A 50,687-nucleotide genomic window follows, 5' to 3' on the forward strand; every position below is an offset into this window, starting at 1 on the left:
TTTTATTAATGCAATTCCGTCGTAGCTTATATCATCCAGCCGTCCTACAAAAGGGCTGACATAAGTAGCTCCGGCCCGGGCGGCCAGCAGCGCCTGATTCGCTGAAAAAATCAGCGTCACATTTGTCTTGATTCCTTCAGCAGACAATATATGAACTGTTTTTAGCCCTTCGGCATTCAACGGTACTTTAATGACTACATTTTTTCCCAGCTTGGTTAATTCTCTTGCTTCCGGAACCATGTCAGCAACTGTCGTGCTAATTACTTCAGCACTAACCGGACCAGGCACAGCTTCAGCAATTTCTTTAATTACAGCCTTAATATCCAGCTTTTCTTTCGCAATTAGCGAAGGATTGGTTGTGACTCCGGCGATAATACCTAATGCAGCGGCTTCTTTGATCTCAGCAACATTGGCTGTGTCTATAAAAAATTTCATAACTAAAAACCTCCTGCGGTTTTATTCCTACATGTTACTCTGTGCTAGTTTATCCTACTGTTTATGTCTTGTACGGCGCTGTGGAATCAATTGAATAAATTCCAACGATTTTACCTGTTCAAGATCCGCATCCGTCAGGGCCGGAACTACGCGTCTGCTGCCACATTGGCCGCAAGTCAGTTCAATACAGTCAGGCAGCACTTCCGCATCAATCGCGGGCTGTCCACAACGGCAGGAGATGTCACCTTGTTCGGCCATATCATGAATGCGGTTAAATATCCCAAACATAACCTGAGGGTTATCAATATGCTCATCATCATACTCAGCTTCCCGTGGAAGCTGATCCAATTCATTTTTATGATCAGCAAATGTTTTTGCAATTATACGCCGGCATCCAAAAAGACCAAGTTCAATGTTTTCTTCAGAGCAGTATAATTTATCTGCCTCAGCGCGCCAAAAACGTCGGGCATCTATACATACTTTATGAGTAGTCTCGCACAGTACACAAGGAATATCTAAGAGATATTGACGACGGCCCACACTGGAAATGGCAGCTTGAATCTGACCGCAACTGCACACTAATTCCTGCTTAGCCGCTCCTGGCAGGTTAAACCGGGTAAAAGAGTGCATCTGCAGTTTGCCGCAATGAGGGCAATACAAGGCTAGCGTTGCTTCTGTCCGGATAACCATTCAATATCCCTCCTCGTATCAAAGACTTCGCCAGCGTTTTAAAAAAATCCTTCCTCTGTGCCCAATAAGAAACACCCAGCTTATCTGGGTGTTTCTAACAACACATTTACAGTTTGCAAAAAAAAGAAGTCTTTTATCCAATCATTAGTTGGCGTACCTCTGTTTCATTCGACGCCTCATCAATCATATGACAAAGAGAAATAATGTCAAAAGGCTTCGTGATGTAACCATAAGCACCCATCTCACGAGCTTGATTAACTAAGTCAAGTTCTCCATAAGCAGTCATCATGATTACCCGGTCGCCCTGACCTAACCGCTTAATCTCTCGCAGCGTTTCAATACCATCCATTCCGGGCATTTTCATATCCATCAGAATTAAAGCAGGTTTAACTTCCTTGGTCTTGGTAACACCGTCAATTCCGTTGATGGCCGTAACAACCGTGTACCCTTCCTCCGTTAGCACTTCGGTCAATAGCCTTCTAATACCTGGCTGATCATCAATAACCAGTACTGTCGACTTGGCTTTAGCCATGTGCGGTCCCTCGCTCTGTCTAATAATTTTGTATAATTGCTTATAACATGTCTATTCGCACATCTTGACAAATATCCTCCTAGAAGCTGGAAATTTAATTACTTTTTTATAAAAATTCTATTATTTCTTTGCTATTTTGTTTTTTATTGCAGTAATGTATCGCGTAATAGTGGCAAGAACGTCATTATGGTAAATTTTTAGGCTATATTGATCTTCTTTGCTATCAACAATAAATTGCACGTCATTATAGGGTGTAGGCAAACCCCAGGTAGAAAAAACAGGCTCCCCATTTTTCAAAATAACGGCCCGGTATGCGCTGTCGCGCAAGTAAAGAGGAATTTTTACACTTACCTGATGCGGATGTAGGCGGTCAACCGGGATGTCGCTGCCTAAAATTTCGACAGCATATTCCGATATACCCAGCTTATTTTGCGACAGACGCTTGCCATATACGGCAACCAGCTCTGGCGCGTAATAATCAAGATAAGCTTTCACCATATCACTTGCAGTGGCAAAAATGAGGTGATTTTGATTGACATAGCGATTTTTCAGATGAGCTAAATGAGTGTCGATAGCAGCAAACTGCCCTTGCTCCAGACTTTGCCAGTCAGGTTCTCCCATTACAAACATCGCATGGGTAAAGCCGATAATACCATGGATACCCGGTTTAACTGCTCCATCGGCAGAAGTAAAATAGGTTATCCCCTGATCGGCCAAGACATTCATAGCCTCAGCAGTCTGACTGTCATAGGCAATAAAATTGCGGGGTGTTGGGCGGAACTCAACCAGTCCGGTCTGTGTAATGTCCACAGCGGCTGTATTGATGTCATCGGGCTTAGCAAAGTATATTTCCTTGCCATAGGGACCGGCAGTGATGCCGCCCTCATTGCCGTCAGCATCGCTAGTACCCCATAATCCCACTTTCCGGTAAGCGCTGGTGCTGATTGCCTCACTGTCGGAACCAGCCCCAAAATCAAAGGAGCCTACCCTGGACGTCACCAACTGTCCCTGGGGAGAAGCGGCCGACAGCTCATCCATAATCCGCTGATACGCATAGAGTATGCCTGTGCGGCTGGAATAATCATTGAAATTGCCTTCACTGGCAATGGAGTGCGACCAGCCGTGTCTTAAATGATTTGCCCAAATTCCGTCAAGCTCTTTGTTATAGGATAATATATTACCAGGTAAGTATGGGTCATAGTCGGAGTGCATATGAATTCCGTATTCATGGCCTTTATCCGCTTCGGCACGCACCGATTGTTCAATAGCTGCGGCAGCTTTCTTCCATTCGCCGGTTGAGGATTGACGGTCTGCCCAAGCGGCTGCTTTTACTAAGGGCCAGGCAATATAATGGGTCCACTTTGCTCCATATGTATCGGCTATGGCATTTAACCTTTCCGCTTTCTCAACCATCTGAACCGTCAGTTCTTTCGGTTCCAGCCAGCCATTTTGATTGCCCCAGGCTTTGGCATAACCGGCACCGTCAATTGCTTCCAAATCTTCCGTCATCACATAATAAATTTTGCCTGGCCGGTTATCAGCAACCGCTACTTCCACCACTCCATCTACAGGCTGACCATTGATTGCAAATCGAGCCTGCCAGGGCTTATCGAGATTTACACTGTGAGGCCGCGCTGCTTTACTCTCCCAAGCAATGCGGCGTTTCTCGCCAGGCATCAGATGTGTAACTGTTTTAGTCTTTTCTGCAACTGACAGCCCATAACCGACGGGTTCAATTACATCGATATTTGCCTGTTCAATCATGCGGTTCGTACGATTGACAATATCAGCCTCCAGGCGAACTATATCACCTACCATAACTGATTGACTGCCAGTAACAGGGATAACTTGCAAGGCCTGTCCAGGCTCATTAGCTAAAGCGAACCGCGTAATGACGATATGCTGTCCCTGCCCCGCCTCAACGCTTAAGCGATAGCTATGGGCCTTTTGGCCTCTTAGGTAGGAGGCTAGAAGCTCTGCAGGCCGGTATTCTCCAGTAAGCCACTCGCCCTTATAGTTAGCGCCTGTACGGTTGTCCGTCCAGTGGCTGTTAGAAGTATCAGCAGGCAGCGGTCCGGTAGATACCCAGCCGACAACCGCTAATTGCTTTTTATCCTGATCCAACGCCGCTATCTCAAGCAATCCAGTCCCTTGCGTTGATAGAAATTGCAGGCGAACAGCGGCTTTTACATCAACATCAGCAGGAATGTCTACAGAGTACCGGAGATGTCCTTTTCCGCCCGCTGCCAGTTCCAGCCCCTGCGGGGCATCCAGAGCTGAACCTGTAATCAGCCGGTATACATTACCGTCTCCTTCCTGCGTAATTGCTGTTGGCAATCCCCAGCTTTCCTGGCTGCCGGAAGGCACTGCCGTCAGACCAGCCTGCGACGGCAGTTTAGTACCGCCGCAGCCTGCTGCAGCAGCTAAGAAGCACAGCAGCACTCCCATCATTATGGTTTTGCGCATCATTATAATCACCTATCTTTAACTCCATTGAGGCCATTGCATAAATTGAACACTCACAAATGTAACTATTGCAATTACAAACAAGGCTACTGCCAGAAAAGGCATGATGAGCACCAATGTAGCCTTTACTCCCCCTATGCCATAAGCTCCTTTGAGAGCAGCTATATGAAGCGCCAGTACCCAGAACATAACGACCAGCGCCGTAATCCCCATCACGACAGGCCGTATACTCTCAGGAAGCACAGCAGCAACTACCCAAAGAGGAACCATAAAAATACGGGGAAACTGAGCGAAGCCCAAGGCGGCAAACAAGCCCATAGCCGTTCCGCGGCCCCCCATAAATTCAGCAATTAAATGCAGCAGGGCAGCGCCAAAGAACCACAGCAGCAGACTCCCTATTACGTGCATCACAATGATACCGTTAACGGCATATCCAAGACTTGTTGATTTAAGGCCAAACCACATTGCCCAGCTGGGCAGCAAAATACTTACGATAAAAACCACCAGACTTTTGCCTACCAGGCGCCGTCCGGCAATCTGGCTCATCGCAGCCGCAGGCTGAAACAATACGTCATAGAGAATTTCCAGCAAATATCCCATATTCCACCTACCACCGTTCCGGCATAGCCAGTGGTGCTGTTAGCGGCAAATCATTTTTTATCTGCTGCGTAAGTATTTGCTGTAGATTGATTTTGCCTTCAGCGCCAAATAGCACATCCCATGGATTTATTTTTCCAAACTCTTTCAATTGAGGCTTGCCGGTTATACCTGCAATTTGAGCTGCTCCGTCAATCGCATCATAGAAATTACCCAATTCATCAACCAGTCCCAGTTCTTTTGCCTGCTTGCCTGTATAAATACGGCCATCAGCAATTTGGCGAACTCTGACAGGATCGAGTTTGCGTCCTTCAGCAACAACTTCTACAAACTGGTTGTACATGTCATCGACCATTGTTTGAACAATAGCCCGTTCTTCTGGTGTAATTTGCCTCTCTGGCGATAGAATATCCTTATGGGGACCACTTTTAATCTTTTCCTGCCTCACACCAATCTTCTGGTACAGTTCCTCCCAATTGGTGTAAGGCATATAAACGCCAATACTGCCAGTGAGAGTTGACGGATTAGCATAGACTTTATCGGCTAGTGCCGCCAGCCAATAGCCTCCCGATGCGGCAACATCCCCCATGGAAACAATAATCGGCTTACCGCCGGCCCGCACTTTTTTAATTTCCTCGCCTAGCTCCTGCGTTGCCGGTACACTGCCGCCTGGGCTGTTTATCCTGAGTACAATGGCCTTGATGGATTGGTCATCACGTGCTTCATGCAATTGGCGGATAACCTGATCGATTCCTCCAATTTCACTAAATAAGCTGCTTTGCCCCCGCCCCCCTAGAATTACACCTTCCACATGAATAACGGCAAGCTTCGCAGGAGCAGCTTTATCCTTTTTAGTACTAAAGGAAGGCATGAAAAGCAGCATTATACCAAGAGATACAAGTACAATACCGGCAATAACCAGCATAACCGAACGTTTGAACATACCACCACATCCTTTCACTGACTTTGTGTCACCTACATAGTATTAAAAATAAAACTGTTGGATTATCCAACAGTTTTATTTTGCTTGCCTTTATTTCTATCGCAGCTTCAATTTTAGCGTGTTTTGCCTTGTAAGGAAGCCTTGACAAAATCTCTGAACAGAGGATGGGGATTTGTAGGACGGGACTTGAATTCCGGGTGGAATTGCGTTGCTAAGAACCAGGGATGGTCTTTAATCTCCACAATTTCTACCAGCCTGCCGTTAGGCAGCGTTCCGCCAATTACCAATCCGGCATCCGTAAGCTGCTGGCGGTAGGCATTATTAAATTCATAGCGGTGGCGGTGACGTTCATAAATAATTTCATCTTGATATGCATTGCAGGTCAGTGTATTCTCCATAACCTTACAGGGGTATACACCTAACCGCATAGTACCACCCTTGTCCTCAACTGCTACCTGCTCCGGCATCAAATCAATAACCGGATAGGAGGTTTCGGCATTGAACTCGGTAGAGTGAGCGCCCAGCATACCGCATACATTACGGGCAAATTCAATCACTGCACATTGCATTCCGAGGCATAATCCAAAGAAAGGAATCTTGTTTTCCCGTGCATATTGAATGGTACGGATTTTTCCTTCCACGCCCCTATCGCCAAAGCCACCGGGAACAAGAATGCCATCTACATCGCTAAAGTGTCCCTTCAAATCCACTGCCGAATCTTCCAGTTCTTCTGCATTTACCCATTTAATATCAATGTCCGCCTCGTTTGCAATACCTGCATGCCGAAGAGATTCGGAAACACTCATATAGGCATCATGCAATGCAACATACTTGCCGACAATCGCAATTCTTACTGACTTGGACGGCTTGTAGATTTTATCTACCATGCGGGTCCATTCAGTCATATCCGCCTTACCGGCCTGGATATTTAATTTCTCCATGACAATCCGGTCAAGACCTTCTTCCTGGAGCATGAGCGGAACCTGATAGATACTGGCAGCAGTTTTATTTTGAATAACCGCATTAACATCAATATCACAGAACAGTGCCAGTTTTTCCTTCATGTCCTGTGAAATTTCCTGTTCTGAACGGCATACGATAATATCCGGGTGAATACCAATGCTGCGCAATTCTTTAACACTGTGCTGCGTTGGTTTTGTCTTAAGCTCACCGGCTGCAGCAATGTACGGCACCAGAGTTACATGAAGATACAGCACGTCGTGACGGCCAACTTCTTTTTTCACCTGACGAATTGCCTCAAGGAATGGCAAGCTTTCAATATCGCCTACGGTACCGCCAATTTCGGTAATGACAATATCCGCATTATCCTCTTTTGCCACGCGGTAAATGCGGCTTTTAATTTCATTTGTAATATGAGGAATAACTTGAACTGTACTGCCCAAATAATCCCCTTTACGTTCTTTATTAATCACTGACCAGTAAATTTTACCGGCCGTAACATTTGAACTCTTGCTCAAATTAATATCAATAAACCGCTCATAGTGACCCAAATCCAAATCTGTTTCGCCGCCGTCTTCAGTAACGAAAACTTCACCATGCTGATAGGGACTCATTGTTCCCGGATCAATGTTTATGTAAGGATCAAACTTTTGGATGGTCACATTCAGGCCACGGCTTTTTAATAGCCGGCCCAGTGATGCCGCCGTGATACCCTTCCCGAGAGATGATACCACCCCGCCGGTTACGAAAATATATTTAGCCATGAAAAAAATCCTCCTGTAATATAAGCGCCTCTCGCAGTATTATCCCAAACACGCCCAATATTTTATACTTTTATGATAAGAACTGTCAAGTACATTATTCGGTATCTTCCCGTCCAGCAGAAGCATTTGTATAATCCTCCTGGATTCCTTCCAACAGCCGTTCACGACGCTGGCTGGTGCCGGATGCGGCTTTTGCCGTTTCTTCCGCTTGCTTGGCTTCTCTTTGAGGCGTCCACTCATTCAATCCCCACATGCCTTTGCCGACATGCTGGAAGCGGCTGTCGAGGTTAATCTGCGTATGGATCTCCGACATTGCCTGTGCCGGGGAATGAACACGACCAACCTTAGCCTCTAGTACTTTGCTGATAAGCTCGCGAAAATACATCGGCTGATTTACTTCCTGGAGAATTTGAAAAGCCATTTCAATATCCGTCATCTGTTTTTGTACTTTCATCTATTGAATCGACCTCCGCTCCGCTTTTTACATTCTTTCCGGTGCTGAAACACCTAATATGGTTAATCCGTGTTTTAAGGTCCGCTGCACTGCCATTACCAATCCAAGACGGGCAAGCTGCACTTCAGGCTCTACACCGATAATGCGGCACTGGTTATAGAAAGTATGAAATAAGGCAGCCAGATCATGGGTATACCGGGCAATGCGATGTGGTGCCCGTTCCCGTGCAGCGGCAGCTACTTCGTCCGGGTATTGACCAATCTTTTTAATTAAATCAGTTTCTGCGTCTACCGTCAATACCGAAAAATTGGTATCTGCCCAATCTCCAAAACTTATGCCTGCTTCGCCGACCTGACGATAAATGCTGTTAATCCGGGCATGGGCATATTGAATGTAATAGACCGGATTCTCGTTAGAGCGCGACTTAGCCAAATCAAGATCAAAATCGAGCTGACTGTCAATAGAACGCATAATAAAGAAGTAGCGTGCAGCATCGCTGCCTACTTCTTCAATCAGTTCGGTAAGCGTAACTCCCTGACCCGTCCGTTTGGACATTTTCACTGGTTGTCCGTCCTGCAGCAAGTTGACCATCTGCAGAATAAGCACTTCCAGCTGATCCTGATTATACCCAAGTGATGCAATCGCTGCTTTAACCCGGCTGATATAACCGTGGTGATCGGCTCCCCAGATATTAATCAAGGTCTCAAATCCGCGTTCCAGTTTATTCTTATGGTAGGCAATATCAGCTGCCAAATACGTGGGTACACCATTTTCCCGAATAACTACCCGGTCTTTATCATCCCCGTAGGCGGTCGACTTCAGCCAGAGTGCCCCATCCTTTTCATACATAAAGCCATTTAGCTGCAATGCCTCACAAGCTTTAGCAATAGCACCTTCCTCGTGCAGTGTCCGTTCGCTGAACCATACGTCAAAAGTAACTCCAAACGATTCCAGATCAGCTTTAAGTGCGTTTAACTTTTCCTGCAAAGCAAGCTCTTTGAAAACAGCCAGACGCTCTTCTAAGGGCACCAGCAGGTAACGGGAGCCTTCTTGCTCCACAATTCGTTTTGCTGTTTGGATAATATCTTTTCCATGATAGCCATCTTCAGGAAACTCAACAGGCTGCTCCAATAGTTCCAGATAACGGGCGTTGACAGAAGCCGCCAAATTATCAATTTGATTGCCTGCATCATTAATATAAAATTCAGCCTGAACGTCATAGCCGGCAGCCCGCAGCAGGTTGACCAATGCACTGCCAAAAGCAGCTCCCCGGCCATGGCCCACATGAAGGGGCCCCGTAGGATTTGCACTGACGTACTCTACCTGAATGCGCTCGCCTTTGCCGGCAGAAGAACATCCATAGTTTTCTCCCGCAGCCAAAATCTGTCCCAGCATTTCATACATCCAGTCGGGCTTTAAATAAAAATTAATAAATCCGGGACCGGCGATCTCACATTTTTCCAGCCAGGACGCTTTCATCCGTTCAACTAATGCCTGTGCGATAACACGGGGATTCGCTTTTGCAGCCCGAGCAGTCTGCATGGCAAAATTCGTGGCATAATCGCCAAACTCTTTCTGTGGCGGCACTTCCAAAACAACAGCCGGTAATTGCGCTGCTGAAATAACTCCATCCGCTATCGCTTGATTCGCTGCTGCCAAAATACTTTCGTGAAGCAGTTGTTTAATGTCCATTTGTCTCTTTTTCCTCCCGTATCGTTATGGCAAGCTGATTGGAACTCTGCCAACGACCTTCTATTTCTAGTTCATAAGCAATTGTAATGCTGCCGCTGCCATTAGTAAAAGCAACGGTTACAGCACTGGTGGCCACACTCATTTCCATCGCGCCATATGGCGTTATATATGTGCAGGTGCTGCGCTCGCCTTTGCGGAATTCTTGACGCTGTTCAATATTTCCCATTCTCACAAGAACAACATAGCCGTCATAAAGCTTCAGTAAAGTAGTAGTTCCTTCCAACCCGGTGAGCTTACTTTCATCATATGTAATATAATCAACACCGTTCCTCTGATAATGCCGGCCGGTAGTGATCAATTCAATACTCTGCTCATCGCCTGCCCCATCCCGCTGACTGCCGATGACGGTGACAATTACATTAGTCATTTCTGCCACCTCTGTCAATTAATAACTCAATATCATATTATAGCCTATTTACTAGCTCTTAATAAAGGTCATTTTAAATAAAATCCATAAAAAAAATCTGGCAGTCTTCTCTGCTTATTACCAATAGAATAAAGCAGCCAGTGAGACGCTTGCTCTTAACTGGCTGCAGACAGTACTTTTTTCTGTTTTTGTATGTCAAAATGCCGTAGCGCCGTTCCCCGTTCGCCTGGGAACGGCGCCTCTTAAGAGAAGCCCTGCCAATACAATGCCTCTCTGTTCTACTATATGCATAACCGCAGAAAAATTGCATCTCCCTTAATACCCAATGAGCAATAAACTGTCAATTAGACTAAATACCTTTTCGATGTGGCACAGTCTTTTAATGGTATTTTTATAAAACTCGCTCTGCACCTGCTGCCCTTGCCGAATGACTGGCACTAATAATACACCGTGTCGAATGACTGGTGATTCGGCAAACTTACAAATGTTTTTCCAGATATTATTAATTTCACCTTTTTCTACTTCCACTGCAATTTGATGTTGAGGATGAAAGAAATCTACTTCAAAATTTAAGCCTGCCTTAAAAAGCGAGCTATGCTTACGATTAGTAACAGAATGCAAAAATCCCAGTTCTTTCATATCACTGGCAATCACCTTCTCCGCTTCTACACTCTTACGGAAAGGAGTATTGCGGATGTTTATCAGTTCGAGTTGATTATTGACAACAACCTGACGCAGCAATTCCACTGCCGGGTTGCCTCCAGCCTGATAAAGATAATGATGGGGCGGATATAATACCTGCTGGTCCATTGTCCTTCCAACCTCCTAACGCCAGTAAAAAAGCATTCATTGCTGAATGCTTTTTTTGTAACCGGATGTGGAGCACCTTTATTGCCATAGTTTAACAGTATCAGCACCCACATAATAATGCTTTAGAATCTCTTCAGCTTTAGCACCATTTTTAGCATAAGCATAAGCACCCCATTGGGACATACCTACACCATTGCCCCAGCCAAGACCCTTAAAGGTAAAATTGGAGCCGTCATATGTCATTTCCGTAATTAAAGTTGACTTCAGACGGTCATATCCCACTGCTTTGCGGAACTCAGAACCATATACCTTTTTATTGCCGGCACCAATATAAAGTATCCTTCCTGAGGGACCTTTCTGGAGAATGGTTATATCACCAGGCTTGCCACTATAGCCTACGGCACGGGCAACTTCAGATCCGGGAATTTTGACTGACCATGAAGAAATATTGGCCGGAGCATACTGATTGCTATTGTCCGTGACCGGCTGAAAATAAGGTGTGGCATGTTCAATTTCTTTAGGAAAGCTTTCTTCTTTTGTTGCAGCGATTTGTCCATTATGAGAGCTATAAATAGAATTCACCAATCCACCAGCGTACAATAAGATTTGTCCTCTAGTGGAACGTACCGCTTCTCTAACCGTATCGTTGACCTTTTGCGGTGCGAAGGCTTGCAGTTCTTCTTTGGAGGTGCTGACATCAGCATTATGCAACCGACGAATCGTTCCCGCTTCAATGGCACTCATCGTCAGCGTCCGTGAGGCAACCGCCTGGGCTCTGAGAGCCTCTAGCGGCCAATCGGGCTGCATTTCCTGCGCAATGACACCTTCCACATAGGTTTCCAGTTTCATTGACTCAATAACGCCCTTATCTGCACGCCATACTTTAATTGTAGGCTCACTTGTGTATTTACTTTTATTGAACTGTGGCACACCTGCAATTGGTTCAGGCTGCGCCGGTGCTTGCTGCTGCGGCTCTGTCGGCGCAGGACTAGGAGCCGGCATCGGTTTTGGGGCAGGAGAGCGCAGTAGTAAGTATGCTCCCGCTGCAATTGCTACGACTAAAACAACGATAATTGCGATTGTTGATTGTGATTTGTTGCGCATATAATTACCTCCTACCTTACTTATAGTATGAAAACAATACTCGCTATTTATGCACAAAACGATTGGTTAAGTTAACAAATTATAAATTGACGTAACATCTTCCTTAAAAACAAGGAGCATCGTCACAAAAGCATAAAAAACCCGTACCTTCAGCCTTAATTTGGCAGGAATAGCCTGGCGTAAAGCGAATACACTCTACAATACATGGTGGAGGCTAAATATGCTCAATCTTCGTCTCGCTTTATCGCTGCAACTTAAGCTGTTTTTGGCCTTTGAAGGTTTGGCGCTGATAACAGTTCTCCTCGCTGCCGGAAGTTTTTATTTAGTCCCCCACTGGCCGCTGCTAACCTTATCAGCAGGCATGCTGCTCATCGGTATAATTGCTTATTTCCTGGCAGTCCACTTTAACAAACATGTCGATCAATTGGCTAAAAATAGTATTGCCCCCAAAAGCAATGATGACATTACCCGCTTGGCTGTCCGAATGCACAATCTCTCGCTTACCGAAAACTACGAGCGGGAATTCATGCTTATTCCGGCTATTGAGGCGTTAACCAATGCGTTGGAAGCAAAAGACAACTATACTTTTGGACACTCGTCCGAAGTGGCAACAATCAGCATGGACGTAGCTCGAGAACTAAAGTTGTCACAGGAAGAGTTATTCAAGCTGAATGTAGCTTCTATTTTACATGACGTAGGCAAAATCGGCATTCCCGATCAGGTACTCAACAAGCCTGATAAGCTAACTTCCGATGAATATGATCTCATCAAGCTTCATCCTTCAATAGGTGCAAAAATCATTGCCAGTATTCCTTCACCAACCGAAATTGCTACGATGATTCGCCATCATCACGCTCGCTGGGACGGTGCAGGATATCCGGATAATCTGGCAGGAGCCGGCATTCCCTTAGGGTCGCGTATTATTGCCGTAGCCGACTGCTATCAGGCAATCGTCTCTGACCGTCCTTATCGCAAAGGCCGTTCCCATGAAGAAGCAGTGGAGGAAATCCGCCGCTGTTCCGGCAGCCAGTTTGATCCTTTGGTAGTTGAAGCCTTTCTTAGAGTGTACAGTAAAAAAACAGAAGAAAAACAAGCGGAACCTGCTTAAGCATTAAACAGGGCCGCTTGTTTTATTTAGTATTGCTTATTTGACATAAGGTATTGTTAAAGGGCCTAATGGCAGCACTGCTATTCTTACATTGTCGCCATGAGCATTCATTAATTGGTTAAGTGTAGACTCTACATCTTTTACCGGTTTTAGTTTAGCCTGACGGACAGTTTCTTCTTCTAAAGAAGAGTACAGATAGCAATCTGCTTTAAGCTGAATGATAGCCTGAACCTGTGCTTCCCATTGGTCAAACATAGAGAACTTTTCATCATTAATCATTTCCAGCAACTCTTCCGGTGTTTCGCGCATCCTTAGAATTTTTGCATAGTTGCCGTGATCGGGCAGCCCGTCTGAACACTCGGAAACAGCAATGATAGCACCATCCTGTTTGACAATCTGTGCAGCGGCACTCATCCCTTTTACCGTCTGATATAAGTTCTGGTCTAAAGGATAGCCCGAATTTGTTGTAATTACGATATCAAACGGCGCATCTACCTCATACATGGCATGGTCCTTTACAAAGCTGCAACCCTGGCGATGAGCCTCAATTACATCTCCTGCAAACACTCCAGTAATCCCCTTATCACCATTGAGTGTTACATTAAGCATAAAATCCGGCTTGGCCATTAAGCAATTCTCAGTGGCAGCTCCCTGAAGAATATTGCCCTCTATAATTCCCCAGGTACTCAATGGATGACCGATCATTTTGGCATTATGAAAGTCGAGAATCGTTTCAATTCCTGCAATCCCTGGACAAATCCCTTTGGGACCGCCTGAAAATCCTGCAAAAAAGTGCGGTTCAATAAAGCCGGTTACAATTTTAAAATCAGCTTTGACATATTCTTTATGAAAGAACACATTTGACCCATGAATGTTAGTTCCAACTTTTATTAATTGCTCCTTGGAAAAGGCATCATGGTTGATAACCCGGATAGTGTCCACTACTTCACGGCCCAGCATTTGGACGAGTTCTTCCTTTGTATTGGCTCTGTGGCTGCCCAGTCCATTAATGATTGTAATATTCTTTTGGGGCACTTGAGCCAACTCTTCCAGCAGCCAGGGCACCAGCTTGTGATTAGGTGTAGGACGGGTAATATCAGAAATAACAATTACGACTGTCTGATCGCTTTTTACCAGCTCTTTTAGCGGCGCCGTTCCGATAGGCTGTCTCAATGCAGCCAAAACCGCAGCCTTTTCATCAGGCATTGCTGTCAAGTGACGGGGCTCAATTACGACTGCCTGATCAGGAACAGCCACCTCTAAGCTTGATTTTCCATAAGCAAGTTTAACTGTTTTCATTGTTTACCTCCTGCCTCTTTTGCCGCCGGGGCGACTTTTATTGGATTAGCAGACGTATTACTAATTTGCCGGTTTTTCATCTGAATATACGGCTTTCTATGGGGTTGTTACTATTACTACCTTCTCGTCTTACAGAGATTTCCCTGCAATTACCAAAAAGCAATAATCTGATTTTTAATGAATAAAAAAGGCAGTCTGCCGGTGCAGACTGCCTTTCTATTATTGGCCAATTAAAATCAATTTTTCCTGCCGGCTGAGAAGCTTAATACGGGCTTCCCTGCTTTGGGCCGCTTCTTTTCCTTGCTGCTCTTCCCACCACACCAGCTTTACCGGCAATCGGCTGCGGGTGTAACGGGCACCTTTTCCGGCATTATGAACTGCCACCCGTTGTTCAAGGTTTGTTGTCCATCCAGTATAAAGGCTGCCGTCGGCACATTCTACAATATAGGTGAAAGCACAACTCATCGTACTTAACGCTTCTCGATTGTTATCTTTTTAACGACCACATCTTCAACAGGCTTGTCATTGGCACCAGTTTTTACTTTACCAATTTTTTGTACTACATCGAGCCCTTCAATTACCTTGCCAAAAATAGCGTGCTTATTATCCAGCCAGGGTGTCGGAGCAAGAGTGATAAAGAACTGTGAGCCGCCCGTATTGGGTCCCCGGTTAGCCATGGACAACAGTCCCGGTCCGGTATGCTTGAGGGACGGATGAAACTCATCAGCTATCGTGTAGCCTGGACCACCGGTACCGTTGCCTTGCGGATCCCCGCCCTGAATCATAAAATTGTCAATTACACGATGAAAGAGAGTTCCATTATAAAACCCTTTATTGGCCAGGTCTATAAAGTTTTTGGCGGTAATGGGAGTTTTGTCTTCAAATAATTCTACAGTGAAGTTACCTTTATTGGTTTCAAATTTAGCAATACTGTTAGCTTGCGCCGGTGGCTGCTTTGCTTGATCTGCTGCCGGCGTACTGCTTTGGGCAGGCGGGTTTGCCTGCGGAGCAGACTGAGCACCGCCACAGGCTGTTAATAGCAGCGCGGCTGCAACGAAGAGCAGCATCATAACTGTACGTTTTCCCATAAAAAAGCCCCCTGTTCGTTAAGTGTTAGAAATATTCGTTTATATAGTTGTCGCGCTTCGGAAACAACTGGTCCAGCAATGCGATTTTAGTAGCATCTTTGCCCATAAGTTTCCCACCGGCAATCAGCTCCTGTGCGCTCAGCCGGCCAAAAACCAACTGTGAAAGAGCGCCTATTGTACAGGCTAAATCAGCAGTCTCGCTGTCTGTAATACGCACCTTTGCCTGCCCGTTTTTTACGGCAATGGCAAACGTACCGTTATTCCACTCAGCCAATTGATCGACTACGGCAATTGTCACCTCTCCCTGTATCTGCTGGGCATATCCCAGCGCCTGCAGCCCTTCGGTTACATCGACGACACGCCCAGCCATAAATGGATAAACTGCGACTCCCTCTTTGGGGTTAGGTAGACTCAGATGCAAATTATCATTAAAAGGAGTATTAAACTCAACAGTACTTGCCTGTGAGCGATGATTATAGAAAAAGTTAAGAATACTTCTTTGTGCCTGAGCACTGCTATAGCTCATATCACCAACAACTATTTTGCCATCCCGGAGTTGATAAAACAGATAAGCAGCAGCTAGTCCATCACACTCCAACACACTGATATAGCCTTTCTCAGCCAGGTGAGCGGCAATAAGCTTACGCCACTCGGGTTCCCCCCGAATGCTGAAGCCATGGCGCCCTGCCATAAATTTTTCGTATACGCTTTGCAGCATTTCCCACTGATCAGGGCAGGTAATCATGCTAAACCGGCCTTCACTGGAAGTTAACCCTCTCAGCTCCTCCAGATGAATGGTATATTTAAGCTGATGGTAACATAACTCCCAACCAAACGGATAATAAAAGCCTGCCTTTGACGGCATAAGAATATTGAAGTAGTGCTTGCGCCGCCGCATCTCTGTGAGTGCTGCCTTCAACAAATGACCGGCCACACCGCCGCGTCTGGCCTCCGGGCTCGTAGCAAGCCCAACGATATAAGAAACAGGTATCGTTCTCTCTCGCAAAAATAATTGATACGGGTTTAAATGAACACAGGCAGCTAAGCTGTTATCTTCAAAGCCAACCAGTGTATTTTCTGAGCGAAAACAATTAGTAAAATACCACTGAAAGAAAGGATGTTCCGCAGGCTCAAAACAATAGGCCCATAAATCCTCAATCTGGCTGCGTCCCCGTTCACTGGCGATACGAAACTCCATATTCACCCTCCCTATTTTGCCAGAGTCACTTCATATTTGGCCATTAGTTTGATTGGGTTATATGATTTCTTAGCCCGCCGCAAGCCCTCTATCCCCATATCCTCTTCCCTGTTAATATATGTCATATCTGACCAGGCGTGGCGGCAGAATTCCCGGTTTATCATTTGATACAAGCCCCGGATATCGGTATTGCCTTTTTCGATATGGATAACCGCAGTATCTTCATTAAGCGCTTCACCACAGGTAAATGCTTCAATTTTACCGTATACCTCAATAATCCCGCCTTGAAACCCTAACTGCTTAAAGTTTCCCATCGCTTCAGACAGTGCAAATTTTTCGTGTTCCAGACCGGTATGGTCATCGGGCCGTTTATCATACCATTCCTGAGCACTCGCTAAGCACGCAGGGATAAGCTCTTCAGTCATCGGTAAATAACGGTAGTCTGCATAATGAGTTGTAAAGTAGTTAATATGATTCTTCTTAGAGCTAAACTTTCTGCCTGCCAGCTCGCTTAAATCCTGTCTCAAATAAACATAATCGAAGTTATTTCTATCTTCTTGGAATTCATAATAGCCTGGGCGGACCTTTTGCAGCATTTCTACCATTTCTTCAGATATGCCCTTAAGCACAAATGGTTTATTGTTTTGAGCAAACCATTCAGCCATTTTGTCCAAAACCCTTGGAAGATTGCTTTCATCTGCACCGAAAGGCTGCAGCATAAACGGCATATCCTCGCCGCCTGCCTTGATAAACAAGATATCCTCTTCATGGGCCCACTTGATCCCATATCCCTTGCGCCAAATAAATAAATTCGTAAATGTACACTCTGATATATCATAGCGATGCTGCCGGAAGTAGCGGTCAAATACCGGCTTATCGCTTAATTCGATATCCCTGAAATTAATAAGAAAACCCCCTTTAGAAGAAACAAGGCAACCTCGCTCCCACCTAGGGCGAGGTCGCCGGTTGCTACCATTACTTATTTTATTCTACTATAACTGACCAACCACGGGCAAGGATTTGCCCGTACAATTTTACAGCGTATTTTCAAAGTATCTCTATGCAACCAACAAAACTACAACCTTCGCACAAGTGCAGCCGTCACTAGTCTGTTGCTGCCTATGCACCTTCTCTCTTTTAAATCCACTGGCAAACACTACTTATTTAGTGCAGTATTCAATAGTCATTATATTTTCCCTTTATTTTTCTAAAATATTTTGTTTTCCATAAACGAAAATAAAATATTTCCCATCAACCCGCAAATCATGCAATACCGGTCAGCAGTTATTTGAAAAACACAGGGCCCCTGCCGTAATTGGCAAGGGCTCTTATGCGTATCGTGTTATTCAAACTGATGCGATTTGCTCTATCGCATTACGCAGTTCATCACAAACTTGCCGGAAAAGCAATTCATCAGCTATAAAAAAAGCATCCTCACGGCCAAACTCCCGGTAAATTACTTCCACAAAGCCGCCGCTGCCATCTTGTTTTTCAATGATTTCGGCAATCTGGGAGTAAGGAGTTATATTCCATCTGCTCTTACCCGCCTGACTTGCGATAAAGCAAAGATTTCTACCGGTTATAACCAGAAGACCTCTTTCGTTTTCCAATCCAACATCAGGAATAATTAACCGAAACTCCTCACCTAGCCACAAAGCAGCTGGTGTCGCCTCCAATAAGAGCTGTGATTCCCGGTCCAGTTGATGATAACCAGCTATCAACTGCTTTACAGGAGTTGTGGTTTCGAAATCACCGTTAATTACTGTATAAGCACTGCCTTCCTCTTCAAAAATTGCTACAGCGCTTTTAACATCTTCAGCCTTGCTTTTGTATAAAATCAGACACGGCGCCAAGTCTACTGCCATCCGGGTAGCAATTGCCGTTCGTTTCAGCACCTGACTCAGCCTGCCGGCCAGCCTGTCTTTATTGCGTATCGACTTTAATACGACACTAAACTGCTCGCGGTTATTTACAAAGGCGGGCTTCCCCTCAGACACTGAAGTGGGGATACTGCATAATGGGGGGGATGGCTCAGGCTGCTGAGTAAGTGTGCCATACTCATCTTGAACCGGTAAGCTTTGGCCGCAATGAGGGCAAAACTTACAAATACCATCCTGAGGTAGCTTGCCGCCACAGGCAGGACAAAATTTATACACCACAACTATCTCCTTCACCTGGCATTAATCAAAGTTATTGAATATTTCCCCATAAATGGCAAAATTCCTCTTTTCCGTCAACGCTATGCTTTAATTTCCAACGGGCTTCCATTAACGAACCGTACTGCTGTAAGACCGCAATGCTTGGCTATTTCCATACCAACATTCAATCTCCGGCCTACTTCGCTCTCCCGGTGGGCATCAGAGCCAATTGTGACAAGAGTACCACCTAATTCAGCAAATCGACGGTAAATAGGCAATATGATGTCTATCCTCTCCTTGCTGTCTAAACGGCGTGTATTAATCTCCAGCGCAATATTTCGCGTAGCTGCCAATCGCAGTACCTCATCGATACGGTCTGCAAATTCACGATAATAGATCTCCGTATCTTGATATTTGGCATAGCGGGAAATATAGTCGATATGCCCTAATGAGTGAATAAAGTCATATTCACGCAAGCATGCAATCATCGCATCAAAATACAGATTATACGCTTCTTGTTTGCTGCGCTGATGATAGAACTCACTGCAGTAAATATCCACATTATCTACTACATGAATCGAGCCGATAATGTAATCAAAAGAATTAGCTTGAGCAATCCTGCAGTTATCTGCCAGGCAATCGCATCGCATCCCTAGTTCAATTCCCAGCAGCACCGACTCGCTTCTATAGGAATTATAGGCCGCAAAATATTGATCTGTATCAAAAGTGAAGGCTGCCGGTTCGCCGGGATATGCTAAATCCATATGTTCTGTTATAGTGATGCCAATTCCCAATTGCCGTGCTCTGAGCAGTGCATCTTCCAGCAGCATATCAGAGTCAGTAGAGAACCGGGTATGCATGTGTGTATCAAACAGCAAATTATCCATCCTCCTCAAGTGATCAAATCTTATTCTATATATTCTTCCCCGGTTTCTGTTATTATCCTGCCTGGCAAAAGCAACAGCCTGACCATGTGCCAGGCTGTTGCTTTTGAAAATATTCACTCATCTTTTAGTTTGCTGACAGCCAAAACGCTTAAGGTAAGCGGCGATTCGGCCAGCGCAGTACGGATATCCGGTACGGACTGTGTAAAGGATTGTACGGCTTGGTAATCGCCCAGTCCAACACGAACATCTACTTTTTCACCATCATAGAGACGAAAACTGGTATCCACTACGCCAATGTTCTCTGTATCAAGCGCAATTCGCAGCCAGGTCTCGTATTCACCTTGCCCCCGGTCCTCTTGTTCACGTTGATGATAGATATGTATATAAGCGGGATAAGGAGTAGGATTATCCCCAAAATACAGTGGCAGCGAATAACTAAGTACTGTATGGGTATTTTGATTTTCGCCTTGTGGTACCGCTTCCTTGGCAAACAGCTGGGCCAGGCGTCTTAAAGCAACTCCTGCTTTAGCCCGTTCATTGCGGTCTATTGCCTTCCACTGATCAAGCTCTACCATTTTCAACAGTGCCCATAGGTTGGGCAACTCCGCCAGCCCCTGCTCGGCGGCAGCTTGTTTTAAAATCTGAGGCATTAGAGATTCTACTGACTTTGTCAGTTTCGCCATTTGATCTTTTGGCACTTCAGCTGCCAAATTAGCAAGCAGCTGCTTGATTGTGACCATCTCCGCCCCGTCTGACTGCTGACCAGCCTGAATAGAAGCACTATTAAGCCAGTTAGCAACTATTGCTTTATTTTGCTGACTAGGAAATGTCCTTCCTGATTCTGACTGCCCCGATGTCGCCACACCTGGTTGTCCGGAGACTGCCCCGGCTGGCTGTTCAGACACCGGCATACCCGATTGTTCTAGGGGCACGGCTACACCTGACTGACCGGGAATGGACGTACTTGACTGACCAGGTACGATTGTGCCTGCTTGTCCGGGCGTTATCATGCCTGGTCGCACCGGTGTTGCTGTACCGGGCTGGCTGGGGGCTGCTGCTCCCGGTTGGCCGGGCGCTGTGGTGACTGATTGGCCCGGTGCTGCTGTTCCCGGCTGGCCGGGTGTTACTGTGCTTGATTGGCCTGGCGCTGCTGTTCCCGGTTGGCCGGGCGTTACTGTGCCTGATTGGCCCGGCATTGCTGCGCCCGGTTGACCGGGCGTTACTGTGCCTGGTTGGCCGGGTACTGCTGTGCCTGGTTGGCTGGGCGCTGCTGTGCCTGGTTGGCTGGGCGCTGCTGTGCCTGGTTGGCCCGGTACTGCTGTGCCCAGTTCGCCGGGCGCCGTGGTGCCTGGCTGCGTCGACAAAACGGGATTGAATGGATTAGTCATTCCAGGCAGTGGTACTGCATTTTTCACTCCAGCCATCTGACCGGCCGTTACCTGCGCATTGGGCAAAGTCTGTGTGTTACCATCCTTCGGCAATCCACTCGATTGCCCAGAAGTACTTACTGCCTTAGGGGCTATGGGCAGATCAACTAACTGACGCGCGAGACTTACAAGTTGTTTGGCAATTTGACTTGCATTACCGGTACCTAATTTTTGCGTCACACTTTCTAATATTGTTGCGCTTTCTCCAGTAAGCTCTGGAAGCTCAGCCGCCGTTTCCAGTGCAAAAGCCATTTCAAGCAATTGCTGAGCCGTCTGTTTTTGAAGGTTAACAGCAGCAAACAAGCCTTGTGATAGCAAGTTTTGTGAAGCGGCAGAATGCAAAAGCAGCGCCTGCACCTGTTCCTTTATATTAGCTGGTAATGTCTGCAGCAATTGATTGCGTTTATCCATCGTCTGCGCGAGCTCACGCAATGTGCTGCGTATTGCCTCACCGACTGCACTTGTATCACTAGCGGCTGTAGAAGGCAACTTATTTGCAACAGGCTGTTCGCTCCCGGTTTCTGCCTTACTTGTTCCGGTTACCGGTTCTTCTGTTTGAGAAACGGCATTAGTGGGAAGTGAAACACCATGAATAGAAGACATCGCCTGCACCACCTTATTCATATTAACCTCTTGATCCGATTCGTTTGACAAGCAGTATCTCATTTCCCTGGCGATTGTAAACTACCCGGTCCAAAAGTGTTTTCATAATCATAATCCCCCGTCCTGATTCGTTCAGAAACACGTCTGAAAATAAGTCACAGTTAACTGGGTCTATTTCCGCTACGGCTTTATTGCCGCAAAAACCGGCACCGCTATCTTTGACGCGAACCACCAGCCGCCGTCCAAGATAATTTAATTTTATTTGAACGAAAAAAGCATCACTTTTTTCAGCTGAATGAACTGCATTGTTAATAGCTTCATTAACCGCAACTTCCAAAAGTCCTGCATTGTCACCGCAAAGCTGCTGGAGTACTCGCCGAATGTGGCTGCGGGAGCTATAGAACTGTTCTTTGTTGGGCATATTGATTCGAATTGGCCAGCTTGATTTTGCCTTGATCATTAACCCCAGCGCTGTTGCATCATCCCATCGCTTACTACTTGTTGCCTTAGCCCGCAGTGCTTTCATCGTAGCGTCAAAATTGCCAACATTGGCAATCACCTGGTCATCCATTAGATCAAATATACCGTCAGTAACAAAATAATACGTATCACCATACCGTATTGGAACTGTATAGCTTTCAAAAACCGCATCTGCGGTAATCCCCAGGAAAGAGCCGGGGACTGTTACAACGCCTTGCAATTCACGACTGCTTGCCAGGAAAAAATTAATACCAGCTGCAACATAGGTTAATGTCATATTATTAAAATCTAATTCAAAGCAAATTGCTCCCGCAAAAGAGTCTTCAGCAAAATAGGATATCGCAACACGATTAATCCAGTCCATTTTTTCGCTAAGTGAGTTTTCTTTCTCTGCCGCCTGCCGGAACAGTACCCGTAAGGCTGTAGTTTGCAGCGCAGTAGCTAACCCATGTCCCATAACATCAATGACATAACCGAACAGGTGTCCTTCTTTTACCCAAATATAATCGCAAAGGTCACCGCTAACATGATTATAGGGTTCGTATATGGGCTGAATTGTGATCTGCTCATTCGACACTGGCGGCGGAATAAATTCGCGTTGAATTTTAGATCCTAGCAAAAAATCCTTACGCATCGCTTCTTCTGCCCGCCTTCGTTCCGTCATATCTTTAAAAGTTTCAATTACACCAATCAGTTGACCGGCCGGCCGATAGGGAATAGCGGTAAACAGACAGGGAATTTTACGGTCCTGACCATTTCTAAGTTCTATATCTGCTTCAATCCGCTCTTCACCAGCCATAATTCGCACCAGAGGACACTGGGGAGTATGACACAAATCATTCAGAAAAAAATCATAGCATTTGCGGCCAAGCGCTTCCTCTTTATTAATAGCCATCAGCTTGCCAAGGGTATTATTCACAAGAATGATGGTATGCTGACTATCAATCACACTCATAGCATCCGGTGCCGAATTGAATAATTCAATCATTTGGGCATGAACAAACTGAAGTTCGTCCTGCGCTTTTTTCCAATCAGTAATATCATCCTTAATTGCCAGAAAGTTAGTAATAATACCGGAAGAATCACGAATTGGAGAAATTGCTGCCGACTCCCAGAACAGACTGCCATCTTTGCGTTTATTATGGAATTCACCGCGCCATTCGCGCCCGGAAATGATGGTATCCCATAATTCGCGGTATACCTCAGCTTCTTGTTCGCCAGACTTTAAGATGCGCGGATTCTGCCCCTTTGCTTCCGAACTGGAATAACCCGTCATTTCCACAAACTGCCGGTTCACATATTCTATATTACCTTGCGCATCTGTGATCACAACTCCGGAGGTACTCTGCTCGACAGCTACCATTAATTTATGAAGCTGTTCCTGGGCAGCTTTATGATCAGTAAACTCAGCAGCTGTTTGGTCAATATTGGCCTGGTGCTTCTCTTTTAGCAATTCTTCCAACTCGGCAACCCGTTGCTGCAATGCAATTATCCTGTCATCCATGCCAAATCTCACCCCTTGAATCCGCCTTGCTGTTGCTTACATATTATCATTCTTTCTATCATTACGGAATTGTTCAGACGAAATTTAATGAAACCGGACTAAAAAAAGCGTCGCCTGCCGGCGACGCTTCCATTTAGTTAAGCAACTTATTTTATTGGAAATACCGGACACCAGCTTTAAATAATGCTTGGTCCTTGTTACCTGGAACATTCTTGGCAATATGATTGCCGCTGCGCTCAGAATGAGCCATTTTCCCCAGCACCCTTCCATCAGGGCTGGTCAAAGCCTCGACGGAATAAAACGACTGATTGGGATTAAAGCTATTGGTATACGTAGGCATCCCTTCAAAATCAACATATTGAGCTGCAACTTGCCCTTGCAAAATCAATTGCTCCATAATCTCCGGCGGGGCAGTGAAACGCCCTTCTCCGTGAGAAACAGGAATAGAGTGAATGTCACCAACTGACATAGCAGCAAACCAGGGGGACAAGGTGGAAACTATTTTGGTTTGTACGATAGTGGACACATGCCGCCCGATTGCATTATAGGTTAATGTAGGACTTTTTTCAGTCATATCGCAAATTTTGCCGTAAGGTACTAGTCCAAGCTTGATAAGTGCCTGGAAACCATTACAAATGCCCAGCATTAGGCCATCCCGTTGCTCCAGTAAGCCGGTAACTGCCTCTTTGACCTGAGGATTACGAAAAACGGCAGCAATGAATTTACCTGAACCTTCAGGCTCGTCACCAGCGCTGAAGCCGCCGGGAAGCATGAGTATCTGACATTGGCCAATACGCCTTGCTAATTCATCGATTGACTGTTGCACAGAACTTGCCGTCAAATTACGGAAAACAAGCAGCTCAGCTTCTGCTCCTGCCAAGGAAAAAGCTTTGGCTGAGTCATATTCACAATTTGTACCTGGGAATACCGGAATGAGTACTCGTGGTTTTGCAAATTTTATAGTTGTTTTGCGCGTATTGCGTTTCGTCCATTCTGCCATATCCGGTTGATGAATAGTAGCAGGACAATTTACCGGAAAAACTTCTTCCAGCGGCTGCTGCCAGGCAGCAATCGCTTCTTCTAATGCTATTTCCTGTTCATCAACGACAATAACCGGTCTGGAGATAGTTTGTCCGAGGACTCGATAATCAACATCACCCAAAAGCGAAGATAAATCGGCATCACCAGCTATTTCCAGAACAAATGAACCATATTCAGGCTGAAACAATGCTTGACTTGCTATTTCATTTTTAAAGCTAAAGCCGATTTGATTGCCAAATGCCATTTTACTAATGGCGGCCGCGATCCCGCCCATACGAACCGTCTGGGCTGCCAGCAGGTTACCACTCTCAGCCAGTTGACTGACTTTCGCCAGATTTTTGTGTAAAGTAGCAAAACAGGGCATTTCTTCCTTATCCCGCTGCAGCGGTAAGAGAACGACTACACTGTCACTTTGCTTAAATTCAGGAGAGAGAATATGATCAGCCTTAGCTGGAGCAAGTGCGAACGAAACAAGCGTTGGTGGCACGTTCAAATCCATAAACGTCCCGGACATGCTGTCTTTACCGCCAATAGGCGCTATCCCAAGCTGCTGCCCTGCATGTAAAGCCCCTAGTAAGGCGCTCAGCGGTTTTCCCCACTTGGTACGGTCTGTCCCTAGTTTTTCGAAATACTCTTGGAGAGTTAGCCGGATACGCCGGTAATCTGCTCCCATTGCTGCAGACTTCGCTACCGACTCCACTATAGCATAAACTGCACCGTGAAAAGGACTCCACTTAGCAAGCTGAGGATTATAACCAAATGCCATCGTTGTGGCTGTTGTTGTCTCACCGCTTAACACCGGAATTTTTGCTGCCATTCCTTCTGCCGGGGTCAATTGATACTTACCGCCAAATGGCATTAGTATTGTCCCAGTACCAATGGTGCTGTCAAAGCGCTCGACCAGTCCTTTTTGACTACACACATTAAGATCCCGCAAATTAGACAGCCAGGCTGTTTTCAGATCTGTCGTCCCAGCGACCGCCTGTATCGCAAAATAGTTTTCTGTTTCGGATGGAGCCGCAATCATGGCCTCAGCGTTCTGCTTAACACCATTGGTATTTAGAAAATCACGGCTGAGATTAACAATGCTCTCTTCGCGCCAAAGCATAACCAAACGATTTGTATCCGTTACAGTGGCAACGATAGTAACTTCAAGATTTTCTTTATCAGCCATTGCACTGAAGCGACTTGCATCTTGGGCTGCCACAACAACAGCCATCCGTTCCTGTGATTCGGAAATCGCCAATTCCGTTCCGTCAAGTCCTTCGTACTTCTTGGGCACAGCATCCAGGCATATTTCCAGCCCGTCTGTTAATTCACCGATTGCTACAGCGACCCCGCCAGCCCCAAAGTCATTGCAGCGCTTAATGAGCCGCGCTGCTTCGGGCTGACGAAACAGGCGCTGAATTTTGCGTTCTGTCGGCGCATTGCCTTTTTGTACTTCGGCTCCGCAGGAGGCTAATGAATCAACAGTATGTTCCTTGGAAGATCCAGTTGCTCCACCGCAGCCATCTCTGCCGGTTCTACCACCCACCAACAATACTACATCACCGGGAATAGGCTTTTCCCGTCTCACATTATCCCGCGGAGCGGCAGCAACAACAGCGCCAATCTCCATGCGTTTGGCAATAAAGCCCTCATCATATATTTCTGCAACTTGGCCAGTCGCTAACCCAATTTGATTACCATAAGAGCTATAGCCCTGAGCCGCGCCTACAGTTATTTTCCGCTGCGGCAGTTTTCCCGGCAAAGTATCTTCAACCTTAGCCCGGGGATCGCCGCTTCCTGTAACGCGCATAGCCTGATAAACATAGGAACGGCCCGATAAAGGATCACGAATTGCCCCCCCCAGGCAGGTTGCGGCTCCGCCGAAGGGTTCAATTTCCGTAGGGTGATTATGTGTTTCATTCTTAAACATAACCAACCACTCTTCCATACGGCCATCTATATCAACCGGAACAACAATGCTGGCAGCGTTTACTTCTTCCGATTGATCAAGGTCGGACAGCAGTCCCTGCTTTTTCAGCTGTTTCATGCCAATAGTGGCAATATCCATCAAGTTTATATCACGATCTGTCTGCCCGTAAACATACTCGCGGGCTTCCTGGTATTGCCGATAGGCTTGTTCAACCGGAATGGTATAACGCCCCTTCTGAATTTCAATACCGGTTAGCGTTGTATGAAAGGTAGTATGCCTGCAATGATCAGACCAATAAGTATCAATAACCCGGATTTCCGTAATCGTCGGGTCCCGTTTTTCATCGTTGTTGAAATACTGTTGGCAAAAGACTAAATCTGCCTCGCTCATAGCGAGCCCCAGCTCATCCCGCAAAGCGCTTAATTCGGCCTGCTGTAAGGAAGTAAAGCCTGCCAGCGTTTTCACCGCCTCCGGCCGTTCCCATTCCAAATCAAGCGTGGCAGGAAGTTCCAATGCAGCTTCCCGCGCCTCAACAGGATTGATGCAATATTTCTTAATTGCATTAAATTGCTCTTCATCCAGCGGTCCCTGTAAGATCATCATTTTGGCTGAGCGGATGACTGGCGGCTGCTCCTGCGTAAGCAATTGAATGCACTGCATAGCAGAGTCGGCACGCTGATCATACTGGCCCGGTAAAAATTCAACAGCAAAAACTTTGTCACCCGGCTTAACGGCAATTGCCTGGTCATACACAAAATCGACCGGTGGTTCAGCGAATATGGTTTGCTTAGCCTGGCTATACACATCATCGCTAATCCCTGTTATATCATAGCGATGAATAAGGCGAACATTCTCCAGGGCTGTAATGCCAAGGTTATGTTGTAAATCACGAAAAAGACTTTGCGCTTCCACATCAAATCCCGGTTTTTTTTCCACCAGAATCCGTCTCACTTTTTGCGGCATAAACTGGCATCCCCCTCTTGATTTTCCGTGGCTATGCCACATTTTCTTTTTGACAAACCCATTATACCCAGAATATACTTATTAGTAAAGTTAATGTTACTTAAATTCCGATTAGGAGAACTAATATGGAGACTAACTTTGAACTGTATAAGGTTTTTTATTATGTAGCAAAACATCTCAGTTTTTCCGATGCTTCTATTGAATTGCGCATATCTCAGTCAGCAGTCAGCCAATCTATTAAATCTTTAGAAGAAACCCTGCACTGCCGCTTGTTTATCCGCAGTACAAAACAAGTTCGCCTTTCGCAGGAAGGTGAATTGCTATTTCAACATATCGAACAAGCTTTCAATTTAATTGGTTCCGGTGAACGCAGTCTTAAGGAACTGCAAGCCTTAAAACAAGGTGAGATGCATATTGGTGCAAGCGACACGATTTGCAAATATCATTTATTACCCTATTTTCAGCAATTCAACCAACTTTATCCGGAAATCAAAATTAAAGTATCAAACCGTACCTCACCGGTCTGTATTGACTTGGTAAAAAAAGGCGCTGTTGACCTAAGTGTTGTCAATCTGCCCCGGGAAGGTCATGAGTGGAATAAAAATTTGCAGGTAACCTCCCTTCAAGCTATTCAGGATGTATTTGTAGCAGGCCCCGCTTTTGCTTCTCTTGCTGGACGCAAAGTATCGCTTGCCGAATTAGAAGCGTATCCGCTGCTCTTGTTAGAGCGTAACTCTGTCACACGGGACTATTTTGAAGAGCTGCTGCATAAGAACAAAGTTAAATTAGTACCGGAATTTGAAGTAGGCAGTATTGATTTATTAGTAGATTTAGTTAAAATCGGTTTAGGAATTTCTTTTATTGCCAAAGAATATGTACGCAACCAATTAGCGGCAGGAGAATTATTCGTAGTTGATGTTACAGCCGAAATTCCCAGCCGCCAGTTAGGGATCGTAACTACAGCCAATCTGCCCGTTCCTCGGGCAGCAAAAAAATTCATTGAGCTATTACAGCGACAATAAGTTATGGAGGACGCATTATGGAATTATTAAAGCAGCGTATTGCTAAAGAGGGCATTGTATTAAATAACGCCGTACTTAAAGTGGATTCTTTTTTAAACCACCAGCTCGATCCCCAGTTAATGATGCAGATTGGTGAGGAGTTTGCCGCGCGCTTTAAGGACGACGGTATAACTAAAGTAGTTACAATTGAATCTTCCGGTATTGCAGTAGCACTTACGACAGCACTATATCTCAAAGTCCCCGTCGTTTTTGCCCGCAAGAAAAAATCGATTTTAATGACAGACGATGTTTTGCACACACAAGTCTATTCTTATACTAAAAAAGAGAGCAATGATGTTACCATCTCGAAAAAATTTCTTGGCAACAATGAACGTATCCTAATTGTTGATGATTTTCTTGCCAGCGGTGAAGCTGCTCTTGGTATGGCTACACTCGTCCGTGAAGCAGGCAGTGAAGTAATCGGCATTGGCATTGTTATTGAAAAAAGCTTCCAGCAAGGCAGAGAGAAATTACTGGATGCAGGCTATCGTGTAGAATCACTTGTACGAATTGAGTCTTTTGTCAATAATGAGGTTGTCTTCCGCTAAGCAGGATTCTTCAGCTCCGCTAGCGAAATCGTGTGTAACGTTCAGGGCATTTTATGAGGTGATACTTGTGTCTAAGGAAACACACGCGAAAGAAACCCCCCATGTTGTTATCATCGGTGCCGGTTTTGCCGGTCTCCAGGCTGCCCGGGATTTAGATAATGCCCCGGTGCAGGTAACATTAATTGATAAACAAAATTATCATTTGTTTCAACCCCTGTTGTATCAGGTGGCAACTGCAGGACTATCACCGGAGGATATCGCGCATCCCGTTCGGGCCATATTGCGGGGGCAGGATAATCTGAATTTCCGTAATACCGAGGTCATTGATGTAAAGCTAACCGAGCAGCGACTTGTGACTAAAACCGGCGAATTACACTATGATTATTTGATCATAGCTGCCGGCGGCACTCATAATTTCTTCGGGCTGCGATCGGTAGCAGCTCACAGCTTCGGCTTAAAGACGATTGAAGAAGCCGTATCCATTCGCAACCACGTATTGGAGCGGTTTGAATTGGCCAATCAGGAAAACGATGCCGATAAGCGCCGTGCTATGCTCACCTTTGTTGTAGTTGGCGGCGGACCAACCGGAGTTGAATCCGCCGGGGCTTTGTCGGAGCTATTTTATAAAGTATTAACAAAAGACTATCCTCGCCTAAATTTCAAAGAAGTGCGCATCCTTCTGCTGGAAGCAGGGCAGAATTTATTACCTGCTGTGCCTGAGGACTTGCAGGAGTTTACTACCGAGACACTATGGAAAAAGCATGTGGAAGTACGTTTTGGAGCAATGGTTACCGATTTTGACGGGGAACGGGTTACCTTAAAAGGCGGAGAAATCATTCCGGCTCAAACCCTTATATGGGCTGCCGGCGTACGCGCTGCAGGACTGATCGACATGCTTGGCGTAAACCAGGGCAGCTTGGCCAGGGCAATTGTAACACCAACTCTTCAATTGTCTGAGCATCCCGAAGTATTTGTTATTGGTGATGCCGCTCATTGCGAGGAAAATGGCAAACCGCTCCCGATGAATGCTCTTGTGGCCCTCCAGCAGGGCTCTGCAGCGGCTTCTAACATCTGGCGGCTTCTGCAGGATGATAAATGTGAACCTTTTATATTTCATGACTTGGGCTCAATGGCCACCATAGGCCGCAATTCAGCAGTAGCTAAAATCGGCAGTTTAAAGATAAAGGGCCTGATTGCCTGGCTGTTATGGACGGGCGTCCATATTGTCCGCCTGGCAGGCTTTCGCAACCGTCTTTTTGTCTTTTGGAAATGGTTCTGGGATTATATTTTCTATGAGCGCGCCGTCCGGCTGATTACTAAGGAATAAATAAAAAAGGCAGATTGCAGTCTAAACGACATGCAATCTGCCTTTTACTATTCTTATGCTTTCTTTTGAAAAGATTCATAGATTTCCTGGTATTCAGGTGTAGCAGGAATCGATTTGTAAATATACAAGTGAACACCATTGGGGTCATCAACAACAAAACTGCGCTCTCCCCATGGTTTATTCTGCATTTCTTGTAGAATAGGTACTCCTTCTGCCTTCAAGCGGGCATATTCGGAATCTACGTCAGCAACTTCAAAAGAAAGGATTAAGCCTTTTCCGTTAAAATATTCTCCCGCTTCCCGCTGAGGCAGGGTAAAGCTAATACCAGCAGGAATTTCCGTACCTACTAATTCAATATACCAGTCGCTTTCATAAACTAACTGGAATCCAAAATGATCCATGTAAAATTCTTTAGATTCAATTAACTTATTTGTACTGATGGTAGCATCTACTCGCGTAAATTTCATGGTTACTATACCTCCGAAAGACTTACCTCTTTCTAGTTTCACCAAATATTTCTAAAATCCTGCTATAAACGGATATCAATGCCAAGAACACCAATTACTATTTCCTGGTAATTACGAATAGGCACTGCCAGCGTGATACAAGGCTGCCGGGATATAGCAGAAACATAGACTTCAGAAATATAATGTTTCCCTTTAAGTGCTTCTCTAAACCATTCTCGCGAAGAAGCATTGGCAATCCCCGCAGATGGCAAGGAAACAATAAAGTGACCGTCAGGCTGATTTGTCCAGGCTGCCTCCAATCCATAACCTGCATCCAATAATTCACGCAGAGCTTGTTCATGCCCTTTTATAGATAAATCAGTAATACGCGAGTCTTTGACCATTTTCAGTATTATGTCTTTCAGATGGTTGATCTTTGCTTTTAATGCCTGCTGCTCGCTATCCTGCATGGCAACCAGCATAATTGCACCAGTTGTTTTTACAAGGTCATCGGCCACACCGGCCATAATTCTTCCCATATTACGCGTTTCATTAAAATGCTCAGCCTGATTCTCCAGCGCTGCTGTCATGCTGTCAATATGCTTAGCTGCCTGTGCGCAAAGATCCGTCATACTTGCCAGCATTTGCGTGGCCTCGCTGGTTGCATGTAATTGTTTATGACGGGCGGCACTCTCTTCAGCCAGCTGAGCTTCTACATGGCTGGTAGCAGCAACAATATCTTTTAAACTTTTCTCGGCTTGTGTCATGGCTTGCATACCGCGTTCAACCGATCCGGCCCCCTGCTCAGCGGCAGTTGCAGCTTCCATGATCCCTTTATCAATTTGCACCAGCAGACCATTAGCCGAGTTAGCAGCCTGGTTACTGGCATCAGACAGCTTCTGTATTTCCTGTGCCACTACCGCAAAGCCGCGTCCGTGTTCGCCTGCTCTGGCAGCTTCAATACTGGCATTTAAGGCAAGCAAATTCGTTTGAGAGGAAATACCTTGAATCGTGTTTAAAAAAGCATCTATTTGGCGGGCAACCTGCATCAAGGAACGAATGCGTTCTTCCAGAGCAGATGATGCCTGCTGAATGTCTGACATAGCATTGGCTACCTCACCGACTTGTAAAAAGCCCTGCTCAGCACTCTGTTTCGTTTTTCCGCTATCCTGATAGATACTTCCGGCAATTGAAGAAATAGACTGGGCAGCCTCCATAACCTCACCGATTTGCTGATTAGCTGCTAGTGCCTCCCGGGTAAGAGCGGTCGACAGTTCCCGGGTACGGGCAGCTTCATGACGGATGTCTTGTGCTAACAATCCTGCATTGGTGATTGCTTCATTAACCTGATTGACTGCTGATGCAACTTGACCGGATGAGGCTTGGGTGTCCTGGGTAAATTGGCGCAGCATATCCGCTAATAACCCAATATTAGTCACTAATGGCTGTAACTCACTAGGATAATCACTTGACTTCAGCTTGCCTGCCATTCTGCCTGCAGCGTATTCAGCCGTACTGTCAGTCAGTCTTTGAATCGCCTTTTTCCTGCCAAACCAAAGCATAATTTGCTCCTCCCAACTATAAAAAAGAGATCGCCTCATTTTCTGAAGCGACCTCTTTGTCATTTCACTACTCTATTATGATTGTAGGCAATAATGGTTATTTTTGTCAAGAGCTGCGCGCTCAAAATTCTTTTAATTTAATACTGAGTGTCTCTAAAAGCTCGGTAAAATGATTAATCTGCCTATTCTCAGCCGCTTTAATAGCGAGAAATGCACATACTTTAGCATCATGCAAAGCATGGTGATGCTCGAAGGACACCCCAAAATTATCTGCCAGCGCTGATAATTTATAACTTGGCTGATCAGGCCAGACTCGTCTTGCCATATCAATCGTACAGGCATGCTGAAAACGGGGCATCGGAAGATCATACGCCTTTATTACACTACGCAGCACACTGATATCAAAAGGGGCATTATGGGCAATCACAATCTTTCCCTCTAAATGGGGTCTGATTTTCTCCCATAATTCAGCAAAAGAAGGTTTATCTGCTACATCTTCAGCCCGGATTCCATGAATACGGGTATTCCAATAATCAAACTTTAGCTCTGGCGGCCGGATGAGGGAATAAGCAGTTCTCGTTATTTTTCCATTTTCTACTGTAACGGCAGCCAAACTGCAGGCACTGGAGCGATAACGATTAGCTGTTTCAAAGTCAATTGCAACGAAATTCATAGGCCCTGCTCGCTTTCTGTGGTTTGCCAATTAATTCGACACAACTGCTTCGAAATCCCCTATCCCCTTTATTTTATATTCTTACTGCCCCGTTTTGTCATCGGCACTTGATTTTGGCATAGCGGACAGTCGTCTTGCTGATAAGTTTGCACCTGCAATTGCAACAGTGATTTTGCCGGTATACCAAAATCGACCGTTCCGCCGCTCCGGTCTACCAGCAGTCCAACTCCGACTGGAATTCCGCCGTGCTCTCGTACTACCTCAAGCACTTCCTGGACCGAGCCGCCTGTCGTAACAATATCCTCCACAATCAGCACCCTCTCGCCAGGCTTAATAACAAAACCACGCCGCAAGGTCATTTTTCCATTTTCCCGTTCCGTAAAAATAGCCCTTGTTTTTAAATTTTTGCCTACTTCATGGGCAAGCAGAATACCACCGGTTACCGGCCCGATCACCAATTCCACCTGTTCATCGGCAAACTGCTCGGCTAAGGCTGCACACATCCTGGCCGTATGCTCCGGATACTGCAAAACCTGAAATTTTTCTACATACATCGGGCTATGCAAACCGGAGGTTAACAGAAAATGCCCTTCCAAAATAGCTCCAGTTTCGACTAGTAATTGTTTTACATCATTTTCGGTCATTTATGATTCCCCCCGTATTTCCTTTACGATTTCTTCAACGGCCTGCACAGGCGACGCAGCAGCTGTAATCGGCCGGCCTACTACTAACTGGCTGGCGCCTGCCTGAATGGCATCAGCTGGCGTGGCGATGCGCTTTTGATCATTAGTTGCAGACGCTTGGGGCCTAATGCCTGGTGTCACTACTAAAAATTCAGAACCGCACATTTTACGAATAAGTGGTGCTTCTTGAGGAGAAGCCACAACGCCATCAATACCTGCTGACTGGGCCAGACAAGCCAACTTTACCACCTGCTCGCTAATAGGCAGCTGACCGCCAATTTCTTGCCATTCGGCTTCATCAAGACTGGTTAAAGCGGTAATTGCTACCAGCTTAGGCCGGGGAACGCCGTTAACGGTGGCAGCTTCCGCAGCCGCCCTGGCGGCTGCCGCCAGCATCGACCGCCCGCCCGCTGCATGAAGGCTGATAATGGAAGCCCCCAGCCGGGTTAGTGCTGCTACGCTGCAGGCAACAGTATTGGGGATGTCATGCAATTTCAGATCTAAAAACACTTCTTTATCTGCACTGCGCAAAAATTCGACCGTCTGCTCACCGGCACTATAGAATAATTCCATACCGACTTTGTAAAAGTTCACGCTTGCTCCCAGATCGTTTACCAGTTGCTTCATTTTATCAAGTGAATTAACGTCCAAAGCGACAATTAGCCGTTTATCCGCTGTAATCATCATCTATTCCTCCTATACCAGTTCTTTATCTTTTGTCTCAGGCACCAGGAAATATACATTAACGGCTGCTGCCACATAGATAAAAGCCAGCAATGCCAGTGCACCGCTTAAGCTGTACTGGGCAGCCAATGCTCCGATTGCAAGCGGGGCGAAGCCACCTACCGCCCGTCCCGTATTGAAGATAAAGTTCTCTGCTGTTGAACGTGCTTCCGTACTGTAGTTTTCTGATAGCAGTGCACCGTATCCCGCCATCATTCCGTTACAGAAGAAGCCTAAAATGGCACCACCAACCAGCAAATGCATCGGATCGGACAGATTGGCATAGGCCCACACTGCTGCCGCCGAAGCTAATTGAAAGGAAATATAAGCAGGCCGGCGACCGATCTTGTCGGCTATATAACCGAAAACTCCGATTCCTGCAATCATGCCGATAACAGTAACAATCATCCACAAGCTGGTCTTGTTAAGTGAAAGTCCGTGCTTTTGCATTAAAATGGTCGGCAGCCAGATCATAATTCCGTAATAGCCTGTATTTTGGACACTTGTCATCACGGTCAGTCCAAAAGTTGTGGTAGAAGTTTTCCTGTCAGCGAATAAATGCCACAAAGGAAAGGTCGTGCTGGTTTTATATGCTGCAGTTTCTTGCTCAGTAAGAGGCTGTCCACTCTTTACTTTCTCCTGCAGCATTTTTTTCTGCTGTTGCTTATCCAGCCAAATCTGAGGCTCTGCCAGACCATAACGGGACCACGCAGCAAAGACAGCAGGTAAAGCGCCTACCAGAAATACAGCCCGCCAGCCGTAGTTAGGAAGGACATAAGCACTTACTACGGCTGCTAACACCACGCCTAGCTGCCAGCCTACTGCCACAGCGCCAGTTGCCCGTGCGCGTTTAGCTTTCGGCCAGGTCTCAGTCACTAGCGTCATACCAATACCGAACTCTCCGCCTAATCCCAGACCCGCCAAGAATCGATAAATATTTAATTCTGTAAAACTGGTTGCAAAAGCTGTTAGTCCGGTAAAAACAGAAAAAATCAGGATGGTCCACGAAAAGACCTTAACACGCCCCTGGTAATCCGCTAATATACCAAATAAATAACCACCCATAACCGCGCCGATAAGTGTAACTGTTGCTACTAGTCCACCCTGCGCTAACGTAAGCCCAAAAGATCCCATTACCGCAGTCATAACAAATGACAGAATAAGCATATCCAATCCGTCCATTGCATACCCTGCCACAGATGCTCCCAGTATTTTCCAGAGATACGCCTCTGTCTGCTGATTTACACCTGATAATTGCTGTGGTTCGTTTGTTGCTGTCGTTCTTGTTTCCATGTTGCCTCTCTCCTCCTTGTTATTTGCAGGCACCAAGGTAACAAAAAAAGGCTTTCTGCAGTTTCCTGGCAGAAAGCCTCTGGCTTTTGTTATAAGTATGCAAAATGCACACCAGAGCCGTTCCCTTGCCAGCCTCGCAGGACTGTCTTAAAGGTACCTGTTTAATTGTATATTATTATGGCATGACCACAGCCTCATGTCAATGCCGTTTTTGTTATTTGGGCTGCCGGTCTGTTTTTGCGGGTTTGACAGGAATAGCTGAAAGAATCAGTTTTGTGCCTTCGCGATTTACTTTAATATCAAAATCAACAATGCCTTCTTTAAACAATTGCATTTTAATTTCTAGCAGACCTTTCCCGACTTTCTCCTGTAATTCGGGTGTGAAAAAAGAGCTGTGAAAATCAGGCTGCTGCTTTTTGGCGACTGGTTTAACTGGTTTAGCAGCTTCCTCTTCTACTGGGCTATTCTCAAAAGTAATAATCTCTTTATGTCCGACAAACATATCGGCATCACTGAGATTCTTTTTAATGGTTAATTTGGCCATGATTGTCACCTGCTTCGCTATACTTTACCACTATTATAAACTTCATAGCAATTTATAACAAGCAGCTTCGTCTTGTATTACCCGCACCTTGCCCTATCTGGCTGATGAAACTTTGCGAAGCCTGCATTACCGTTTCGCCGAACAACGCACTGATTAGTGCTACGGTTGCCGCAACGGTCTGTTCTTCCTCGTCTAATAATGGATTTAACTCAACAAACTCAGCTGAAGTAATACACCGCGATGCAAATAGCAGCTTTAGCGCCTGCAGGCTGTCGGCAAAGCTGATTCCGCTCCGGACAGGCGTACCCACTCCCGGCGCTTCCTTCGGATCAATGCCATCAAGATCAAAACTGAGATGAATGCCATCAACGCGCTCCTTTAGATAAGCGATTGTCTCTGAAATGACATTCTTCATGCCGAGCCGTTTTACATCCTGAGCAGTAAACACCTTAATACGCTTTTGCTCAATTAGCTGACGCTCACCGTCATCAAGGTCACGAACTCCGATGAGTACAATATTTTCGGCTTTTACCTTGCCGGCATAGCCACCTGCATTGACTAGTGCAGGATGACCTAAGCCCATACTTGCAGCTAACGGCATGCCATGTATATTACCGCTAGGCGTTGTTTCAGTCGTATTCATATCCCCGTGTGCATCATACCAGATAACACCCAGGTTTTCATAATGTTGTGCTATACCTGCTATTGTGCCAACAGAAATACTATGATCACCGCCTATGATTAGCGGCATCCGTTTACTATCGATAATCTCTGATACGTTTTTTGCAATCTTTTCACTGGCAGCAGCAATCAGTCTGCCATTACGAAAAGATTCACACTGATGCCCCTCATGAGCATTAGATGCAATTGCTACATCTCCTGCGTCGTTTATCTCTATTGATAACGCTTGCAGGCGTTTTAACAAACCTGCACTGCGCAATGCATCTGGAGCTAAGTTAGTACCAAAGCGGGTTTGTCCAAGCCATTGTCCAATGCCAAGCAAAGTTACAGGTACTGTCATGCAATCATCCCTTCCTCAAATACACTACTAATTTTTATCATCGCTTTATTTTATATGCTATCGCAAATAAGCGCAATAGTGATTTTTCGAGAGATAATTGCCATTAATTAATGATTATGCATGTTTATGCAGACATTTGAGCTTTTACGATATTTTCTGGTAATTTTGACCTACTGCAATGCGGCAAAATACCTTGGCTGCGCAAAAAAGAAGGCTAAGAGGTTATTGCTTCTTTTGAGTAAAATCACATAAAAATTTTTAACTATAAATTTACTAAACCTCTTTTTACGGCACCTTAACTTTTCCTGGCATGGGGACGGTTCCAGTGCACACGATTTGCATTTTAAAAAACGCTTACTGCCAGAAGAGGCAATAAGCGTTCCTTACGTTTATTCAATAATTGTCAAAATCTCTTCTACCGGCTTACGGGGCGGATACGCCCACTTACCTTCGTCAGGTACCCCTAATGGTGACATGGCAGCAAGAAAATAGCCAGCTTTGGTAAACCCTATATATTCGCTGATTTCCTGTGCAGCGTAGGTAGGTCCAGTCATCCAGCAGGTTCCGTAGCCGAGATTGGCAGCAGCTAGCTGGAGATTCTCCAATGCCGCTGCAATATTCTGTACAGCCGGATTTGGCCTGGCATACTCCAAAGCCTCGTTGACAGGCATTACTCCTGCTGCTAATAAATCATCGGCCACTGTTGGGTAAGGACCGGCGTAAACGAGGACCAATACCGGCGCGGCCTTGAAAACGGTATGGTAGTGTACCATGGCCCGTAACGCCTTTGCCTTGGCATCATCCTTAATATATCCTGCCAGTTTCTCATTCTTCGCCATTACCAAGTTGGCAATGGCAGCAATTTTTTCTTTGTTAGTAACAACAACAAAATGCCAGTTCTGCAGGTTTTTCCCTGATGGAGCATAAGTAGCTGCTTTGATCATTTCTTGTAAGTGTTCAGCCGCAATCGGCTGGTCCTTAAATTTACGTACGCTGTGGCGCTGATAAATAAAATCTAATTTCGTCATAAAACAAACCCCTTTATCCTTTATTTCCTTATTCATAAAAACCAAAATGTTCACGAATAAACTCCGTAAATTGGCGGCAAAGCTCCGGATCAAACTGAACACCGGCACAACTGGTAATTTCTGTCAAACAAGCCTTCAAACAAATTGGGCTTCGATAACACCGTAAGCTGGTCATTGCATCAAAAGCATCACAGAGTGACAACATTCTGCTGTATGGAGGAATATCCTCTTGCTTCAGCCCTTTGGGATAGCCTTTACCATCCCACCGCTCATGATGGTGGCGTATAATCTCCACAATTGGTTCCATACCCGCTATGGTTCCTAATAGTTCAGCACCATCCTGGGCATGCTGCTTCATAACCGCCAATTCCTCATCAGTCAGACGGCCTGGCTTATTCAGGATATGCTCAGGAGTATTAATTTTTCCTACATCATGCATCAAGCCTACCATGTATGCTAAATTAATCTGCTCTGGTGCAAAGTCCAAATAAGCTGCAAGGCCGGCCATCAATTCAGCAACATGTTCAGCATGCCTGGCTGTATACTCATCGCGAAAATAAATTTTATTACAATAATGATCGATTGCATCCATATTGACCTGGTCTATCAGCAACGGAGCCTGCTTATTGCTCATTTCTCACCTTGCAAGAATTCGTTCATTTCCAAAATACGTATATACATAATTTGTTATTGCCAGCCATTATCCCTTTCGGAATTCTTGCCGCATGAAAATTTAACAAAGAATACTGTACTACAAAGCTACTCCAATTATTGGTTTGTTGACATTTTATAGACGAAATAGTAATATGTCTATAGATAAAATAAACATAGATAAGGATGGTTTGATATGAAACAGCTATCTGATTTGTTTTGGAATGCCTCTGTTGCCGAATTGCAGCAAGGATATATATATTGCGAGCACAGCCAGGAATATATGTGCCTCATCTGCGGCCACAAATCAATTAAAGGTATTATTTACGCTGACGAAGCCACCTATTATGAGGCTGAAAAATATATACAGCTTCATATTTATCGTGAACACTCTTCAACATTTGCCTACTTGTTGAGCCTGGATAAAAAATTTACCGGTTTAACGGATCATCAGAAAACGTTGCTTACCCACTTTTACGAAGGCCGAACTGATGCCGATATTGTCCGGGAAACAGGAAGTGGCAGCACTTCCACTATCCGCAATCACCGCTTTACGTTAAGAGAAAAAGAAAAGCAGGCAAAAGTATTTTTAGCCATTATGGGAATGGTAACTGCCAAACCTGCGCAGCAGTCTTCCTTTATCACCATTCATAAGACCGCTACTATGGTTGATGAACGATATGCTATGACAGAAGAGGACAACGAAAAAATCTTACGTGCCTATTTTCCTGAAGGCTTAGCAGGTCCATTAAGTGAGTTTCCTGGTAAAGAAAAACGCAAAGTAGCTGTTTTACGGCATATTATCAAGCGGTTTGATCCGAACTGCCGCTATTCAGAAAAAGAGGTCAATGCCATCCTAAAAAAAGTCCATTCCGACTACGTAACGCTGCGGCGTTATTTAATCGAGTATGGGTTCATGGACCGCATTGCCGATGGCTCCCAGTATTGGGTCATGTTATAATAAAGGAGTGTATTTTTATGGATAGAAAAAAAGAATTGAAAACCCGCTATAAGGAAACACCGCGTCCTACCGGGATTTATCAAATACGCAATACTGCTAACGGCAAACTTCTAATCGGCAGCAGCCTTAACTTAGACGGCTCTGTGAACAGCAACCGGTTTCAATTGAAAATGAACTGTCATCGCAATTCCCAATTACAGCAGGACTGGCAGACTTACGGTGAGACTTCTTTTACTTTTGAGATATTGGAAGAGTTAAAGCCGGCTGATATTCAATCGCCCGACTGTAAAGAAATATTAAACAAATTAGAAGAACAGTGGCTGCTCAAACTACAGCCCTACGGTAATAAAGGTTATAACAAAATACCTGCGAAGTAAAAGACTCCCGGCTTAAAGCCGGGAGTCTCTTCTATCTATTGCGGATAAATTGATTCTAATGTGAGTTCATTCAACCGGATGTCAGGATAACCCAATCGGCGATCAGGCAAAAACACGCCATGGCAATCAGAACCGCCGGTAATCAGCTTGTTGTGACGGCGGCTCCATGCTATAGCAGCACGCACCGTTTCTGCTTTATGGCTGGGATGATAGCACTCAACACCGGCGATATCAACCTTGCCAAAATAATTTAACGTTTCTTCCAATTCAGTGCCGTGAAAAGCGCTGCCCGGATGAGCCAGCACCGGAATTCCTCCCGCCTGGCGGATCGTTTCTATCGCCTTGACAGGCGATGGAAACTCAGGGAAAGTAATTCCTGCAAGTGGCGTAAAGAGATTAGCAAAAAAGTCCTTCGCATCTGTGCATAAGCCTTTATCAATCAAGAAGCTTAAGGATTTCCATCCTCCCCGGGCAGGATTATGCTGATAGTCGACATATTCCTGATAATCCAACTTTATACCTGCAGCAATTAGTTTCTTAATACTGTCGTGATCTGCTTCTTCCATTAACTCATAATTATGTTTTAGTAATTGCTGCAACGCTGCTGTCTGCAAGTTAATTTTATATCCTAAAATATGAAATGATTGCCTTTTTAGCGTCGTGGATATTTCCACTCCTGTACAAAAGCCAATTCCTGCAGTTGCTGCTAATTGTTCAGTTTCGGTAACATTAGCAACAGTATCATGGTCGGTGACCGCAAAAAAAGAGATTCCAGCTTGCTGTATTTGAGAGACTAATTGCTCCGGCGTCCAAGATCCATCTGATGCAGTCGTATGAATATGTAAATCTACCTTCACAAAAACCTCCTACTTAAATTAGTGCAGATAGGGCTTAATAGCTTGTATTACCTGCTGAGGCAGAACATCCTTCATGCATTGCTGATGATTGAAGCGGCACTTCATTTTATGACAAGTCCTGCAGCCTAGCTCTGCCTCCAAAACAGAATGGCCTTGTTCCAACGGACCAAAGCGATTAGGATTAGTGGGTCCGAAGATGCTAACAGTAGGGATTCCCATAGCTATCGCCATATGCAAAGGTCCTGTATCACCAGTGACAACGACGGTAGATTTTTTCAGTAAGGCAGCCAATTGAGGCAAATTTGTATGTCCTACGGCATCAATAACAGGTGCGCTCGTTTTCTGCAATACTTGTTGCGCCAGGCAGCGGTCAGCCGGACCACCACACAGCATAACTCTCGCATGCTGAGCTAGTGCATCGGCAAGCTCAGCAAAATATTCGGGAGGCCAGTTTTTGGCAGACCATGTTGTTGCCGGTATAAGTGCAACAAGCTTTTGCTGCGGCTTGATCCCTGCCGAGGCCAGAAACTGCTCTGCGAAGTCAATATCTGGTTTCGTTAATTCCAGCGTCATATTGTAACTGCCAGGCTTAATGCCGAAAGGCTGCAGTATGCTGAGATACCGCTGAATCATATGGCTTTCGCTTTCTGGAGCAGGCGCTATTTCCGTCATAAATAAGCTATTCAGTTCTCGCGTGTTTGATAGGCCGATGCGCCTTTTAGCACCACTGGCTAGTGCCACCATGCCGCTTAAGAAAAGGCCATGCACATCAAGTGCAATATCAAAATTACGGGCACGCAAATCAAGACGAAGCTGTTGCCACAGCTTCCAGGCCTCAGCAAAACGGCCATGGCGCATATGATCTTCCCATTTTTCCCGCGGCCATACATAGACCTCATCGATGTAAGGGTTAGCTTCCAGCAAATCTGCCGCCCCCCGGCCAACGACCCATGTTATATGTGCAGCAGGAAAGGCTTGCTTCAATTCTCGTACAACAGGAGTACAATGCAATACATCCCCAATTGAGCTAAGCCGAATAACTAAAAAACGCTTGGCGGTCACTATAATCTCCTTTAATACAGATAGTATTTACTATATACAAATATGTTCTCTTTCATCCGAATATCTTCTTACATAATCTCTATTCCAGCTTTTCAATCGATAAGTTTACACGGTAATTTCCGTAGCGCAGCAGTAAATTTAAAAAGCTGGTTAAATCTGAATTAGCAGGAAAGCAGGCCTTTAACCAATAACAGCCTTCTCCGCTGATACGATGCACTTCTTCTACTTCTGTCCGGCTCTTAAGAAACTGCCGCAGTTCATCATGAAGCGTAGTCTTCATAAAGATGGTAATTAGAGCAATAACCGGTTTTCCTAGCTTACTTTCATCCATAATAGCTGTATACCGTTCAATAATCCCCAGATCCTCAAGCCGGTGAACCCGATCGGCAACAGCTTGTCCGGTAAGATGAATCTGACGGCCGATTTCTTTCCATTGAGCCCTTCCATTACGTTTTAGATATTCGATAATTTCATAATCGATATAATCAAGCATAATTGTTCATTTCCTTTCCTGACGTAAGCGACAGCCAGCTTTTGACTTGCGTGCCTATTAGAGATTACAGTCACTATAGGCTATGCTTATGATAAGACTATGATAAGGGGGCAGGATGATTTGAAAATCCGTTTAATTCGCCATGCAACGCTGCTAGTTACTTTAGGAGCCAAAAGAATACTTATTGATCCTATGCTGAGCTCAGCAGGGACAATGAGCGCCGTAGACAATTCTCCCAACCCAAAGCCAAATCCACTGCTTGATCTGACCATGCCGCTTTCCGATTTGCTTACTGCCGATGCAGCCTGCGTCACCCATTTACATCGCGACCACTTTGATGAACGTGCTAAGGAGCTTCTGCCTAAAACTATCCCCTTGTTTTGTCAGCCTGGCGATGAGGAAAAGCTGCGCAGCTTCTCCTTTACTACGCCTCACCCGATTGCTAGCAGCCTGCATTGGGATGGCATAACGATTAGCCGAACAAGCGGCCAGCATGGAACAGGTACAATTGGGGTGAACATGGGACCGGTTTCAGGATTTGTATTTGAGCATCAGGGGGCTTCCTTATATATTGCCGGCGATACAATATGGTGCAACGACACGAAAGCCGCACTTGACCGCTACCGCCCGCATATTGTGGTAATTAATACCGGTGCCGCCCAGTTTCTGACGGGAGGACCAATCGTCATGGACAGCGAAGACGTAATTACACTGTGCCGTTATGTTCCGGCGGCCAAAGTAATCGCTGTCCATATGGAAGCGTTCAACCATTGCCTGCTGACTCGCAATGAGCTGCGAGCTTTAGCTAGGGAACGGCAGATTAAAAACCTCTTTATTCCAGGTGATGGTGAGGAGCTTGTCTTTGATCCCGATTAGCATCAGCTGGCCTTACTGCTAAGTATACTCCCGAAATGATAATAATGGCACTAGCTATTTTTACTACTGTAACCGGCTCATGCAGAAAATACCACGCCTGGCCGATAGTAAAAACTGGTACCAGGTTAATAAAAATCGCTGACCGGGACGCACCAATTTCCTGGATGGCAATAAGCTGAAAAAGATATCCAATCACAGAGGCAAAAACAGCCATATAGCCAACTGCCAGCCATCCCCCTAAGGTAGTATCGGGAAGGTACGTCATCGGCTGCTCCCAGATAACAAAAGGAATAGCCACTACTGTACACACCAGAAATGTATAAGCGGTAATCATCAAGGGAGACAGGTCATATCTTTGCATGACCTTCCGGCTGAGAATGGAATAACCAGCCCAGCTCCAGACGGCACCAAACATTAAAATGTCTCCCGTATTTATACTGAGATGCTGAATTACTTGCCAGTCACCACCAGTGATGACCAAAAAAACACCAAAAAAGGACAATAAAAAGCCGGCCAGTCGTACTCGATTAATCTTGTCTCCTAAAAATATAGCTGCCAATAATGCTGTCACCATTGGATTTGTTGAGCCAATCAGCGATGAGTTAATTGCGGTTGTGTACTGGAGGCACGCAAAAAACAGGCTATGATACAAGAAAGTCCCCGCAAATCCAAGTAATAACAGAGGCAGCCATTCGTCCCGCTTGGGAAGCCAGCGCTCTTGGCGCCTATAATATAGGATGGTAAAAATAAAAGGCAGGGCAAATAAAAAGCGGAAAAATGTGAGTGCAAAAGGCGGGAACTCACGTACTGCAAATTTCCCGGTAATAAACGCACCTGACCAAAACAGCGCTGTTAAAATCATCATACTGTACACTCTCAGATTAGACATTAGGCACCTCCCATGGATTGTATACTAAGTTTCACCATGAAAAGAAAGATGTCCTGCACATACCCGCATAAAAGAAGACTTGGAACAGTTGTTCCAAGTCTTTTGTTATTTCTTCACCGTTGCTTCAGCAGCCTCCATTGTTAAAAAGCGTACATCTGTCGGCTTCGTCAATGTCCGGTCAAGCTCAAACCCCACTTTCAGCTTGCCTTTAAGCACCGTTTCCGCTAAACCCTGAGCATTCACTTTGGCCAGATAAATATTATTCTTGCCATCTACGCCAACCAGATTGTATTTTGCACCGTACGGTGAAATAACTCGCCAGCTCCCGTCACCATTACGTACATAAACAATGCCTTCTGCCAAATTATCATAAATGAGCGAGTCCTGGTCAAAGAGAACTCCAATCCGGCCAATGCGGGTTCCTGAAAGATAGACCCGATTTAAATCCTGATTAGCATCGGTACGATAAATCCGATATTGTTCAGGACCGCTTGCAACTAAAACCTGCATGTATATGACGTTAGTGGCCGTTGAATAAGCGACATCTGTAATTTTACTGCCTGTCGGTAGTTTGTCAATCGTAGTAGATAACTGATGTCCATCAGAATGAGGATTAATTTGAGTAAGGACAACTTTAGTAGCATCTTTGGCAGTATTATCAGTATAAACGGCCATAAGCGCCAAATCGCGATCTTCCAGCCATTTAAAATACGATACCTTTTGATTATTCAAGGGAATTGAACGAAGCAATGCTTTTGGTGACGTCCCATAGATTTCTACAGACTCATCTTTCACAACTGCCATATAGTGTTTATTTCGGGAGTAATAGGTTTTCCCGTCTACAACTGCATGTGCTTCTGTGACTGCACTAACTTGAAATGAGGTAGCAGGGGCGAACAATACCCGATCCAGATAAAAATAAAAGCTTGCCTGAAACAAAAGGCCTGCCAACAGCCATATTGCCAGTTTATAACTTGATTTCACTAGCTGCCCTCCTCATCATTTTACGATAAAAGCGGTGGGAATCATACGTTCACCTAGCATATCGCAAGGTTTATTCACTACTTTTCCATTGTAATACAGTGTAGTGCTAGATCCACCATCTAAATTAGCTGCCACATAGGCACCTTGCTCATACAAAATATTTTGCACATCCAATAGAGTTGCCCCCAGCGAATAGCCTGGCTGCCTTCCGTCAATGACTAAAAGCAAAATCGTTCCATCTTTACGCTGACCAATAGCGGTCCGCGGCGCAACGCCCCAGCCGCCATCACCATCTCCATCCTTAATGAGTTTTTTCCCATTAATAATAAGCGGTGGTCCAAAAGAAACCCCTTCTGCTACATTCATTTCCCGCATTTCTTTAGGTGTATAATTACCGGCTACTAAAACACCGGCCTTAGTTACTCCAATTAGCTGAACCTGCTCTTTTATATCGCCGCCGATCAGGAATTTGCCCTCATTAATAATTACTCCATATGGCAGCCTTCCCGTGCCAGTACCATTTGGATCATAAAACCCGCCGGCATTAATAGCAGCTACTGCATTATTAGCAATTCCAATCGAACTGGTAGTATCGCCTTTTTCTTGTATATCCTGAGCAGTAGCCGCCTTGACGCGGGTTGGGTCAGGAATCTCAAGCATATAACCAGTAAAACGGGTAGCATTAATGTTGACTAGTCGAAGCGAACTCGTTTCCCGTTTTGTAAACTGAAACAAGTCCTGCTTAGGCTGGTTAGTCGGGTTAAATTCTCCCACAATCTCTTTAATTTCCTTTTCAGAGAAGATCCATGTAATATAGTGTGGATGACGTGAAGTTAGAACAGCTCCTACCACACTTCGTTTAATGTTATCAAACGGTCCGAAAAGAGTGATAAACGGTGCCGTAATCAGTAAAAATACTAGGTTAATAATAATGAAGCGAAAGTATATATTTGAGGCAATGGCTAGTTTCGTCATCGCTCGCCCTCTTCTTTGTTTTTTGGACTATTTTAAAGTATAGAATAGTCTTCTTTGGTTAGTCGTTCTTCAAAATGCTTAAGATCCACAGAATTGCCTATCCAGACTCGATTCAACACTAAAGGATTATCACCTTTTTTGGCCCAGCCAGCGTTAGTCGTTACAGCAAACGTCATCCCTTTTTCGCGCAGAAGCTTAAGCGTAATGTCGTTATAACTGCTATACGGGTAGCAAAACCAACGGGTATCCTGATTTAGGTTGCGATCAAGTACTTGTTTGGATTTTGCAATTTCTTCAGCTTGCTCTGCTGGAGAAAGCTTTGCCAACTCTCTATGAAAATAACTATGCGAGCCGACTTGCATTCCAGATGCCTTCATTTCCTTGAGTTGTTCCCATGTTAAATTTGTACCGACCTCCCCGGCAGGAATAAATACCATGCTGGGAAATCTGTATTGTTTTAATATAGGCATAGCCACATCAAAAGTATCCCGGTAGCCGTCATCAAAAGTAAGCACAACCGGTTTTTCAGGCAAGGCTTTCCCTTCACTGATATAGCCGGCTAGCTCATCCAAAGTAATGGGATTGTAATGGTTTTTGTATAAAAAATCCATTTGCTCGACAAATCTTTCTTTGGAGATAACGGCATCATTATCTCGTTCATCGCCAATGCTGTGATACATGAGTACAGGAATTCCGCGAGGCACCGAGAGAGAGGCTGCAGGAGCTTTGTCTCTTACTGTAATAGACGTTTGTCCTTTCGGCCCTTCTGAGGACTCAGGTTGCTTAGAGATATTGCCGCAGCCGGTAAGAAAAAATACGACAATAATAAACAGGGTTTGCACTAATTGAAAATTTTTATTCATTATATCACCAAATCATGCTTTTTTACATCAAAATTCTACAAACTTAGGAAAAGTCCTTCAACTATTCTCCCATGAATTAATCTCGTATCGATTAACAGGGGCGCCTCGGTGTCAGGCCTTACTTATTTATGGCACTCAAAAGCTGTGGGCTTGTCCTCTTCCTGATCAAGCAGACGTACCGTATTATGCATTGTGAGAAGCACAATCTCCGTAGCTTCTCTTGTTGCGGCTTCCCGCTGACTAGGACTCATATATTTTGTTAATGTCAACGCTTCAATGGTATTTTCCACTATTTGGGCGGTTAATCGTAACAGCCCCGTTTCCATTTGTCTGTCCATTATCATCTCATCTCCATCATGCCCTAACGCTCTGGCGCCCCCCCTATCACTATAGTTGATTATTGCTGCGAACCAAGACTAACGGTGTCACTGCTTTTGGTATTTCTCTTACAAATAAGTACGAAAACCTCCGATAAGGTATCGAAGGTTTTCGCATAAAACTATTCGGTTTTATTTTCGTCTCGCCGTGCACGCTGCTGCCGCTGTTTTGCAAGCTTGGCATTATTGACCGGTTCAATTTTTGTGCCAAATTTAGCGGATAGTAGTTTTTCAATTTCTTCCGGTGTCAATTTGTAGGTTTTAACATCAGGTCTTTCCATGCTCATTGTAACTCCTCCGTCGCTGCTAGTTTAGATTGCCCAGGCTACGGGGAAAACGTACTACTCTCCTCATAAAACTAAAAAAAAGCTTCTGACTTTGTCCTAGAAGCCTTAGTTGCTATGATGGTGCGGTTGGTGAGATTTGAACTCACACGGATCTCTCCGCCACCCCCTCAAGATGGTGCGTCTGCCGTTCCGCCACAACCGCATATATGAAGTTATATTACTAATATTATCACTTTATGTCCGCTTTGTCAATGCTGTCCCCTGTCAATAAAAGCTATTCACCCGCGCCCTCAACTTACTCAATGGCCTGAATAAAGCGGGTTACCTGCTGAATTACGTCAGCACTACCGACAACTACTAATCGGTCATTTACTTGAATATCAGCAAGAGGTCCCGGTGATATAATCACTTCCGTTCCCCGCCGGATTGCAACTAAGGTAGCGCCTGTGCGCTGCCACAGCTTAACATCGGCAATCGTTTTTCCCGGCAAATGAGAGTATTCAGGAACTCTGATTTCAACCGGATTATAAGGAGTCAGATTCCTGAGGCGGTCAGAATAGCCAATGATATTAGTAAAAACCTCTTCAAGACGCACATCAATTTCGTGTTTTCTCTCCAGAAGCAATTCCAGTTCCTGTTTTAGCGAATATACCGACTCTACGTTTTTAGAATGCTCAATGAAGCGCAGTGCCTGCTCCACAGACAGCACCACCACTTCTTTGCCTTGTGCTACCGATACGACATTGCCATCTTTAAGCAGGGCAACCGCTTTGCGAATTGTTTCAGAAGACACATTATAATTACCTGCCAATAGCGTCCTGCCTGAAATCTTTGCGCCAACCGGAAATTCTTCGTTAATAATTCGCTGTGCTAAATCTAATGCAATTGAATGATACATAGACATTGGTGCCGTCATTTCTCCACCCCGCATACTTCAATACCTTTATTATATAATAAATTACGTACAAACTTCAAAGCCGGTAAAAAAAACCTGCGCAGCACCAAATACCACGCAGGTCCTTTATATTAACTACTTATACCACTTGACAATACTTGCTGCCCATGTCAGCCCACCGCCAAAACCAACCATGGCAATTGTGTCGCCTTTTTTGATCTTACCGTCTTTAACAGCCTCATCAAGCGCAATTGGTATGGAAGCTGCTGAAGTATTGCCATATTTGTCAACATTGACAACGACTTTATCCATCGGCATGCCAACGCGTTTGGCAGCAGACTGGATAATCCGGATATTAGCCTGGTGGGGTACCAGATAGTCAATGTCTGCGGTTGTCAAATTCGCCATTTCGAGTGCCTGCTTTACGGCCTCTCCCATAACTTTAACCGCAAATTTAAATACTTCATTTCCATCCATACGGGTGTAGTGAAGACGCTGCGCCACCGTTTCCGCAGTTGCAGGAAGGCGGGATCCACCGGCAGGCATTTTCAGCAAATCACCGCCGGCACCTTCAGCGCCTAGATGAACTCCAAGAACACCAAATCCTTCAGGAACCTCCGCCAAAACAGCAGCGCCGGCTCCATCACCAAACAGGATAGCCGTATTGCGGTCTGTCCAGTCAGTAATTGTCGATAATGCTTCTGCCCCAATGATGAGAATCTTTTTATACATTCCTGTTTGAATAAATGTGCTGCCGGTCACGAGAGCATACATAAAACCGGAGCATACGGCCGTGAGATCAAAAGCAGCCGCATTAACAGCTTTCAAGTTATTCTGAACCAGACAGGCAACCGATGGAAACACCATGTCAGGAGTTACAGTCGCAACAATAATCAAGTCAAGCTCTTCAGCGCTGACTCCGGCATCAGCCAAAGCCCGCTCAGCGGCTATAGTGGCTAAATCTGATGTTGCCTGTTCTGCACCAACAACACGTCTTTCCCGAATTCCGGTACGCTCCACAATCCAGGTATCAGATGTATCTATTATTTTTTCTAAATCACCGTTTGTAATTACTTTTTCCGGTACATAAGATCCAATTCCTATAATACCCGCATGCTTTTTTTCCAACTCTGAACGAACCCCCTTGTTAAGACTATAATTTAAGTACCCTTTTTATTATAAACTACTAGGACCTACTAAAACCTATTTTTAAAATAAATATTTTTCCGGACAATAAAAGTGCAATATTGTAGTATTACCGGTCTGAGCTCTTTATTATACATAATAGTTACTATTACATCTAAAAACTCAAAAAAGGAATCAGCCCGTAATCCTGGGCTAATTCCTTTTATTGCATCATTTGGTGCGGCCGAGTGGATTTGAACCACCACGAGATTGCTCCCACTAGTTCCTGAGACTAGCGCGTCTGCCGTTCCGCCACGGCCGCATAAAGATTATATGGAGCGGGTGATGGGAATCGAACCCACGCAGCTAGCTTGGAAGGCTAGGACTCTACCATTGAGCTACACCCGCATGAAAGCATGTAATACAAAAGTGGTGGAGGGAGAAGGATTCGAACCTTCGAAGGTGAAAACCGGCAGATTTACAGTCTGCTCCCTTTAGCCACTCGGGAACCCCTCCAGGTAACATGGTGCCTCAGGGCAGAATCGAACTGCCGACACGAGGATTTTCAGTCCTCTGCT

General features: G+C 45.2%; 50 protein-coding genes and 4 tRNA genes (1 of these 54 only partly in view). 7 read left to right on the top strand and 47 right to left on the bottom strand.

Features of this window, described 5'->3' with window-relative positions; all coding sequences use genetic code 11:
• The 12 genes from fsa to RTR76_RS12065 all read right to left on the bottom strand — a co-directional run.
• A protein-coding gene (fsa, locus tag RTR76_RS12010; RefSeq protein ID WP_312520961.1) for a fructose-6-phosphate aldolase crosses the window boundary here: on the bottom strand, positions 1-435 show its 5' portion. The gene continues 210 nt to the left of window position 1, outside the view; only the first 435 of its 645 coding nucleotides appear in the window; it begins with the start codon at positions 433-435; the stop codon falls past the left edge of the window.
• Between the two features lie 54 nt (positions 436-489).
• The gene (locus RTR76_RS12015; RefSeq protein WP_312520963.1) at positions 490-1,125 is read right to left on the bottom strand and encodes a hypothetical protein; all 636 of its coding nucleotides are present in this window, start codon (positions 1,123-1,125) and stop codon (positions 490-492) included.
• Between the two features lie 133 nt (positions 1,126-1,258).
• Entirely contained in the window at positions 1,259-1,657 is a 399-nt protein-coding gene (locus RTR76_RS12020) for a response regulator (protein WP_312520965.1), read from the bottom strand.
• A gap of 120 nt (positions 1,658-1,777) precedes the next feature.
• Positions 1,778-4,126 carry a hypothetical protein gene (locus RTR76_RS12025; protein ID WP_312520967.1) on the bottom strand — a complete coding sequence of 783 codons (2,349 nt, stop codon included), beginning with the start codon at positions 4,124-4,126 and terminating at the stop codon, positions 1,778-1,780.
• A 15-nt stretch (positions 4,127-4,141) separates the two neighbouring features.
• Positions 4,142-4,723, bottom strand: coding sequence for a Yip1 family protein (locus RTR76_RS12030; protein ID WP_312520969.1), 582 nt, complete (start codon positions 4,721-4,723; stop codon positions 4,142-4,144).
• 7 nt (positions 4,724-4,730) lie between these two features.
• Positions 4,731-5,663, bottom strand: a complete 933-nt coding sequence (sppA, locus tag RTR76_RS12035) for a signal peptide peptidase SppA (protein ID WP_312520971.1) — start codon at positions 5,661-5,663, stop codon at positions 4,731-4,733.
• Between the two features lie 113 nt (positions 5,664-5,776).
• Complete coding sequence (locus RTR76_RS12040) at positions 5,777-7,387, bottom strand: CTP synthase (protein ID WP_312520973.1); 1,611 nt, start codon at positions 7,385-7,387, stop codon at positions 5,777-5,779.
• 94 nt (positions 7,388-7,481) lie between these two features.
• The gene (rpoE, locus tag RTR76_RS12045; RefSeq protein WP_312520975.1) at positions 7,482-7,841 is read right to left on the bottom strand and encodes a DNA-directed RNA polymerase subunit delta; all 360 of its coding nucleotides are present in this window, start codon (positions 7,839-7,841) and stop codon (positions 7,482-7,484) included.
• A gap of 27 nt (positions 7,842-7,868) precedes the next feature.
• Positions 7,869-9,533, bottom strand: coding sequence for an arginine--tRNA ligase (gene argS / locus RTR76_RS12050; RefSeq protein WP_312520977.1), 1,665 nt, complete (start codon positions 9,531-9,533; stop codon positions 7,869-7,871).
• Positions 9,523-9,960 (bottom strand): DUF1934 domain-containing protein, encoded by a 438-nt coding sequence (locus RTR76_RS12055; protein ID WP_312520979.1) that lies wholly within the window; start codon positions 9,958-9,960, stop codon positions 9,523-9,525. Before RTR76_RS12055 ends, argS begins: the two co-directional genes overlap by 11 nt.
• A 315-nt stretch (positions 9,961-10,275) precedes the next feature.
• Positions 10,276-10,770, bottom strand: a complete 495-nt coding sequence (locus RTR76_RS12060) for a hypothetical protein (RefSeq protein WP_312520980.1) — start codon at positions 10,768-10,770, stop codon at positions 10,276-10,278.
• A 78-nt stretch (positions 10,771-10,848) separates the two neighbouring features.
• Positions 10,849-11,874 (bottom strand): SpoIID/LytB domain-containing protein, encoded by a 1,026-nt coding sequence (locus RTR76_RS12065; RefSeq protein WP_312520982.1) that lies wholly within the window; start codon positions 11,872-11,874, stop codon positions 10,849-10,851.
• A 220-nt stretch (positions 11,875-12,094) separates the two neighbouring features.
• On the opposite strand from RTR76_RS12065, the gene RTR76_RS12070 reads away from it, so the two are divergent.
• Positions 12,095-12,982 (top strand): HD-GYP domain-containing protein, encoded by an 888-nt coding sequence (locus tag RTR76_RS12070; RefSeq protein WP_312520984.1) that lies wholly within the window; start codon positions 12,095-12,097, stop codon positions 12,980-12,982.
• A gap of 36 nt (positions 12,983-13,018) precedes the next feature.
• On the opposite strand, the gene larA is transcribed toward RTR76_RS12070, so the two are convergent.
• From larA to RTR76_RS12120, 10 genes are all read right to left on the bottom strand, one after another.
• A complete protein-coding gene (gene larA, locus RTR76_RS12075) occupies positions 13,019-14,281 on the bottom strand; it encodes a nickel-dependent lactate racemase (RefSeq protein ID WP_312520986.1) in 1,263 nt (420 codons plus the stop codon).
• Between the two features lie 219 nt (positions 14,282-14,500).
• Complete coding sequence (locus tag RTR76_RS12080) at positions 14,501-14,746, bottom strand: GIY-YIG nuclease family protein (RefSeq protein WP_312520988.1); 246 nt, start codon at positions 14,744-14,746, stop codon at positions 14,501-14,503.
• 5 nt (positions 14,747-14,751) lie between these two features.
• On the bottom strand, positions 14,752-15,369 hold the full coding sequence (locus RTR76_RS12085) for a peptidylprolyl isomerase (protein WP_312520990.1): 618 nt from the start codon (positions 15,367-15,369) through the stop codon (positions 14,752-14,754).
• A 25-nt stretch (positions 15,370-15,394) separates the two neighbouring features.
• A complete protein-coding gene (eis, locus tag RTR76_RS12090; RefSeq protein WP_312520992.1) occupies positions 15,395-16,567 on the bottom strand; it encodes a GNAT family N-acetyltransferase in 1,173 nt (390 codons plus the stop codon).
• An 11-nt stretch (positions 16,568-16,578) separates the two neighbouring features.
• Positions 16,579-17,472 carry a phosphatidylglycerol lysyltransferase domain-containing protein gene (locus tag RTR76_RS12095; protein WP_312521061.1) on the bottom strand — a complete coding sequence of 298 codons (894 nt, stop codon included), beginning with the start codon at positions 17,470-17,472 and terminating at the stop codon, positions 16,579-16,581.
• Positions 17,473-17,913: 441 nt separating this feature from the next.
• Positions 17,914-18,726 carry a zinc ribbon domain-containing protein gene (locus tag RTR76_RS12100; RefSeq protein WP_312520994.1) on the bottom strand — a complete coding sequence of 271 codons (813 nt, stop codon included), beginning with the start codon at positions 18,724-18,726 and terminating at the stop codon, positions 17,914-17,916.
• Between the two features lie 80 nt (positions 18,727-18,806).
• Positions 18,807-19,583 (bottom strand): histidinol phosphate phosphatase, encoded by a 777-nt coding sequence (locus RTR76_RS12105; RefSeq protein WP_312520996.1) that lies wholly within the window; start codon positions 19,581-19,583, stop codon positions 18,807-18,809.
• 122 nt (positions 19,584-19,705) lie between these two features.
• Positions 19,706-21,643: a hypothetical protein gene (locus RTR76_RS12110; protein ID WP_312520998.1), complete on the bottom strand. Its 1,938-nt coding sequence runs from the start codon at positions 21,641-21,643 to the stop codon at positions 19,706-19,708.
• Position 21,644: 1 nt separating this feature from the next.
• Positions 21,645-23,606, bottom strand: coding sequence for a PAS domain S-box protein (locus RTR76_RS12115; protein ID WP_312521000.1), 1,962 nt, complete (start codon positions 23,604-23,606; stop codon positions 21,645-21,647).
• Between the two features lie 151 nt (positions 23,607-23,757).
• A complete protein-coding gene (locus tag RTR76_RS12120; RefSeq protein WP_312521002.1) occupies positions 23,758-27,528 on the bottom strand; it encodes a phosphoribosylformylglycinamidine synthase in 3,771 nt (1,256 codons plus the stop codon).
• A gap of 125 nt (positions 27,529-27,653) precedes the next feature.
• On the opposite strand from RTR76_RS12120, the gene RTR76_RS12125 reads away from it, so the two are divergent.
• The 3 genes from RTR76_RS12125 to RTR76_RS12135 all read left to right on the top strand — a co-directional run bounded on the left by RTR76_RS12125 (position 27,654) and on the right by RTR76_RS12135 (position 30,464).
• Positions 27,654-28,550 (top strand): LysR family transcriptional regulator, encoded by an 897-nt coding sequence (locus RTR76_RS12125; protein ID WP_312521004.1) that lies wholly within the window; start codon positions 27,654-27,656, stop codon positions 28,548-28,550.
• A 17-nt stretch (positions 28,551-28,567) separates the two neighbouring features.
• On the top strand, positions 28,568-29,137 hold the full coding sequence (locus tag RTR76_RS12130; protein ID WP_312521006.1) for a xanthine phosphoribosyltransferase: 570 nt from the start codon (positions 28,568-28,570) through the stop codon (positions 29,135-29,137).
• A gap of 67 nt (positions 29,138-29,204) precedes the next feature.
• Positions 29,205-30,464, top strand: coding sequence for an NAD(P)/FAD-dependent oxidoreductase (locus RTR76_RS12135; protein ID WP_312521008.1), 1,260 nt, complete (start codon positions 29,205-29,207; stop codon positions 30,462-30,464).
• Between the two features lie 53 nt (positions 30,465-30,517).
• On the opposite strand, the gene RTR76_RS12140 is transcribed toward RTR76_RS12135, so the two are convergent.
• The 10 genes from RTR76_RS12140 to RTR76_RS12185 form a co-directional block, all read right to left on the bottom strand.
• On the bottom strand, positions 30,518-30,931 hold the full coding sequence (locus tag RTR76_RS12140) for a VOC family protein (protein ID WP_312521010.1): 414 nt from the start codon (positions 30,929-30,931) through the stop codon (positions 30,518-30,520).
• 62 nt (positions 30,932-30,993) lie between these two features.
• Complete coding sequence (locus RTR76_RS12145; RefSeq protein ID WP_312521012.1) at positions 30,994-32,472, bottom strand: methyl-accepting chemotaxis protein; 1,479 nt, start codon at positions 32,470-32,472, stop codon at positions 30,994-30,996.
• Positions 32,473-32,593: 121 nt separating this feature from the next.
• Positions 32,594-33,145 (bottom strand): 3'-5' exonuclease, encoded by a 552-nt coding sequence (locus RTR76_RS12150; RefSeq protein WP_312521013.1) that lies wholly within the window; start codon positions 33,143-33,145, stop codon positions 32,594-32,596.
• Between the two features lie 68 nt (positions 33,146-33,213).
• Positions 33,214-33,789 (bottom strand): orotate phosphoribosyltransferase, encoded by a 576-nt coding sequence (gene pyrE, locus RTR76_RS12155; protein WP_312521015.1) that lies wholly within the window; start codon positions 33,787-33,789, stop codon positions 33,214-33,216.
• Positions 33,790-34,515 (bottom strand): orotidine-5'-phosphate decarboxylase, encoded by a 726-nt coding sequence (gene pyrF, locus RTR76_RS12160; RefSeq protein WP_312521017.1) that lies wholly within the window; start codon positions 34,513-34,515, stop codon positions 33,790-33,792.
• Between the two features lie 9 nt (positions 34,516-34,524).
• On the bottom strand, positions 34,525-35,844 hold the full coding sequence (locus RTR76_RS12165; protein ID WP_312521019.1) for an MFS transporter: 1,320 nt from the start codon (positions 35,842-35,844) through the stop codon (positions 34,525-34,527).
• Positions 35,845-36,058: 214 nt separating this feature from the next.
• The gene (locus RTR76_RS12170) at positions 36,059-36,388 is read right to left on the bottom strand and encodes a hypothetical protein (protein ID WP_312521021.1); all 330 of its coding nucleotides are present in this window, start codon (positions 36,386-36,388) and stop codon (positions 36,059-36,061) included.
• 52 nt (positions 36,389-36,440) lie between these two features.
• On the bottom strand, positions 36,441-37,409 hold the full coding sequence (gene rocF / locus RTR76_RS12175) for an arginase (protein WP_312521023.1): 969 nt from the start codon (positions 37,407-37,409) through the stop codon (positions 36,441-36,443).
• 389 nt (positions 37,410-37,798) lie between these two features.
• Complete coding sequence (locus RTR76_RS12180) at positions 37,799-38,437, bottom strand: nitroreductase family protein (protein WP_312521025.1); 639 nt, start codon at positions 38,435-38,437, stop codon at positions 37,799-37,801.
• Between the two features lie 28 nt (positions 38,438-38,465).
• On the bottom strand, positions 38,466-39,071 hold the full coding sequence (locus tag RTR76_RS12185; RefSeq protein ID WP_312521027.1) for an HD-GYP domain-containing protein: 606 nt from the start codon (positions 39,069-39,071) through the stop codon (positions 38,466-38,468).
• Positions 39,072-39,284: 213 nt separating this feature from the next.
• On the opposite strand from RTR76_RS12185, the gene RTR76_RS12190 reads away from it, so the two are divergent.
• Together RTR76_RS12190 and RTR76_RS12195 are read left to right on the top strand one after the other, a co-directional pair.
• Positions 39,285-40,049: a DUF2087 domain-containing protein gene (locus tag RTR76_RS12190; protein ID WP_312521029.1), complete on the top strand. Its 765-nt coding sequence runs from the start codon at positions 39,285-39,287 to the stop codon at positions 40,047-40,049.
• Positions 40,050-40,066: 17 nt separating this feature from the next.
• A complete protein-coding gene (locus tag RTR76_RS12195; protein WP_312521031.1) occupies positions 40,067-40,426 on the top strand; it encodes a GIY-YIG nuclease family protein in 360 nt (119 codons plus the stop codon).
• A gap of 35 nt (positions 40,427-40,461) precedes the next feature.
• Here RTR76_RS12195 and RTR76_RS12200 read toward each other — a convergent pair whose 3' ends face one another.
• The 3 genes from RTR76_RS12200 to RTR76_RS12210 form a co-directional block, all read right to left on the bottom strand.
• Complete coding sequence (locus tag RTR76_RS12200) at positions 40,462-41,283, bottom strand: PHP domain-containing protein (protein ID WP_312521033.1); 822 nt, start codon at positions 41,281-41,283, stop codon at positions 40,462-40,464.
• Positions 41,284-41,301: 18 nt separating this feature from the next.
• Positions 41,302-42,345: a lipopolysaccharide heptosyltransferase II gene (gene waaF, locus RTR76_RS12205; protein ID WP_312521035.1), complete on the bottom strand. Its 1,044-nt coding sequence runs from the start codon at positions 42,343-42,345 to the stop codon at positions 41,302-41,304.
• Between the two features lie 79 nt (positions 42,346-42,424).
• Positions 42,425-42,838 carry an Lrp/AsnC family transcriptional regulator gene (locus RTR76_RS12210; protein ID WP_312521037.1) on the bottom strand — a complete coding sequence of 138 codons (414 nt, stop codon included), beginning with the start codon at positions 42,836-42,838 and terminating at the stop codon, positions 42,425-42,427.
• 120 nt (positions 42,839-42,958) lie between these two features.
• Between RTR76_RS12210 and RTR76_RS12215 the strand changes: the two genes are divergently transcribed.
• Positions 42,959-43,714 (top strand): MBL fold metallo-hydrolase, encoded by a 756-nt coding sequence (locus RTR76_RS12215; protein ID WP_312521038.1) that lies wholly within the window; start codon positions 42,959-42,961, stop codon positions 43,712-43,714.
• Here RTR76_RS12215 and RTR76_RS12220 read toward each other — a convergent pair.
• The 12 genes from RTR76_RS12220 to RTR76_RS12275 form a co-directional block, all read right to left on the bottom strand.
• Complete coding sequence (locus RTR76_RS12220) at positions 43,671-44,603, bottom strand: DMT family transporter (RefSeq protein ID WP_312521040.1); 933 nt, start codon at positions 44,601-44,603, stop codon at positions 43,671-43,673. The genes RTR76_RS12215 and RTR76_RS12220 overlap by 44 nt on opposite strands.
• Positions 44,604-44,708: 105 nt before the next feature.
• The gene (locus RTR76_RS12225) at positions 44,709-45,587 is read right to left on the bottom strand and encodes a hypothetical protein (protein WP_312521042.1); all 879 of its coding nucleotides are present in this window, start codon (positions 45,585-45,587) and stop codon (positions 44,709-44,711) included.
• A gap of 15 nt (positions 45,588-45,602) precedes the next feature.
• A complete protein-coding gene (locus tag RTR76_RS12230) occupies positions 45,603-46,562 on the bottom strand; it encodes a phosphodiester glycosidase family protein (RefSeq protein ID WP_312521044.1) in 960 nt (319 codons plus the stop codon).
• Positions 46,563-46,594: 32 nt separating this feature from the next.
• Positions 46,595-47,425 carry a polysaccharide deacetylase family protein gene (locus RTR76_RS12235; protein WP_312521046.1) on the bottom strand — a complete coding sequence of 277 codons (831 nt, stop codon included), beginning with the start codon at positions 47,423-47,425 and terminating at the stop codon, positions 46,595-46,597.
• 122 nt (positions 47,426-47,547) lie between these two features.
• Positions 47,548-47,763 carry a hypothetical protein gene (locus RTR76_RS12240; RefSeq protein ID WP_312521048.1) on the bottom strand — a complete coding sequence of 72 codons (216 nt, stop codon included), beginning with the start codon at positions 47,761-47,763 and terminating at the stop codon, positions 47,548-47,550.
• Positions 47,764-47,924: 161 nt separating this feature from the next.
• Entirely contained in the window at positions 47,925-48,089 is a 165-nt protein-coding gene (locus tag RTR76_RS12245) for a hypothetical protein (protein ID WP_312521050.1), read from the bottom strand.
• A gap of 118 nt (positions 48,090-48,207) precedes the next feature.
• A tRNA-Leu gene (locus tag RTR76_RS12250) sits at positions 48,208-48,291 on the bottom strand.
• A gap of 93 nt (positions 48,292-48,384) precedes the next feature.
• Positions 48,385-49,005, bottom strand: a complete 621-nt coding sequence (locus RTR76_RS12255) for a TrkA C-terminal domain-containing protein (RefSeq protein WP_312521052.1) — start codon at positions 49,003-49,005, stop codon at positions 48,385-48,387.
• Positions 49,006-49,119: 114 nt separating this feature from the next.
• Entirely contained in the window at positions 49,120-50,112 is a 993-nt protein-coding gene (locus RTR76_RS12260; protein ID WP_312521054.1) for a beta-ketoacyl-ACP synthase III, read from the bottom strand.
• Between the two features lie 233 nt (positions 50,113-50,345).
• Positions 50,346-50,431 (bottom strand) — tRNA-Leu (locus RTR76_RS12265).
• A gap of 12 nt (positions 50,432-50,443) precedes the next feature.
• Positions 50,444-50,517 (bottom strand) — tRNA-Gly (locus RTR76_RS12270).
• 22 nt (positions 50,518-50,539) lie between these two features.
• Positions 50,540-50,625, bottom strand: a tRNA-Tyr gene (locus RTR76_RS12275).
• Positions 50,626-50,687 lie beyond the last annotated feature (62 nt).

The organism is Anaerospora sp., from assembly GCF_032013335.1.
GTDB lineage: Bacteria > Bacillota > Negativicutes > Sporomusales > DSM-15969 > Anaerospora.

Bases quoted from the DNA above. Each gene is read 5' to 3' on its own strand.
- RTR76_RS12015 (WP_312520963.1), bottom strand. From the start codon at position 1,125: ATGGTTATCCGGACAGAAGCAACGCTAGCCTTGTATTGCCCTCATTGC.
- RTR76_RS12020 (WP_312520965.1), bottom strand. From the start codon at position 1,657: ATGGCTAAAGCCAAGTCGACAGTACTGGTTATTGATGATCAGCCAGGT.
- RTR76_RS12025 (WP_312520967.1), bottom strand. From the start codon at position 4,126: ATGATGCGCAAAACCATAATGATGGGAGTGCTGCTGTGCTTCTTAGCT.
- RTR76_RS12030 (WP_312520969.1), bottom strand. From the start codon at position 4,723: ATGGGATATTTGCTGGAAATTCTCTATGACGTATTGTTTCAGCCTGCG.
- sppA (WP_312520971.1), bottom strand. From the start codon at position 5,663: ATGTTCAAACGTTCGGTTATGCTGGTTATTGCCGGTATTGTACTTGTA.
- RTR76_RS12040 (WP_312520973.1), bottom strand. From the start codon at position 7,387: ATGGCTAAATATATTTTCGTAACCGGCGGGGTGGTATCATCTCTCGGG.
- rpoE (WP_312520975.1), bottom strand. From the start codon at position 7,841: ATGAAAGTACAAAAACAGATGACGGATATTGAAATGGCTTTTCAAATT.
- argS (WP_312520977.1), bottom strand. From the start codon at position 9,533: ATGGACATTAAACAACTGCTTCACGAAAGTATTTTGGCAGCAGCGAAT.
- RTR76_RS12055 (WP_312520979.1), bottom strand. From the start codon at position 9,960: ATGACTAATGTAATTGTCACCGTCATCGGCAGTCAGCGGGATGGGGCA.
- RTR76_RS12060 (WP_312520980.1), bottom strand. From the start codon at position 10,770: ATGGACCAGCAGGTATTATATCCGCCCCATCATTATCTTTATCAGGCT.
- RTR76_RS12065 (WP_312520982.1), bottom strand. From the start codon at position 11,874: ATGCGCAACAAATCACAATCAACAATCGCAATTATCGTTGTTTTAGTC.
- RTR76_RS12070 (WP_312520984.1), top strand. From the start codon at position 12,095: ATGCTCAATCTTCGTCTCGCTTTATCGCTGCAACTTAAGCTGTTTTTG.
- larA (WP_312520986.1), bottom strand. From the start codon at position 14,281: ATGAAAACAGTTAAACTTGCTTATGGAAAATCAAGCTTAGAGGTGGCT.
- RTR76_RS12080 (WP_312520988.1), bottom strand. From the start codon at position 14,746: ATGAGTTGTGCTTTCACCTATATTGTAGAATGTGCCGACGGCAGCCTT.
- RTR76_RS12085 (WP_312520990.1), bottom strand. From the start codon at position 15,369: ATGGGAAAACGTACAGTTATGATGCTGCTCTTCGTTGCAGCCGCGCTG.
- eis (WP_312520992.1), bottom strand. From the start codon at position 16,567: ATGGAGTTTCGTATCGCCAGTGAACGGGGACGCAGCCAGATTGAGGAT.
- RTR76_RS12110 (WP_312520998.1), bottom strand. From the start codon at position 21,643: ATGAATAAGGTGGTGCAGGCGATGTCTTCTATTCATGGTGTTTCACTT.
- RTR76_RS12115 (WP_312521000.1), bottom strand. From the start codon at position 23,606: ATGGATGACAGGATAATTGCATTGCAGCAACGGGTTGCCGAGTTGGAA.
- RTR76_RS12120 (WP_312521002.1), bottom strand. From the start codon at position 27,528: ATGCCGCAAAAAGTGAGACGGATTCTGGTGGAAAAAAAACCGGGATTT.
- RTR76_RS12125 (WP_312521004.1), top strand. From the start codon at position 27,654: ATGGAGACTAACTTTGAACTGTATAAGGTTTTTTATTATGTAGCAAAA.
- RTR76_RS12130 (WP_312521006.1), top strand. From the start codon at position 28,568: ATGGAATTATTAAAGCAGCGTATTGCTAAAGAGGGCATTGTATTAAAT.
- RTR76_RS12140 (WP_312521010.1), bottom strand. From the start codon at position 30,931: ATGAAATTTACGCGAGTAGATGCTACCATCAGTACAAATAAGTTAATT.
- RTR76_RS12145 (WP_312521012.1), bottom strand. From the start codon at position 32,472: ATGCTTTGGTTTGGCAGGAAAAAGGCGATTCAAAGACTGACTGACAGT.
- RTR76_RS12150 (WP_312521013.1), bottom strand. From the start codon at position 33,145: ATGAATTTCGTTGCAATTGACTTTGAAACAGCTAATCGTTATCGCTCC.
- pyrE (WP_312521015.1), bottom strand. From the start codon at position 33,789: ATGACCGAAAATGATGTAAAACAATTACTAGTCGAAACTGGAGCTATT.
- pyrF (WP_312521017.1), bottom strand. From the start codon at position 34,515: ATGATGATTACAGCGGATAAACGGCTAATTGTCGCTTTGGACGTTAAT.
- RTR76_RS12165 (WP_312521019.1), bottom strand. From the start codon at position 35,844: ATGGAAACAAGAACGACAGCAACAAACGAACCACAGCAATTATCAGGT.
- RTR76_RS12170 (WP_312521021.1), bottom strand. From the start codon at position 36,388: ATGGCCAAATTAACCATTAAAAAGAATCTCAGTGATGCCGATATGTTT.
- rocF (WP_312521023.1), bottom strand. From the start codon at position 37,409: ATGACAGTACCTGTAACTTTGCTTGGCATTGGACAATGGCTTGGACAA.
- RTR76_RS12180 (WP_312521025.1), bottom strand. From the start codon at position 38,437: ATGACGAAATTAGATTTTATTTATCAGCGCCACAGCGTACGTAAATTT.
- RTR76_RS12185 (WP_312521027.1), bottom strand. From the start codon at position 39,071: ATGAGCAATAAGCAGGCTCCGTTGCTGATAGACCAGGTCAATATGGAT.
- RTR76_RS12190 (WP_312521029.1), top strand. From the start codon at position 39,285: ATGAAACAGCTATCTGATTTGTTTTGGAATGCCTCTGTTGCCGAATTG.
- RTR76_RS12195 (WP_312521031.1), top strand. From the start codon at position 40,067: ATGGATAGAAAAAAAGAATTGAAAACCCGCTATAAGGAAACACCGCGT.
- RTR76_RS12210 (WP_312521037.1), bottom strand. From the start codon at position 42,838: ATGCTTGATTATATCGATTATGAAATTATCGAATATCTAAAACGTAAT.
- RTR76_RS12220 (WP_312521040.1), bottom strand. From the start codon at position 44,603: ATGTCTAATCTGAGAGTGTACAGTATGATGATTTTAACAGCGCTGTTT.
- RTR76_RS12230 (WP_312521044.1), bottom strand. From the start codon at position 46,562: ATGACGAAACTAGCCATTGCCTCAAATATATACTTTCGCTTCATTATT.
- RTR76_RS12235 (WP_312521046.1), bottom strand. From the start codon at position 47,425: ATGAATAAAAATTTTCAATTAGTGCAAACCCTGTTTATTATTGTCGTA.
- RTR76_RS12240 (WP_312521048.1), bottom strand. From the start codon at position 47,763: ATGGACAGACAAATGGAAACGGGGCTGTTACGATTAACCGCCCAAATA.
- RTR76_RS12245 (WP_312521050.1), bottom strand. From the start codon at position 48,089: ATGAGCATGGAAAGACCTGATGTTAAAACCTACAAATTGACACCGGAA.
- RTR76_RS12255 (WP_312521052.1), bottom strand. From the start codon at position 49,005: ATGACGGCACCAATGTCTATGTATCATTCAATTGCATTAGATTTAGCA.